Source organism: Pseudonocardia nantongensis (assembly GCF_046546495.1).
GTDB lineage: Bacteria > Actinomycetota > Actinomycetes > Mycobacteriales > Pseudonocardiaceae > Pseudonocardia > Pseudonocardia nantongensis.
In genome coordinates this window covers 169,828-220,010 of sequence record NZ_JBKGXT010000009.1, presented here as the reverse complement: position 1 = coordinate 220,010, position 50,183 = coordinate 169,828, and the positions used below count along the sequence as shown (strand labels likewise).

At 74.2% G+C, this 50,183-nt stretch carries 44 protein-coding genes and 2 pseudogenes (1 of these 46 running past the window's edge); 19 read left to right on the top strand and 27 right to left on the bottom strand.

Annotated elements, in window-relative coordinates; genetic code table 11:
* Positions 1 to 154: 154 nt before the first annotated feature.
* From rutA to ACLFMI_RS12415, 8 genes are read right to left on the bottom strand one after another with little or no spacing between them, the layout of a single operon-like run.
* Positions 155 to 1,207 carry a pyrimidine utilization protein A gene (rutA, locus tag ACLFMI_RS12450; protein ID WP_410947962.1) on the bottom strand — a complete coding sequence of 351 codons (1,053 nt, stop codon included), beginning with the start codon at positions 1,205 to 1,207 and terminating at the stop codon, positions 155 to 157.
* Complete coding sequence (locus ACLFMI_RS12445) at positions 1,162 to 2,286, bottom strand: LLM class flavin-dependent oxidoreductase (RefSeq protein WP_410947961.1); 1,125 nt, start codon at positions 2,284 to 2,286, stop codon at positions 1,162 to 1,164. Before ACLFMI_RS12445 ends, rutA begins: the two co-directional genes overlap by 46 nt.
* Positions 2,279 to 3,673 (bottom strand): MmgE/PrpD family protein, encoded by a 1,395-nt coding sequence (locus tag ACLFMI_RS12440; RefSeq protein WP_410947960.1) that lies wholly within the window; start codon positions 3,671 to 3,673, stop codon positions 2,279 to 2,281. The genes ACLFMI_RS12445 and ACLFMI_RS12440 overlap by 8 nt, the downstream gene beginning before the upstream one ends.
* Positions 3,674 to 3,704: 31 nt before the next feature.
* On the bottom strand, positions 3,705 to 5,294 hold the full coding sequence (locus tag ACLFMI_RS12435) for an amidase (RefSeq protein WP_410947959.1): 1,590 nt from the start codon (positions 5,292 to 5,294) through the stop codon (positions 3,705 to 3,707).
* Positions 5,291 to 6,466 (bottom strand): acyl-CoA dehydrogenase family protein, encoded by a 1,176-nt coding sequence (locus ACLFMI_RS12430; RefSeq protein ID WP_410947958.1) that lies wholly within the window; start codon positions 6,464 to 6,466, stop codon positions 5,291 to 5,293. Before ACLFMI_RS12430 ends, ACLFMI_RS12435 begins: the two co-directional genes overlap by 4 nt.
* Before the next feature lies 1 nt (position 6,467).
* Entirely contained in the window at positions 6,468 to 7,673 is a 1,206-nt protein-coding gene (locus ACLFMI_RS12425; protein ID WP_410947957.1) for a CaiB/BaiF CoA transferase family protein, read from the bottom strand.
* Positions 7,670 to 8,194 carry a MaoC family dehydratase gene (locus tag ACLFMI_RS12420; RefSeq protein WP_410947956.1) on the bottom strand — a complete coding sequence of 175 codons (525 nt, stop codon included), beginning with the start codon at positions 8,192 to 8,194 and terminating at the stop codon, positions 7,670 to 7,672. Before ACLFMI_RS12420 ends, ACLFMI_RS12425 begins: the two co-directional genes overlap by 4 nt.
* Before the next feature lie 28 nt (positions 8,195 to 8,222).
* Positions 8,223 to 9,623 (bottom strand): MFS transporter, encoded by a 1,401-nt coding sequence (locus tag ACLFMI_RS12415; protein ID WP_410947955.1) that lies wholly within the window; start codon positions 9,621 to 9,623, stop codon positions 8,223 to 8,225.
* Between the two features lie 234 nt (positions 9,624 to 9,857).
* On the opposite strand from ACLFMI_RS12415, the gene ACLFMI_RS12410 reads away from it, so the two are divergent.
* The 3 genes from ACLFMI_RS12410 (at position 9,858) to ACLFMI_RS12400 (ending at position 13,952) form a co-directional block, all read left to right on the top strand.
* Complete coding sequence (locus ACLFMI_RS12410; protein WP_410947954.1) at positions 9,858 to 10,649, top strand: FadR/GntR family transcriptional regulator; 792 nt, start codon at positions 9,858 to 9,860, stop codon at positions 10,647 to 10,649.
* Between the two features lie 46 nt (positions 10,650 to 10,695).
* Complete coding sequence (locus ACLFMI_RS12405; protein WP_410947953.1) at positions 10,696 to 12,642, top strand: helix-turn-helix domain-containing protein; 1,947 nt, start codon at positions 10,696 to 10,698, stop codon at positions 12,640 to 12,642.
* Positions 12,643 to 12,737: 95 nt separating this feature from the next.
* Positions 12,738 to 13,952, top strand: coding sequence for a kynureninase (locus tag ACLFMI_RS12400; RefSeq protein ID WP_410947952.1), 1,215 nt, complete (start codon positions 12,738 to 12,740; stop codon positions 13,950 to 13,952).
* 287 nt (positions 13,953 to 14,239) lie between these two features.
* Here the strand turns inward: ACLFMI_RS12400 and ACLFMI_RS12395 are convergent, their stop codons facing one another.
* Positions 14,240 to 15,604: an MFS transporter gene (locus ACLFMI_RS12395; RefSeq protein ID WP_410947951.1), complete on the bottom strand. Its 1,365-nt coding sequence runs from the start codon at positions 15,602 to 15,604 to the stop codon at positions 14,240 to 14,242.
* A gap of 294 nt (positions 15,605 to 15,898) precedes the next feature.
* Between ACLFMI_RS12395 and ACLFMI_RS12390 the strand changes: the two genes are divergently transcribed.
* From ACLFMI_RS12390 to ACLFMI_RS12380, 3 genes are all read left to right on the top strand, one after another.
* Entirely contained in the window at positions 15,899 to 17,326 is a 1,428-nt protein-coding gene (locus ACLFMI_RS12390; protein ID WP_410947950.1) for a fatty acid desaturase, read from the top strand.
* Between the two features lie 31 nt (positions 17,327 to 17,357).
* Complete coding sequence (locus tag ACLFMI_RS12385) at positions 17,358 to 18,602, top strand: PucR family transcriptional regulator (RefSeq protein ID WP_410947949.1); 1,245 nt, start codon at positions 17,358 to 17,360, stop codon at positions 18,600 to 18,602.
* 79 nt (positions 18,603 to 18,681) lie between these two features.
* Positions 18,682 to 19,257 (top strand): hypothetical protein, encoded by a 576-nt coding sequence (locus ACLFMI_RS12380; protein ID WP_410947948.1) that lies wholly within the window; start codon positions 18,682 to 18,684, stop codon positions 19,255 to 19,257.
* Between the two features lie 30 nt (positions 19,258 to 19,287).
* Here the strand turns inward: ACLFMI_RS12380 and ACLFMI_RS12375 are convergent, their stop codons facing one another.
* Positions 19,288 to 19,521, bottom strand: a complete 234-nt coding sequence (locus ACLFMI_RS12375; protein ID WP_410947947.1) for a hypothetical protein — start codon at positions 19,519 to 19,521, stop codon at positions 19,288 to 19,290.
* A 47-nt stretch (positions 19,522 to 19,568) separates the two neighbouring features.
* Positions 19,569 to 19,850: a DUF6343 family protein gene (locus ACLFMI_RS12370; RefSeq protein ID WP_410947946.1), complete on the bottom strand. Its 282-nt coding sequence runs from the start codon at positions 19,848 to 19,850 to the stop codon at positions 19,569 to 19,571.
* Positions 19,851 to 20,049: 199 nt separating this feature from the next.
* Between ACLFMI_RS12370 and ACLFMI_RS12365 the strand changes: the two genes are divergently transcribed.
* On the top strand, positions 20,050 to 20,628 hold the full coding sequence (locus tag ACLFMI_RS12365) for a type 1 glutamine amidotransferase domain-containing protein (RefSeq protein WP_410947945.1): 579 nt from the start codon (positions 20,050 to 20,052) through the stop codon (positions 20,626 to 20,628).
* Between the two features lie 63 nt (positions 20,629 to 20,691).
* Here ACLFMI_RS12365 and ACLFMI_RS12360 read toward each other — a convergent pair whose 3' ends face one another.
* From ACLFMI_RS12360 to ACLFMI_RS12345, 4 genes are all read right to left on the bottom strand, one after another.
* Positions 20,692 to 21,048 carry a TraR/DksA family transcriptional regulator gene (locus ACLFMI_RS12360; RefSeq protein ID WP_410947944.1) on the bottom strand — a complete coding sequence of 119 codons (357 nt, stop codon included), beginning with the start codon at positions 21,046 to 21,048 and terminating at the stop codon, positions 20,692 to 20,694.
* A gap of 81 nt (positions 21,049 to 21,129) precedes the next feature.
* Complete coding sequence (locus ACLFMI_RS12355) at positions 21,130 to 21,657, bottom strand: universal stress protein (RefSeq protein ID WP_410947943.1); 528 nt, start codon at positions 21,655 to 21,657, stop codon at positions 21,130 to 21,132.
* A 146-nt stretch (positions 21,658 to 21,803) separates the two neighbouring features.
* Positions 21,804 to 22,625 (bottom strand): sigma-70 family RNA polymerase sigma factor, encoded by an 822-nt coding sequence (locus ACLFMI_RS12350; RefSeq protein ID WP_410947942.1) that lies wholly within the window; start codon positions 22,623 to 22,625, stop codon positions 21,804 to 21,806.
* 208 nt (positions 22,626 to 22,833) lie between these two features.
* Positions 22,834 to 23,016 (bottom strand): YegP family protein, encoded by a 183-nt coding sequence (locus tag ACLFMI_RS12345; protein ID WP_410947941.1) that lies wholly within the window; start codon positions 23,014 to 23,016, stop codon positions 22,834 to 22,836.
* Positions 23,017 to 23,230: 214 nt separating this feature from the next.
* On the opposite strand from ACLFMI_RS12345, the gene ACLFMI_RS12340 reads away from it, so the two are divergent.
* From ACLFMI_RS12340 to ACLFMI_RS12330, 3 genes are all read left to right on the top strand, one after another.
* Positions 23,231 to 24,349, top strand: coding sequence for an SDR family NAD(P)-dependent oxidoreductase (locus ACLFMI_RS12340; RefSeq protein ID WP_410947940.1), 1,119 nt, complete (start codon positions 23,231 to 23,233; stop codon positions 24,347 to 24,349).
* Positions 24,350 to 24,544: 195 nt separating this feature from the next.
* The gene (locus ACLFMI_RS12335; protein WP_410947939.1) at positions 24,545 to 25,594 is read left to right on the top strand and encodes a TerC/Alx family metal homeostasis membrane protein; all 1,050 of its coding nucleotides are present in this window, start codon (positions 24,545 to 24,547) and stop codon (positions 25,592 to 25,594) included.
* Between the two features lie 95 nt (positions 25,595 to 25,689).
* Entirely contained in the window at positions 25,690 to 26,178 is a 489-nt protein-coding gene (locus tag ACLFMI_RS12330; protein WP_410947938.1) for a DUF3040 domain-containing protein, read from the top strand.
* A 22-nt stretch (positions 26,179 to 26,200) separates the two neighbouring features.
* Here ACLFMI_RS12330 and ACLFMI_RS12325 read toward each other — a convergent pair whose 3' ends face one another.
* The 5 genes from ACLFMI_RS12325 to ACLFMI_RS12305 all read right to left on the bottom strand — a co-directional run bounded on the left by ACLFMI_RS12325 (position 26,201) and on the right by ACLFMI_RS12305 (position 34,145).
* The gene (locus ACLFMI_RS12325) at positions 26,201 to 27,538 is read right to left on the bottom strand and encodes an NtaA/DmoA family FMN-dependent monooxygenase (protein WP_410947937.1); all 1,338 of its coding nucleotides are present in this window, start codon (positions 27,536 to 27,538) and stop codon (positions 26,201 to 26,203) included.
* A gap of 84 nt (positions 27,539 to 27,622) precedes the next feature.
* Positions 27,623 to 28,021, bottom strand: coding sequence for a VOC family protein (locus ACLFMI_RS12320; RefSeq protein ID WP_410947936.1), 399 nt, complete (start codon positions 28,019 to 28,021; stop codon positions 27,623 to 27,625).
* 89 nt (positions 28,022 to 28,110) lie between these two features.
* Positions 28,111 to 31,473: an arabinosyltransferase domain-containing protein gene (locus ACLFMI_RS12315; protein ID WP_410947935.1), complete on the bottom strand. Its 3,363-nt coding sequence runs from the start codon at positions 31,471 to 31,473 to the stop codon at positions 28,111 to 28,113.
* Positions 31,474 to 31,518: 45 nt separating this feature from the next.
* The gene (locus tag ACLFMI_RS12310; RefSeq protein ID WP_410947934.1) at positions 31,519 to 33,087 is read right to left on the bottom strand and encodes a molybdopterin-dependent oxidoreductase; all 1,569 of its coding nucleotides are present in this window, start codon (positions 33,085 to 33,087) and stop codon (positions 31,519 to 31,521) included.
* A gap of 65 nt (positions 33,088 to 33,152) precedes the next feature.
* Positions 33,153 to 34,145 carry a LysR family transcriptional regulator gene (locus ACLFMI_RS12305; protein WP_410947933.1) on the bottom strand — a complete coding sequence of 331 codons (993 nt, stop codon included), beginning with the start codon at positions 34,143 to 34,145 and terminating at the stop codon, positions 33,153 to 33,155.
* A 364-nt stretch (positions 34,146 to 34,509) separates the two neighbouring features.
* Here ACLFMI_RS12305 and ACLFMI_RS12300 point away from each other — a divergent pair, with 364 nt between their 5' ends.
* A complete protein-coding gene (locus ACLFMI_RS12300) occupies positions 34,510 to 35,652 on the top strand; it encodes a Glu/Leu/Phe/Val dehydrogenase dimerization domain-containing protein (RefSeq protein ID WP_410947974.1) in 1,143 nt (380 codons plus the stop codon).
* A 247-nt stretch (positions 35,653 to 35,899) separates the two neighbouring features.
* Here ACLFMI_RS12300 and ACLFMI_RS12295 read toward each other — a convergent pair whose 3' ends face one another.
* The 4 genes from ACLFMI_RS12295 to ACLFMI_RS12280 are packed head-to-tail and all read right to left on the bottom strand — an operon-like array spanning position 35,900 to position 39,851.
* Positions 35,900 to 37,192: a TRAP transporter large permease gene (locus ACLFMI_RS12295; protein WP_410947932.1), complete on the bottom strand. Its 1,293-nt coding sequence runs from the start codon at positions 37,190 to 37,192 to the stop codon at positions 35,900 to 35,902.
* Complete coding sequence (locus tag ACLFMI_RS12290; RefSeq protein WP_410947931.1) at positions 37,192 to 37,716, bottom strand: TRAP transporter small permease; 525 nt, start codon at positions 37,714 to 37,716, stop codon at positions 37,192 to 37,194. Before ACLFMI_RS12290 ends, ACLFMI_RS12295 begins: the two co-directional genes overlap by 1 nt.
* Positions 37,709 to 38,833, bottom strand: a complete 1,125-nt coding sequence (locus ACLFMI_RS12285; protein ID WP_410947930.1) for a TRAP transporter substrate-binding protein — start codon at positions 38,831 to 38,833, stop codon at positions 37,709 to 37,711. Before ACLFMI_RS12285 ends, ACLFMI_RS12290 begins: the two co-directional genes overlap by 8 nt.
* 28 nt (positions 38,834 to 38,861) lie before the next feature.
* Entirely contained in the window at positions 38,862 to 39,851 is a 990-nt protein-coding gene (locus ACLFMI_RS12280; protein ID WP_410947929.1) for a LacI family DNA-binding transcriptional regulator, read from the bottom strand.
* A 257-nt stretch (positions 39,852 to 40,108) separates the two neighbouring features.
* Here ACLFMI_RS12280 and ACLFMI_RS12275 point away from each other — a divergent pair, with 257 nt between their 5' ends.
* The 3 genes from ACLFMI_RS12275 to ACLFMI_RS12265 are packed head-to-tail and all read left to right on the top strand — an operon-like array spanning position 40,109 to position 43,568.
* Positions 40,109 to 41,317, top strand: a complete 1,209-nt coding sequence (locus tag ACLFMI_RS12275) for a CaiB/BaiF CoA transferase family protein (RefSeq protein ID WP_410947928.1) — start codon at positions 40,109 to 40,111, stop codon at positions 41,315 to 41,317.
* Positions 41,317 to 42,246, top strand: a complete 930-nt coding sequence (locus ACLFMI_RS12270) for an HpcH/HpaI aldolase/citrate lyase family protein (RefSeq protein WP_410947927.1) — start codon at positions 41,317 to 41,319, stop codon at positions 42,244 to 42,246. The genes ACLFMI_RS12275 and ACLFMI_RS12270 overlap by 1 nt, the downstream gene beginning before the upstream one ends.
* Complete coding sequence (locus ACLFMI_RS12265) at positions 42,243 to 43,568, top strand: LLM class flavin-dependent oxidoreductase (protein WP_410947926.1); 1,326 nt, start codon at positions 42,243 to 42,245, stop codon at positions 43,566 to 43,568. Before ACLFMI_RS12270 ends, ACLFMI_RS12265 begins: the two co-directional genes overlap by 4 nt.
* A gap of 6 nt (positions 43,569 to 43,574) precedes the next feature.
* Here ACLFMI_RS12265 and ACLFMI_RS12260 read toward each other — a convergent pair whose 3' ends face one another.
* Positions 43,575 to 43,985, bottom strand: coding sequence for a DUF5313 family protein (locus ACLFMI_RS12260; protein ID WP_410947925.1), 411 nt, complete (start codon positions 43,983 to 43,985; stop codon positions 43,575 to 43,577).
* 101 nt (positions 43,986 to 44,086) lie between these two features.
* Here ACLFMI_RS12260 and ACLFMI_RS12255 point away from each other — a divergent pair, with 101 nt between their 5' ends.
* Positions 44,087 to 44,998: a crotonase/enoyl-CoA hydratase family protein gene (locus tag ACLFMI_RS12255; protein ID WP_410947924.1), complete on the top strand. Its 912-nt coding sequence runs from the start codon at positions 44,087 to 44,089 to the stop codon at positions 44,996 to 44,998.
* A gap of 43 nt (positions 44,999 to 45,041) precedes the next feature.
* Positions 45,042 to 45,869: a hypothetical protein gene (locus ACLFMI_RS12250; RefSeq protein ID WP_410947923.1), complete on the top strand. Its 828-nt coding sequence runs from the start codon at positions 45,042 to 45,044 to the stop codon at positions 45,867 to 45,869.
* A 34-nt stretch (positions 45,870 to 45,903) separates the two neighbouring features.
* Here the strand turns inward: ACLFMI_RS12250 and ACLFMI_RS12245 are convergent.
* Together ACLFMI_RS12245 and ACLFMI_RS12240 are read right to left on the bottom strand one after the other, a co-directional pair.
* Positions 45,904 to 46,173, bottom strand: a pseudogene (locus ACLFMI_RS12245) (DUF6226 family protein); the annotation flags it as partial.
* Positions 46,174 to 46,198: 25 nt separating this feature from the next.
* Positions 46,199 to 46,378: pseudogene (locus tag ACLFMI_RS12240) on the bottom strand (DUF6226 family protein); the annotation flags it as partial.
* A gap of 131 nt (positions 46,379 to 46,509) precedes the next feature.
* Here ACLFMI_RS12240 and ACLFMI_RS12235 point away from each other — a divergent pair.
* The 3 genes from ACLFMI_RS12235 to ACLFMI_RS12225 all read left to right on the top strand — a co-directional run.
* Entirely contained in the window at positions 46,510 to 47,292 is a 783-nt protein-coding gene (locus ACLFMI_RS12235; protein WP_410947922.1) for a ribosomal RNA small subunit methyltransferase A, read from the top strand.
* Between the two features lie 200 nt (positions 47,293 to 47,492).
* Positions 47,493 to 48,839 carry an MFS transporter gene (locus ACLFMI_RS12230; protein WP_410947921.1) on the top strand — a complete coding sequence of 449 codons (1,347 nt, stop codon included), beginning with the start codon at positions 47,493 to 47,495 and terminating at the stop codon, positions 48,837 to 48,839.
* A protein-coding gene (locus ACLFMI_RS12225) for an LLM class flavin-dependent oxidoreductase (protein ID WP_410947920.1) crosses the window boundary here: on the top strand, positions 48,836 to 50,183 show its 5' portion. Its footprint extends 29 nt past the window's final position; the window shows 1,348 of its 1,377 coding nt (coding positions 1-1,348); the start codon lies at positions 48,836 to 48,838; the stop codon falls past the right edge of the window. Before ACLFMI_RS12230 ends, ACLFMI_RS12225 begins: the two co-directional genes overlap by 4 nt.

Sequence of the window (50,183 nt, the reverse complement as noted above, 5' to 3'; positions counted from 1 at the left end):
ACGCAGTCACCGCCAGCCTTACCCTCGACCGCAGCGTCCGCTACCAGCGGACCACAACCACCAACAACCTGTCCTCGATGTGTTGAGACAGATCTGTCGCAGATGTGCTGAGACAGGACACGCGGTCAGAGCCGCGATAACCACTCACGGGGCGTCAGCCCAGCAGCGGCTTCACCTTCGTGCCGAAGTCGTGCACGCCCTGCTCGAAGTCGTCGAAGGTGAACATCATCCCCTTCACCCCGGGCATCTTCGCGACCTGGTCGATCTGCCGGGCGACGGTCTCGTGGCTGCCGACCAGGGTGGCCATGTTGAAGTTGACCGCGCCCTCCGGGAGGTTGATCGTCCGCGCGGTCCCGGAGCCGTCCGCTGCGGTGTCCTTGCCGCCCTCGTCGGACATGTAGCCCAGCGCCGCGGCGTCCGCACCGGCGTTGTAGGAGGCCCACTTGGCCTGGGCCTCCTCGTCGGTGTCGGCCATGATCGCCATGAACAGCGGCAGCGAGCCGACGTCGCGCCCGGTCGTCGCGGCCGCATTGGACAGGCGCTGGGTGGACTCGCGGTAGACCTCCGGGTCGTTGACGCCGGGGTGCAGCACGAAGTTGTAGTCGCCGTACTCGGCGACCATCCGCATGCCGCGGTCGGACTGGCCGGCGCACACGATGTCGACGTGCCCGGACGGCTGCGGGGAGAGCACGCAGTCGTTCATCGTGAAGTACTCGCCCTGCAGGTCGCAGCGGCCCTTCTCGAACAGGTCGCGCAGCACCCGCACGTACTCGGTGGAGTAGTCGTAGCGGTAGCCGAAGTAGTCGTCACCGGGCCAGAGGCCCATCTGGTCGTACTCGCCCTTGGCCCAGCCGGACACGATGTTGATCCCGAACCGGCCCGGTGCGATCGAGTCGATCGTGGTGGCCATCCGGGCGACCAGCGCCGGGGGCAGGGTGAGCACCGCGGTGGAGGCGTAGAGCTTGATCCGCTCGGTGACCGCGGCGAGCCCGGCCATCAGGGTGAACGACTCCAGGTTGTGGTCCCAGAACTCGGTCTTCCCGCCGAACCCGCGCAGCTTGATCATCGACAGGGCGAACGCGAAGCCCTGCCGTTCCGCCTCCTGCACGACCCGCTTGTTCAGGTCGTACGAGGGCATGTACTGCGGGCTGTTCTCCGAGATCAGCCAGCCGTTGTTGCCGATGGGGATGAAGACGCCGAAGTCCACGGGGGGTCCTTCCGGTCGGAGGGGCGACCGGCCGCATCGGGCCGGACGGCGGGGGAGGAACGCAGAACCGGGGCCACCTCGCGGGCGAGCAGCTCCAGCGAGGCGAGCGCGTCGTCGACCGGCATGCCGGCCCAGTCGGTGCGGAGGACGAAGTGGTCGACGCCGAGCTCGTCGCGCCACGGCAGCAGTGCCGCGAGGCAGTCCTCCGGTGAGCCCACCACGAACCGGTCCCGGGCGAGGTCGTCGTAACCTGCTCGGAACGAGTCCTTTCCGGGCAGGACACGGTCCTGGCCCCAGTCGGCGTACACCGCGTACTTCGACGCCAGGTGTGGTCGCGCCAGTTCCAGGGCGCGCTCCCGGGTGGGAGCACAGTAGACCTCGCGCATCAGCGGCAGCTCCCCGATCGGGCCGCGGCCGGCGTCGGCCCGCTCGGTGTGGAACAGCTCCAGCTGGCGGCGCACGGTGCCCGCGGTGGCGTGCGGGTTGATCATCCAGGTGTCGCCGAGCCGGGCGGCGCGGCGGACCGCGCCGTCGGAGTTCGCGGCCATCCACACCGGCGGCGTCGACGCGGGCAGCGTCGTCGCCCGGACGCCGTCCAGCCGGCACCAGTCGACGTCGGCGTGCACCGGCTCGCCGGACCACAGCTCGCGGACGATCCGCAGGTTCTCGGTGAACCGGCGGACCTTGTCCCCGGGCGGGATCCCGAAGGCGGCGTACTCGGTCTCGCGGTAGCCGAGCCCGACGCCGAACACCGACCGGCCGCCGGCGACGACGTCGAGGCCGGCGTAGCTCTCCGCGGTGTCGACCGGGTTGTGCAGCGCGAGCAGGTGGATGCCGGTGCCGATCCGCATGCCGTCGGCGTCCGCGGCGAGCCGGGCCAGCCACGGCAGCGGCTGGATGTGCGAGAACGAGTCGGGCAGGTGGTGCTGCCCGGCGAACACCGAGTCCAGCCCGCCGTCGCGGGCGGTCCGGACCAGCCGTAGCTGCTCGTCCAGGGCGACCAGCGGGTCACGGCCCGCGGGCTGCTGGTGGGTGAGGAACACCCCCACCTGCACGGGCCGGCCGGGTGTCTCAGCCACGGCAGGCCTCGGCGAAGTCGGCGGCCGGGGTGCCGTCGCCGAGCCCGAGCACCGCCGCCTGCACCCGGTCGGCGACCGCGTCCGGGGCGACCCGGCCGATCGTGTCGCGGTACTTGGTGACGATCTCGTCGTTGGACAGCGGGCGCTCCTCGTGGCCGCGGTTGACCTGCTCGCGGTGCCGCAGCACCCGGCCGTCCGCGAGCTCGATCTCGATCGCGCCGGAGTAGGCGGCCGGGAACGCGCTGTCCGGGTCCTCGGCGACTCGCACCTTCTGCGCCAGGTCCAGCACCGTGCGGTCGGCGAGCGCCTCGTCCTCCAGCTCGGCGAGGGTGAACCGGCCGCGGGTCAGCGTCGTCGCGACCACGTAGGGCAGGCTGAACTTGGCGTCGTACTCGTCGCGCGGGGCCCACTTCGCCTCGGCCGGCTCGCAGACGACCTTGCCCGGCACCGGGTGGATCGCGCACCGGATCTCGGCGATGTCGGTGGTGCCGATCTCGGTGCGCAGGGTGAGTGCGGCGTCGGCGAAGGCGTGGATGAAGTGGCAGATCGGGTACGGCTTGACCGCGGTGCGGGTCAGCTCCCAGGTCTCGCCCAGCTCGCTGCCGACCGCCTCGGGGCGGGTCTCCCGCCCCGCGAGGTGGGTGTTGTAGAGCCCGAACCGTCCCTCGTAGACCGCGGGCGGCCCGCTCCAGCCGGCCTTCGCGAACCCGGCGGCGGTCAGCCCGGACATCGCGGCCCAGCCGGGGTGCAGCCGCTTGGTCCAGGAGCCGTCGGCGAGGAACTCCAGCAGGCCGGCGCTCATCGACCCGACGACGCCCTGGGCCGTCGCCAGCCCGGCCGCGTCCAGCCCGGAGACCTTCCCGGCCGCGACCGCGGCGCCGAACGCGCCGGCGACCGCGGTGGGGTGGAAGCCGACGTCGTGGAACCCGCCGGCGCCGCCGATGCCGACCCGGGCCGAGACCTCGACGCCGAGCACGTAGGCCAGCAGCAGCGTCCGGGTGTCCGCGCCGGCCGAGATCGCCGCCGCCAGCGCCGCGGGCAGCGCCGCCGCCGAGACGTGGGTGACGGCCGGGATGTGGGTGTCGTCGAAGTCCATCCCGTGGATCAGCACGCCGTTGAGCACCGCGGCGTCCCGGGCCGGGAGGCGCTCGGCCATGCCGAGCACCGGCTGCTCGCCGGCGCCGCCGAACGCGGACAGCGCCTGCAGCGCGACTCCGGGGAACGGGTAGGCGGTGGAGGCGAACGCCAGGCCGACGGCGTCCAGTACCAGGTGCCGGGCGCGTTCCAGCACGTCGGCGGGCACGTCGTCGAGGGTGGCGCGGGCGGCGAACTCGCCGACCGTGCCGGCCAGGGTCGCGGTCTGCGGCGGGGCCGGGCTCAGGGTCATCGGTGACCTCCAGATCGGTGACGAGAATAGGTCAGACGTATTCCGGTGGGAAGGGCCCGCCGATCCGCTCCACGATCGGCGGCCGCCGCCGGTGGTGGTCGGTGCGGTCCTGGAACAGCGCCGCCACCCGCAGCGCGGTGGCCTCGTCGTGCGGGCGCGCGATGAGCAGCGCCGAGACCGGGCAGCCGTCCGGGGCGAGCCCGGTCGGCAGCGCCAGCCCGGGGGCACCGGTGAGGTTGCCGAGCATCGTGGCCCGCGACTGGGCGGCGTAGAGCGGGTAGCGCTCGCCGTCGACGGTGACCGTGCAGTCCGGCAGCCGCGGCGCCGTCGCCGGGGTTGTCGGGACGACGATCAGGTCGGCGCCGGCGAACACCGCGTCCAGCTCGCGCTGCAGCTCCGCGCGGAACTGCAGCGCCCGCAGGTAGTCCGCGGCCGGGGTGGTGATGCCCTGGCTGATCCGCCGCACGGTCACCGGGTCGTAGTCGGACCAGCGGGCCTGGTCGGCCCGGTGCACCGAGGCCGCCTCGGCGAACACGATCTGGTAGCCGATCGGCAGCGCCCGGTGCGCGGACGGGATGTCACCCCCGACGACCTCGGCACCGGCGTCGGTGAGCACGTCGACCAGATGGTCCACACCGGACCGGACCGCGCTGTCGCACAGCTCGGTGAGGTAGCCCTGCGGGCGGGCGATCCGCAGGCCGCGCAGGTCGTCCGGGACAGCTGTCGGGGCCAGCGGCGGGAGCTCCGGGACCCGGGGGTCACGCCCGTCCGGGCCCCGGAGCAGTCCGAACAGCAGCCCGACGGTGCGCGCGTCGCGGGCCAGCGGGCCGAGCGTCTCGGTGGTCCAGGACAGCGGCACCGACCCGGTCCGCGGGATCGCCCCGGCGGTCGGCTTCAACCCGGTCAGCCCGCACCAGGCGGCGGGCAGCCGGACCGACCCGCCGACGTCGGACCCCAGGCCGAACGGCACCACCCCGGCCGCGACCGCGGCCGCGGTGCCGGTGGACGAGCCACCCGCCCAGCGCTCGACGTCCCACGGGTTGCGGCAGGCCCCGGTCAGCGGCGGGTGCGGCCCGCCGACGGCGAACTCGGTCGTCGCGTCCTTGGACACCGGGATCGCGCCCGCCGCCTCCAGCCGCGCGACGACGGTCGCCGATTCGGCGGCCGGGGGCGCGTCCGCGCGGGTGCGGGAGGCGGCCGTCGTCGGGACGCCGGCGACGTCGATGACGTCCTTGACCGCGAACGGCACGCCCTCCAGCGGGCTCCCGGCGGGCGGCCGCTGCGCGAGCGCGCGCTCGCGCAGCACCCGGATCGTGCAGTTCAGCTCGCCGTGCAGGCGTTCGAGGCGGTCCAGCGCCTCCGGGACCCGGCCGGACCACGCCTGCCGCAGCGCGGGCGCCAGCGGGTCGGAGGCGCTCGGGGCGGCGCCCCCGGGAGGCGGGGTCAGCCAGGAGTCCCCGCCGGCGGGGTCCGCCGCGGTCATCGGTACCGGGACCGCGCGCAGCGCGGCGGCCTCCGGCTCGGCGCCGGCCACCGCCTCGCCCATCGCGGTGACCTGGTCGGGATCGAGGGTGTACCCGAGCCGGGCGGCGAGCGCGCCGAGCTCGTCGGCCGTCCTCACCGGACGGTCGCCTTCCCGGCCAGCAGCGCCTTCGCGACGACGCCGCGCAGCACGTCGTTGGTGCCCTCGCCGATCGACATCAGCGGGGCGTCGCGGTAGAGCCGCTCGATCTCGAACTCGGTGGAGTAGCCGTAGCCGCCGTGGATGCGCATCGAGTCGATCGCGCACTCCAGCGCCTGTTCCGAGGCGAAGATCTTGGCCATCCCGGACTCGGTGTCCATCCGCACGCCGTCGTCCATCCGCGACGCCGCCCAGTAGGTCATCAGCCGGGCGGCCTGCAGCCGCACCGCGATCTGGGCCAGCCGCTGCTCGACGGCCTGGAACTCGCCGATCGGGTGGCCGAACGCGGTGCGCTCGCGGGCGTAGTTCAGGGCCTCGTCGTAGGCGCGCTGGGCGATGCCGACGCTGCGGGCGGCGATGTTGATCCGGCCGGTCTCCAGCGACGACAGCGCCTGCTGCAGCCCGCGGCCCTCGACGCCGCCGAGCAGCTGCGAGGCCGGGACGCGGACGTCGGTGAGCACGACCTCGCAGGACTCGGTGCCCTTGTAGCCGAGCTTGCCGATGTCGGCGGTGACCTCGAAGCCGGGGGAGTCGGCCTCGATGAGCAGGATGCTCATGCCCTTGTGCGCGGGCTCGGCCGACGGGTCGGTCTTGACCAGCACCGGCAGCGGGTCCGCGTACCGGGCGTTGGTGATCCACATCTTGGTGCCGTTGACGATGTAGTGGTCGCCGTCGCCGTCCTGAACACGCCGCGCGGTGGTCCTGATGCCCTGCAGGTCGGTACCCGCACCGGGCTCGGTGAGCGCGATCCCGGTCCGCCGCTTCCCGGTCGCCAGGTCCGGCAGGTAGCGCTGCTTCTGCTCCTCGGTGCCGTGCCGGGACAGCATGAAGCAGGAGACCGAGTGGCTGCCGAGGATCCCGGCGATGCCCATCCAGCCGCGCGAGATCTCCTCGAACGCGAGTCCGAACGAGACCGTGTCCGCGCCCAGGCCGCCGTAGGACTCGGGCACGGCCAGGCCGAACAGCCCGAGTTGCTTCATCCCCTCGACGATCTCGGTCGGGTAGCGCCCGGAGTGCTCCCACTCCCGGGCCACCGGCACGATCTCGGAGTCGACGAAGTCGCGCAGCGTGTCCTTGAACAGGCGCTGCTCGTCGGTCAGCCGGAAGTCCATCTCAGTCCTTCCCCAGCGCGCCGGCCCGGCGGAGCGCGGTGATCCTGGTGTCGTCGTAGCCCAGCTCGCGCAACACCCGGTCGGTGTCGGCGCCCATCGCCGGGGCCGGGCGGGTGGCGGCCCGGTCCGCGCCGGGCGGCCCGACCCGGACCGCGCTGCGCAGGCTGCGGACCTGCCCGAACGCGTCGTGCTCGGTCTCGGCCAGCAGGCCCCGCTCGACCGTGTGCGGGTCGGTCAGGGCCCCGGCCACGTCCCGGATCGGGGCGCACGGGATCGACGCCGCGTACATCGGGGCGAGCCAGTCGGCGACCGTGCGGGTGCGGAAGAGCTCCTCCAGCATCCCGACCAGCTCGTCGCGGTGCTCGGCACGATCGGCGAACGTCGCGAACCGCGGGTCGCTCGCCCACTCCGGCCGTTCCAGCACCACGGTGAGCCGCTGCCAGAACTTCTCCTTCGCACACCCGACGACCAGCCAGCCGTCGGCGGCCTCGAAGGCCTGGAACGGCACCAGCGACGGGTGCGCCGAGTGCCGGGTCCGCGCCGGTTCGTACCCGGCGGTCATGTGCCAGGTTGCCGGGTAGGTGAGCAGGCTGACCGCGGTGTCGTAGAGCGAGAGGTCGCAGTCGGTGCCCACGCCGTCGCGGCGGGCGGCGTGGATCGCGCCCAGCAGCGAGATCGCCGCGACGTAGCCGCCGCAGTAGTCGACCAGCGACAGACCGGTCTTCTGCGGCGCCCCGCCGGGCTCCCCGGTCAGCGACATCCAGCCACCGAGCGCCTGCAGCACGTAGTCGTAACCCGGCTCATCCGAGCGCGGCCCGGTCATCCCGAACCCGGTCAGCGAGCAGCAGACGATCCGCGGGTTGACGTCGGCGAGATCCTCGTAGCGGATGCCCAGCTTGGCCGGCACGTCGCCGCGCAGGTTGGAGTAGACGGCGTCGGCGGTCCGGACCAGATCCCGGAACACCTCGCGGCCCTCCGCGGTGCGGATGTCGAGGGTGATCGAGGACTTGTCCCGGTTGAACGACTGGAAGAACAGCGAGTCGCCGGCCTCGGCATACGGCGGGACGGAGCGGCCGACGTCGCCGCCGACCGACGGGTCCTCGATCTTGATGATCTCCGCGCCGAGCTCGGCCAGGTGCATCGACCCGAACGGGCCGGCGCCGTACTGCTCCAGCGAGACGATCCGGATGTCCTCCAGCGGTCTCACGCGTCCTCCAGCGAGAGCGGGGTCGCCGCCTGCGGGAACAGCGACGCGGCCCCGGCGGCGTCGCGTTTGTGCACGTAGAAGGCGCGCTTGAAGGTCAACACCTCGACGGCGTCCTGGTTCAGGGTGCGGGTCCGGATCGAGACGATGCCCGCGGTCGGGCGCGAGCCGGACTCGCGCTTGTCCAGCACGATCGACTCGGACCAGATGGTGTCGCCGACGAACACCGGGGCGCTGAGCCGCAGCTCGTCGACGCCGAGATTGGCGAAGGCGTTCTGCGAGGTGTCGACGACCGACTGGCCCATCGCGATCGCGATCGTCAGCGGCGAGACGACGAGCATCCGGCCGAACTCCGAGGACTCGCCGACCTGGGCGTTGAAGTGCGCCTGGTTGGTGTTCATCGTCAGCAGCGTGAACCAGGTGTTGTCGGTCTCCGAGACCGTGCGCCCGAGCGGATGTTGATAGACGTCGCCGACCTCGAAGTCCTCGTAGAACCGGCCCTGCCATCCCTGCTTGATCGTCACGTGTGCGTCTCCTCCGTCCGTGCGGTGGTCATGCGCGTTCGATGTCCTCCAGCCGCCGGTTGGTCGTGCGCTCGCCGAACAGAGCCATCACCAGGCCGAGCAGCAGGGCCGCCACCGCCAGGTAGATGTAGACCGCGGCCATTCCCAGTCCGGAGTAGAGCGCGGCGACGAGCAGCCCGCCGACGACCCCGGCGAGCCGGCCCGATCCGTTCGCGATACCGGAGCCGAGCCCGCGCAGGTGCAACGGGAACACCTCGGCGATGTAGGTGTAGAGCGTCGCCACGCCGGTCTGCATGAACATCGCCGCGCCGAACCCGCAGACGAGGATCGTCACCGGATGGTCGATCAGGCCGAACAGCAGCAGCAGGACCGCGACCAGCACCTGCAGCACCAGGATCACCGAGCGGCGCTCGAAGCGGTCGATCACCGGCATTGCGAGCAGCGCGCCGGGCACCGCGGCGATCGCCAGCACCGAGGTGAACGTCAGGCTCTCCGCGGTGGTGTAGCCGCGCTCGACCAGCAGGGTCGGCACCCAGGAGCTGAAGCCGTAGAAGGACAGGATCAGGAACACGCAGGCGCCCGATGCGACGACGGTGCGCCGCAGCATCGCGCCACGCAGCAGCTCCGACACGCTGCCCCGGCTGACCGGCGACTCGCTGACCGGTTCCGGCAGCTCGGCCCCGGTCCGCTCGCGGGCCTCGTGTTCCAGCCGGGAGATCAGTGCCTCCTCACGGTCGTCGAGCGGGCGGCCGTGCGCCGTACGCCACCGGACCGACTCGGGCAGCGTGCGCAGCGCGACCACGCCGCCGATCGCGCCGAGCGCGCCCACCACGAAGACCCACCGCCAGGCACCGGGCCCGAGTGGGACGACCAGGCGAGCCACCCAGGCCGCGATCGGCACCCCGGCCAGCCCGATCGCGAGCAGCAGCGACTGGTAGCGCCCGCGTAGTGCTCGCGGGAACATCTCGCTCACCCAGACCAGCAGCACGCCGGTCATGGCCTGCAGGCCGACACCGGTCAGCACCCGGAGCACGCCGAGCGACCACGGGCCCGGGGCGAACGCGCTGAGCAGCGAGAACAGCGAGTAGAAGAAGACCGCGCCGATCAGCACCGGCCGCCGGCCGAACCGGTCCGACAGCCGTCCGCCGACGATCGCGCCGACGAACATCCCGACGAACCCGGCCGAGGTGATCGCGCCGACGCCGCCGATCGACAGCCCCCACTCGGAGCGCAGCGCCGGGGCGGCGTAGGCGAAGGAGTTGAGGTCGACCAGGTCGAAGACGAACAGGAACCCGAGCAGGCCGATCCAACGACGGTGGCTCCGGGTGACGACCGGGATCCGGTCGAGCCGGGCCGCGGGGTCCGGTGACCCGTGTGCCGTGCGGGCGGTGCCGGCCGGGTCGTGGGTGTCGGGTGGACCGGTGGTCATCGGGCGAGCTCCCCTCGGCGCGCGTCGTCGCGCGCTCGTCGCGCTCCGCGCCTGCGGAGGCACCCCGGCGGGCACTCCGGGACCGTAAACATCAGACACTTAGCAGTGCAAGGGTTCTCCGGTCGCCGGTCCCGGCCTGGGCGGACTGCACCGCGGCTGGATGACGGTTATGGTCAGATGTTTTCACCTGAGGGTGATCCGACCCCGACCCGAGCCCACCGCGGAGCGTGACCCATGAGCCCGACCCCGGACCGTCCGGGCCCCGCGGCCGCGCCCACCGACGGCGCGGGGTCCCGGCCGCCGACCGCCCGGCTGCAGGTGCAGCGGGTCCGCCCGGCCTACCGACAGGTGGCCGACGAGCTGCGCTCGCAGATCATGCGCGGGGCGCTCGCCGCCGGTGCCCGGCTGCCCGCGGAGAGCGAGCTGACCGGCATGTTCGGGGTCAGCCGGTCGACGGTGCGCGAGGCGCTGCGGGTGCTCGCCAGCCAGCACCTGATCGAGACCCGGCGCGGCGTGCAGGGTGGCTCGTTCGTGGCCGCGCCGGACCCGGCCCGCCTGGTCGAGGACGTCGGCGGGGCGCTCGGCGTGCTCGTCGCGACGCCCCGGCTGGGGATGGCCGACCTGCTCGAGGCGCGGCTGCTGCTCGAGCCCGCCGCCGCCCGGCTCGCCGCGCAGCGCGCCGCCCCGGAGACGGTCGAGGCGTTGCGCGAGGCGGCCTCGGCGCCGCGGGACCCGCGCGATCCCAGCGGCTTCGTGGGGCACATGGACTTCCACACCACGGTGCTGATGGCCACCGGGAACCTGATGCTCACGATGATGGGCCAGCCCGTCGGTGACGTGCTCCGCACCCGGCTGGACCGGGCGGCGGTGCCGGCCGAGCGCTGGGCCGAGGTCGACGCCTGCCACGCCGCGATCGCCGAGCACATCGCCGCCGGCGAGGCCGCCGAGGCCGAGGACGCCATGCGCGGGCACCTGCTGGACCTGCGCGAGCTCTACGACCGGCCCGGTGCCTGGAAGGTCGACTGACGCCTGCGCCGTCCGGCCCGGCTGCCGCGCGGGGCAGGATGGTGGCGTGCGCACCGTGCTCGATCTGCTCCGGCTGCTGGCCGACCGGGCCGACGGCCACGGGTCCGCGGCGGAGCTGGAACGCGCCGCCGCCGAGCTCGCCGACTCCGACCCGGAGGCGGGAGCGCTGGCACTGCGGATCCGGACCGCGATGGATGCCGGGCGCCGCCGGGAGTCCGAGCTGGCGGCGCTGGTCGAGATCGCCCGCGACCTGGCGTCCGAATCGGACACCGGGTCGGTGCTGGACACGATCGTCCGCCGGGCCAGGGCGCTGCTGGGCACCGACATCGCCTACCTGACCCTCTACGACGCCGAGCGCGGCGACACCTACATGCGGGTCACCGCGGGCTCGGTGTCGTACCGGTTCCAGACCCTGCGGCTGCCGCTCGGCGCGGGCCTGGGCGGGCTGGTCGCGGCCAGCCGGGCCCCGCACTGGACCGGGCGCTACGCCGGCGACGGCCGCTACCGGCACACCGACGAGATCGACACCGCGGTCGGTGAGGAGGGCATCGTCGCGATCTGCGGCACCCCGCTGCTCGTCGACGACGAGTTCGTCGGGGTGCTGTTCGCGGCCAACCGCTCGGCCCGGCCCTTCACCCCGGACGACGTGGCGCTGCTCGGCTCGCTCGCCGCGCTGGCCGCGGTGTCGCTGGTGCAGACCCGGCGGCTGACCGACACCGCGGAGACCCTGCAGGCGCTGCGCGGCGCGCACGCCGCCATCGGCGAGGCGGCCGACGCGCATGACCGGTTCGCCGGCGTCGTGCTGGCGGGCGGCGACGTCGGCGACATCGCCGAGGCGCTGGGGCGGCTGCTCGGGGGCTGGGTCACGGTGCTCGACGCCGACGGCACCCCGGTCGCCCGGTACGGGCCCGTCCCGGAGCGCCTGGACGCCGCGGCCGCCCTGCGGCGGGCCGGGGAGGCGGCCGGGGCCGGCCGCCCGGTCGCGGTGCCCTGCGCGGGCGGTGCCCGGGTGGTCGCGGTGATCGCGGGCGGGCAGCGGCTCGGCACCCTGCTGCTCGGTGGGCTCGGGGAGCACGGCGACGGCCCGGCGAACGGCGGGTCCGGCGCCCCGGCCGAGCCGGCCGAGCTGTCCGCCGAGCTGTCCGCCGAGCCGGCCGAGCTGTCCGCCGGGCAGGTCCGGACCGTCGAGCGGGCCGCGATGGTGACCGCACTGGTGCTGCTGTTCACCCAGCGGGCCGCCGAGTCCGACCGGCGCGACCGCGCGGACGCGCTCGCCGAACTGCTCGCCGCCACCGGCCCGCCGCGCCCGGCCACGCTCGGCCGGATCGGTGCGCTCGGGGTGTCCGCCCGCCGCCGGCACGTCCTGCTGGTCTGCCGGTGCGCCCCGGGTCGCGTCCGTGCGGTGTCCCGGGAGGCTGCGACCCTGGGCGGCCGGCCCGGGCTGGTGGCCGAGCGCGACGGCGCCGTCGTCGTGCTGCTGCCCGGGGACGACCCGGCCGCGGCCGGGGCCCGGCTGGCCCGCCCGGCGAGCGGCCCGGATCCCGACGACGGGGTCACCGTCGGGGCGGCAGGCCCGTTCCGGCCGGCGGACGGCGCCGACCGGGCACTGGCCGAGGCACGCCGGTCGGTGGAGGCGCTGCTCGCGCTGGACCGGGCGGGGGAGGCGGCCGCCGCCGCGGACCTCGGCTTCGCCGGGCTGCTGCTCGGCGAGCGCCCGGACGTCGCCGGCTACGTGACGTCGATTCTCGGCCCGGTCGCCGAGCACGACGAGCGGCGCGGCAGCGACCTGCTGCGCACCCTGGAGGCCTACTACGCGGCCGGGGCCAGCCCGACCCGGGCCGCGGCCGCGCTGCACGTGCACGTCAACACCGTCGCCCAGCGGCTGGACCGGGTCGGGAGCCTGCTCGGGCCGTCCTGGCAGGAACCGGACCGGTCGCTGGAGGTGCAGCTGGCGCTGCGGCTGCACCGGCTCGGCGCGTCGGGCCGGACCTGACCGGACCTGACCTGACCTGACCTGACCTGACCTTCCCTGCGCACCGGGCCGGTCACTACCGTGCGACCGGACACGGACGGACAGGACGGTGCCGGATGGACGACCTCGTCGCGGAGGCGGAACGGCGCGACGCCGCGGATCCGCTCGCCGCGTACCGGGACCGGTTCCTGCCCGCCGACGGTGTCCTCGCCTACCTGGACGGCAACTCGCTCGGCCGCCCGTTGCGCGCCACCGCCGAGCGGGTCACCCGGTTCGTCCGAGACGAGTGGGCGACGCGGCTGATCCGCGGCTGGGACGAGGGCTGGATCGACCTCCCGCAACGGCTCGGCGACCGGATCGGCCGGATCGCGCTCGGCGCCGCGCCGGGCCAGGTCGTCGTCGCCGACTCGACGACCGTGCTGCTCTACAAGCTCGCCCGGGCCGCGGTGGACCACGGCCTCGCCCACGGGCGGAACGAGATCGTCCTCGACACCGACAACTTCCCGACCGACCGCTACGTGCTGGAGGGCATCGCCGCCGAGCGCGGCGCCGAGCTGCGCTGGATCACTTCCGACCCGGCGTGCGGGGTGACACCGGACCAGGTCGCCGTCGTGGCCGGGCCGCGCACGACGCTGGTCGTGCTCTCGCACGTGGCCTACCGCTCCGGGTTCCGCGCCGACGCGCCCGCGATCACCCGGATCGCGCACGACGCCGGCGCGCTGGTCTTGTGGGACCTCTCGCACTCGGCGGGCTCGGTACCGCTGGAACTCGACGCCTGGGGTGCCGACCTCGCCGTGGGGTGCAGCTACAAGTACCTGAACGGCGGCCCCGGGGCGCCCGCGTTCGGCTATCTCGCCGCCCGTCACCAGGGCGTGCTGACGCAGCCGGTGCAGGGCTGGTTCGGGCACCGTGCGCCGTTCGAGATGGGGCCCGGCCACGAGCCGGCACCGGACGTGCGGGCGCTGCTGTCCGGGACCCCGCCGGTGTTCGCCACGGTCCCGCTCGAGGCCGGGCTGGACCTGCTGGCCGAGGCCGGGATCGACGCCGTCCGCGCGAAGTCGGTGGCGCTCACCGATTTCGCGCTGCGGATCGCGGACGCCCTGCTCGTCCCGCATGGCGTCCGGGTGGCGAGCCCGCGCGACCCGGAGCGCCGCGGCGGGCACGTGACGCTGTGCCGGGCGGACTTCGAGGACGTCAACGACCGGCTGTGGAAGCGCGGGGTGATCGGGGACTTCCGGGCCCCGGACGGCATCCGGATCGGGCTCGCCCCGCTCTCGACGTCCTACGCCGAGCTGCTGGCCGGGATGACGGCGCTGGCCGACGAGCTGTGAGCGGCTGCGCGGGACGGGAGGCGGCTCGGTGACCGGGCACCTGTCCTACGGCCGCTACCAACACCTGGACCGGGTGCTCGACGCCCAGCACCCGCGCAGCCTGTACGACGAGTTCCTGCGGCTGCTGGCGCGGCGCGGCTTCGCCGTCCCGGCCGATCTCCGCCGGGAGCCGCAGGTCGAGGTTGCCGAAGGTCAGATCGCACTCGATCACGACCTCACCGGTGACGGACCGGGCGGTGCGCATGTCGGCCGGCCAGATGTGCACGGCCGGCGGCAACGGCGGCGCGTCACCGTTCTGGCGCGGCGGCGTCGTCCATCTCGTTCTGGTAGGTCTCGGTCAGCAGGTAGACGCAGACGATCGCGATCAGCGCGAGCACGGCCATGTAGGCGGAGATCGACGCGGGGGTGCCGGTCCCGGCCAGCAGCGCCGTGGCGATCACCGGTGAGAAGCCGCCGCCGAGCGCGGCGCCGATCTGGTAGCCGAGCGACGCGCCGCTGTAGCGCACCTTGGCGCTGAACAGCTCCGCGAAGAAGGCCGCCTGCGGCCCGTACATCATCGACAGCGTGATGAGGCCGCCGAGCAGGGCGACCGTGACGCCCCAGCCGGTGGCCGTGTCGGCGAACCAGAAGAACGGGAACGCCCACAGCGCGGTGCCCGCCGCACCCGCAATGTAGATCTTGCGCCGCCCGTAGCGGTCCGATATCGCCGCGAAGATCGGCAGGGAGACGACCTGCACGATCGAGGCGATGAGGATCGCGACGAGCACGGTCGTCTGGGCGAGCCCCAGCTCCTCGGTCCCGTAGTCGAGGATGTAGACGACGTAGAGGTAGAACGTCGCGTTGACCACGATGAACGAGCCGGCGGCCAGGAAGATCTGCTTCGGGTACTGGCGAAGCGCGTCGATCACCGGGGAGCCGCCGCTCTGCGGCGTCTCCGTGACGCCTTCCGCCGCGTCCTTCGCGGCCTTGGCCTCCTGCAGGTGCTTGAACGCGGGGGTGTCCTCGAGGCGCAGGTGCGCGTAGAGCGCCACGCCGATCAGCAGGACGCTCGCCAGGAACGGGATGCGCCAGCCGAAGCTCGCGAAGAACTCGGGGGACATCGCGAACGACAGGTACAGGAACAGCACCTGGCCGAGGATCACGCCGAGCGGCACGCCGATCTGGGCGAAGCTGCCGTAGAAGCCGCGCTTGTGCTTCGGCGCGAACTCGGTGGCCATGAGCACCGCGCCACCCCACTGGCCGCCCACCGCGAGGCCCTGAACGAACCGCAGGACGGTGAGGATGATCGGCGCGGCGATCCCGAGCGTCGCGTAGGTCGGCAGCACGCCGATCAGCGCGGTGCCGATCGCCATCGTGAACAGCGCCGTGATGAACGCCTTCTTGCGGCCGAACTTGTCACCGAAGTGGCCCCACACCACGCCGCCGAGCGGGCGGGCGAGGAACGCGACCCCGAACACGCTGAACGACAGCAGTGCGCCCGCCGTCGGACTCGCGTCCGGGAAGAACAGGTCGGGGAAGACGAGCGCAGCCGCCGTCCCGAAGATGAAGAAGTCGTACCACTCGATGGTCGAGCCGATCATGCTCACGGACGCGATCTTGCGGATCTCCCGCTCATCGACCGCGCCGCTCCGGCCGGGATCCCTCATGGTCATCGGTTCACTCCCTGTGCGTGCAGTTACCCGATCGGACGACATTTCATGCGCTGCACATCACAAATCCTACTCAAATCGGGCGAGTCTGGACACACCGAGGTCACTCTCGCTCGCGAATGGGTGGCCCTGAACTGCATCCCGCGCCGCACGGCATCGGGGCACAGGCCCGGACGGCCCTGGTCTCCCGGACCGAACGGGGTGGCCGGCTTCGTCCCCGGGACCGAAGGAACGCCTTCCCGATCTCCCTACCGTTCACGGTCCAGCCCCGGCGGCGCCGACGCGAGGGAGACCATCGTGAAGACCTACGCCCTGACCGAACCGGTGGACGGGCGCGACGCCTGGCACGACGGCAAGCGCTACGCGTGGCTGTTGGGCCTCGTCGTGCCGATCCTGCCGTTCGTCGCCATCGGCCTGCACCTGCTCACCGGCCTGTCGGTGACGCTGTGGCTCGGCCCGGTCGTCGTGCTCGGGATCGTCCCGCTGGTCGACCTGATCGCGGGTCGCGACCCGACGAACCCGCCGGACGAGGTGATGGAGGCCCTCGAGGAGGACCGTTACTACCGCCGGGTCACCTGGGCCTACCTGCCCGTCCAGTACGCGGGCCTGGTCGTCGGGATGTGGTACATCGCTTCCGCCGGGGCGCCGGTGATCGGGAACATCGGGCTGGCGGTCACCCTCGGGACGGTGGCCGGCATCGCCATCAACACCGCACACGAGCTGGGGCACAAGCGCGACGACGTCGAGCGCTGGGCGGCCAAGATCGCCCTGGCGCAGTGCTTCTACGGCCACTTCTACGTCGAGCACAACCGCGGTCACCACGTCCGCGTCTCCACCCCGGAGGACCCGGCCTCGGCCCGGATGGGCGAGAGCTTCTACCGGTTCTGGCCGCGTACCGTGCTCGGTGCGCTGAGCGGCGCCTGGCGGCTGGAGCGCAAGCGGTTCGCCCGCCGGGACCGGCACCCGTACCGGATCGGCAACGACGCACTGAACGCCTGGCTGATGTCGGTCGTGCTCTGGGGCGCGCTGGTCGCCGTGTTCGGCGTCGGCGTGCTGCCGTACCTGCTGCTGCAGGCGGTCTTCGGACTGACCCTGCTGGAACTGGTCAACTACATGGAGCACTACGGGATGCTCCGGCAGAAGGTCGGGCCGCCGGACCGTCGTCGCTACGAGCGGGTCACCCCGGAGCACTCCTGGAACTCCAACAACATCGCCACCAACGTGCTGCTCTACCACCTGCAACGGCACAGCGACCACCACGCGAACCCGACCCGGCGGTTCCAGGCCCTGCGCGACTTCCCGGAGGCCCCGGTCCTGCCGACCGGCTACGCCGGGATGATGCTGGCCGCGCTCGTCCCGCCGGTGTTCCGTCGCGCGATGGACCCTCTGGTGCTGGCGCACTACGACGGGGACCTGCGGCGGGCGAACCTGCACCCGGCGAAGCGGGAGCGCCTGCTCGCCACCTACCCGCCGCCGGCCGACCCGGCGCCGGAGGGGGAGCGCGCCGACACCGCGCGCCGGGGCCAGGTCGACGGCGTCACCGCGGCCCGGTGCCCCGGCTGCGGGTACACCTATGAGGTCGCGGCGGGCCACGAGGCCGAGGGCTTCCCGGCCGGCACCGCCTGGTCGGAGATCCCGGACGACTGGGCCTGCCCGGACTGCGGCGTCCGGGAGAAGGTCGACTTCCTCCCGCTCGACACGGCTGCCTCGCGGCGGGAGTCCTGACGCAGCGTGGCCGCGAGCTACCGTGCGTGCCGTGGCCCCGGTGACCGACGTCCTCGCCCGCATCGCCGGCACGGCGCGGGACGACGTCGGCGCGCTGTCCGCGGCGGTCCTGGCCGGGATCGACGACGGCCTGCCGGAGCTGGGGCGGGACCCGCGGGTGCGGGAGCTGGTGGTCGGGACCGTCGAGGCGTCGCTGGACGCGGCGCTGGTGGTGCTCACCGGCGGCGGCGACCCGGACGACGTCCCGGTGCCTCCGGCCGGGACCGACCTGGCGCGACGACTCGCCCAGCAGGGCGTGCCGGTGACCACGCTGCTGCGCGCCTACCGGCTGGGACAGGCCGCGTTCCAGCAGCTGCTGATCACCCGGATCGCGGCCGAGGAGCTGGACGCGGGGCAGGTCGCGGACGTCGCCCGGGAGCTGTCGTCGGTGGCGTTCGGGTTCGTCGACCGGGTCTCCGAGGAGCTGGTCGCGGTGCACCAGGCCGAGCGGGACGGCTGGGTGCGCCGCCGGGACGCCGCCCGGCTCGCGACCGTCAACGCGGTGCTGGCCGGCCGCGGCGGGACTCCGGCCGAGGTCGAGCAGGGCCTCGGTCACCCGATCGCCGGGCCGCACGTCGCCGCGGTCCTCTGGTGCCCGCCGGAGGCCGCCGACCACGGCCGTGCCCTGGAACGGGCCGCCGGTGCGGTGGGCGAGGCGCTGGACTGCCCGCGGCCGCCGCTGCTGGTCGCACCGGACGCCGCGACGCTCTGGGCGTGGTACCCCGCGCCGTCCCGGAGCCCGGACGAGGTCGCCGCCACGCTCGGCCGGACTCCTCCCGACGACGAGCTCCTGGCCGCGCTCGGGACCGTCGAACGGGACCTGCCCGGGTTCCGCCGCTCGCACGGCCGGGCCCGGCAGGCCCAGGCCGTCGCGGTCGCGGCGGCTCCGGGAGCCAGGCGGGCCGTGACGACCGCCGACGCCCTCGGGCCGTTGGTGCTGCTGGGCGCCGATCCGGACCTGCTGGCCGGGTGGGTGACCGACGTGCTGGGGGAGCTCGCGATCGACGACGAGCAGTACGGGCGGCTGCGCGGCACCCTCGACGCCTACCTCGCCTCGGGCGGGAGCCTCGCCGCGGCCGCCGCCGAGCTGCACCTGCACAAGAACTCGGTGCAGTACCGGCTGCGCCGGGCCGAGGAGGTGCGCGGGCGGCCGCTGGCCGCCGACCGGCTGGACGTCGAGGTGGCGCTGCTGGCCTGCCGGTTGCTGGGGGCGAGCGTGTTGCGTCCGCCCGGCTGATCTCACCGGCCCGGATCCACGACGTCACGATCCGGTTCTCCGTCCGACCGGATCCCCGTCGGCGCATTATCGTGGGCCCATGAGCAGCTCGGGGGCGCTGGCGCTGCGGACCCTGGCGTGGTGCACGGGCGTGCTGCTGGCCGGCGCCGCGTTGCTCACCGCGGTCGTCGTCGGGGTCGGTGCCCTGATGGGGCCCGACCCGGCGTACTCGGGCCCGCCCGCGGACACCGCGGGGCAGGAGTTCGCCCGGCTCGCGGCGACCGACCCGGCGACCGCGCTGCGGTCCTGCACCGAGGCCCGCGGCACCGACTTCGACGCGCTCGCCGGCGCGCTGCGCGAGGGCACGCTCTCCCGGGAACGGCGTTACGCCGTCGTCGAGGGCCCGTTGACGTTCCTCGCGGCGCCGGTGACCGGGGCCGGGACCGCCGGAGACGATGCGGTCTGGGCCTGGGGCGGGCAGGGCTTCGCCGCGGTGAGCACGGATGCCCGCACGCTGTCCCCGGATCTGCCCGGCCCGCAGGCCTACGGTGTCACCGCCGACGCGCCGGGAGCGGTGCGGGCCGCGGCGTGCGTCGAGGCGGCCCGCCGGGTCGGCGAGCCCGGCGTGCGCCCCGCGATGGGCCCGACGGCGCCGACCGGGACCGCCGGGGACTGAACCGCGGTCCGGCGCGGCGTGTCACGGGAGCTACTGCCGCTCGTCGGCCCGAGCGCGGGCCTCGGCACCGGTCTCCTCGTCGAACCCCTGGTCCTCCCCGGCGACCCGGCCCACGTACTCCCCGGTCGCTCCGGTGCCGGTCGTCGCGGCGGCGTCCTCCTCCTCCGTGTCGGCACCCCCGGTCACCCGGCTGTTCGCCAGGTTCCGGTCCGGCTCGACGTCCTCGGGCGGGCCGTGCGGTGCGCGGTCGTCGTCGCTGGGCATGGTTCGTCCTCCTGGGGTGCGGTCGTGTGTGGGGCGCGGCGGCCCGGTCAGCCCGGCTCGCCGCGATACTTGCGGTAGAGGATCCAGAGCAGGTCGAGCAGCGCGACGACCGCGATCACGGCCAGCACGATCGCGAACCAGGTGACTCCGGCCGTCACGGCCAGCACGGCGCCACCGACGGAGACGGCGAGACCGAACGCGGCGAGCACCGCGCGCAGGGTGAGCGCGCTGCGGGCCGGCGGTGCCCCGCCGATACCCGCGGTCGGGTCGTGGTGGTCGGGCAGGCCGGCGCCGTAGTCCTCCCGGCTCCGGCGGGGCTCGGCGGCCATCACGTCTCCTCGGCTCGGGAACCGGTGTCGACGCCCGGTTACCCGGCACGGGCGCCGCTACACCGGACGCACCGCCCGGCCGAGGGAACGCGGGGGATTGACCCGCCGCACAGCGGGAACGCGTCCAGCACGACGCACCACCGGCCGGTAGCCGGCCGGACCGACAGCGAAATTGAGAACGCATCCGATGGAGGACGACGTGGCGAACGAACTCGAGGGCCGGACCGTGGCGATCCTGGCCACCAACGGCGTCGAGCAGGTCGAGCTCACCCGCCCGCGGGAGGTGCTGCGGGAGGCGGGCGCCCGGGTGGACGTGGTCGCGCTCTCGACCGAGCCCATCCAGGCGATGAACGCCGACATCAACAAGGGCGACGTGATCGGGGTCGACCAGGCGGTCAAGGACGTCTCGGCCGCAGGATACGACGCGCTGGTGCTGCCCGGCGGCACGGTCAACCCGGACACCCTGCGCACCGACGCGAACGCCGTGGCATTCGTGCAGGACTTCTTCCGGGCGGGCAAGCCGGTCGGCGCCATCTGCCACGGGCCGTGGACGCTGGTCGAGGCGGACGTCGTCCGGGGCCGGACGCTCACCTCGTTCCCGAGCATCCGCACCGACCTCCGCAACGCCGGCGCGACCGTCGTGGACGAGCAGGTCGTGTGCGACGAGGGCCTGGTGACCAGCCGCACCCCCGGCGACCTGGAGGCGTTCTGCGCCAAGCTGGTCGAGGAGTTCGAGGAGGGCAGGCACCCGGTGCGGCAGGCCGGCGCGACCGCCTGACCGACCGGCACACCGGCGGCCCGGGTCCCGCGGGATCCGGGCCGCCCGTGTGTAGGGGCCCGCTCAGCGCTCCACCGGCCCCGGCAGCTGCCGGTCCGGCTCCGGGTGGTCGCGGCAGCGGTCGGTCTCCGGCCGCGCCTCCAGCCGCTCGTCGTCGATCTCGCGCCCGCACTCCGCGCAGCGGCCGTACTCACCCCGGTCCAGCCGGTCCAGGGCCGCCCGGAGCCGCTCCCGGCGCCCGCGCAGCGTCCCGGCGGCCAGGTCGTGGTCCATCAGCTCGGCCGTGCGGGACCCGGAGTCGCCGAAGTCCATGCCCTCGCCGCTGCGGTCGCCGTCGGTGACGGCTCCGGGGCCCGGCGTGCTCTCGGCCAGCCCGGCGAGCTCCTCGTCCAGCAGGGCCCGTGCCCGTGTGGCATCCATCGGCACTCCTCTCGTGTCCGTGCCGCCGCCGGCGGCACCGCTCCGGGTTCCCCGGGACGGGCGCCGGCACACGGACCGTCCTCAGCCCACCACCGGGATCACGGCGACCGGGCAGTCCGCGGCCCGCAGGCACTCCTGCACGACCGACCCGATCGAGGCGAGCCGGCCCCGGCGGTGGTTGCCCAGCACCAGCAGGTCGGCCTGCCGGGATCGGCGCAGCAGGACCTCCTCGGTGCGGCCCCGTTCGACCGCCCTGTCCACCGGGGCGTCGTCGGACGCGACGGCGTTCACGGTCCGGTCCAGCGTCGCCTCGGCCTGCTCGCGCCGGGTGCTGCTGCCCACGGCGCCGATCGCCGAGGTCTGGACGGGCTCGTGCCAGACGGTCACCGCGAGCACCCGGGCGCGGCCGGCGTCGGCGTACCGCAGCGCCCAGTCGAGCGCGGCGCGGGAGGCCTCGGAACCATCCACCCCGACGACGACGGATCCACCCGGCGGTCCGGCGGGCCCGGGCCGGGGCCGGTCGGCCCGGTCGTGCGGGTGCAGGTCGGTGTGCCCCTCCGGGTGGTGGTCCTCAGGGTGGTCGGGCTCCGGGGCGGAGTCGTCGTGCATCAGCGGGTCTCGCTCTCGTGTCGGCGTCCGGGCGGGCCGCCGGTGCCCGCGCGGCGCGGCCCGGAACCCGCCGCAGGGCTACCCGCTGCACGGGCGCGACACGCGGCCCTGCCGTCGGTCCTGCTCGCGGTCGGTCCTGCTCGCCGTCAGTCCTGCTCGGACAGCTGTGCCCGCAGCCGCGCCAGCGTGCGCGACAGCAGCCGGGACACGTGCATCTGGGAGATCCCGAGCTCGGTGGCGATCCGGGACTGGGTGCGGTCGCCGTAGAAGCGCAGCATCAGGATCCGCCGCTCCCGCTCGGGGAGCCTGTCGATCAGGGCGTGCATCTCCGAGCGGTGCGCGGCCAGGTCGAGGTCCGGGTCGTCCTCGCCGATCCGCTCACCGAGCGGGGTCGCCTCCCCGTTCCCGTCGTCGGTCCCGACCGGCGCGTCCAGCGAGCGGGCGTGGTGCGAGTCGAGCGCCCCGAGCGCGTCGACCACCTCGTCGACCCCGACGCCGAGGTCGCGGGCCAGCTCCGAGGGCCGGGGCGCGCGGCCGAACTCCTGACCGAGCGCGTCGGCCCGGCGCTGCACGGTGACGGCGAGGTCCTTGAGGTCCCGCGGCACCCGCACCGACCAGGTGTGGTCCCGCAGGTGGCGTTTCATCTCGCCGCGGATGCTCGGGATCAGGTACCCGAGCGGGCCGCCGGTGGCCGACGTCGGGTCGTACCTGTCGACGGCCTTGACCAGGCCGAGCATCCCGGCCTGCTCGACGTCGTCGCCGGCCGGTCCGGGCGGGGCGTACCGGCGGGACAGGTTGCGCACCAGCGGGCGGAACCCGCGGATCACGTACTCGCGCAGGGCCGGTCGTCCCGGGGCGTCGAGGGGTTCCGTGGCCAGCCGTTCCAGCTGCGGGGCCAGGTCGTCGTAGCCGTGCCGGCCGTCGCGGTCCGTCGCTCGTTCCGGTGCTGCGGTCGTCGTCGAGGTCATGGACTCCCTCACATGCCGGTGGCGGGTGCGGGGTCCGCTGCAGGCTCAACGGATCGATGCGTGGTCGTTCCGGAGGGGTGCGATCCTCATCCGGAGACCGGGTCGGCGACCGTAACGTTCGCCGTCCGAACGGGACAACCCCCGCCCGGACGCGCGGAGGGCCGGACGGGTGTCCCCGCCCGGCCGTCCGGGTACGTACCGCGGCGGCTCAGGCGTCGGTCTCGACGAGCTCGGCGTCCTCGGCCGCCCGCTGCACCGACTCGCAGCCCTTCCGGGCCGCCGACTTGCTCTCGTAGGCCTCTCCGACGGCGACGACCTGACCGTTGGTGGCCTTGAGCCGGAAGCGGAACTTGCCGCCGCGGTCCTCGTACACCTCGAACTTGCCTGCCATGACGACCTCCTGCAGACGGGGTGCCGGTCGTCGATCGACCGGTCCGGACGGCTGCGGACGGTAGACCAGATGGAGTATCGGCGCAGCGGGAAGCGCCGGATCGTCCGCGATCGGGGGTGGATCGGAGCGACTGGCTCGGCGGTTCTCAGCGGGGGCTCAGCGCGGGATGTCGTTCTCAGGGCAGCCTCAGCGAACCGCGCCTACGGTCCGTGACATGCCCACAGCAATGGTCACCGGGAGCAGCCGCGGACTCGGCGAGGCCTACGCCCGCGAGCTCGGCGAGCGCGGGTACTCGATCGTCCTCGTCGCCCGTGACGCGGCACGCCTCGCCGCCGCCGCCGAGCGGGTCGGGCGGGCGACCGGCGCGATCGTCGAGACGATGGTCGCCGACCTCACCGACGACCGCGACCTGGCCCGGGTGGAACGCCGGGTCACCGACGAGCGGTTGCCGATCGAGCTGCTGGTCAACAACGCCGGGGTCGAGTGCGACCAGATCTTCGCCGAGGCGCCGGTGGACGGCCTGACCACCGAGGTCGAGCTGAACGTGACCGCGTTGCTGCGGCTGACCCGCGCGGCCGTCCCGGCGATGACCGCCCGGGGGCGCGGCGGCATCCTCAACGTCGCCAGCATGGCCGGGTACCTGCCCTCCGGGGGCAACGCCTACGGCGCCTCGAAATCCTGGGTGCTGGCCTTCACCGACACCGTCGCGGCCTCGTTGCACGGGACCGGCGTGCAGGTCACCGCGGTCGTCGCCGGCCGGGTCCGCGGCGACGCCGACCCGACCGGGCCGCTGTGGCTGGAGCCGGAGACCGTCGTCCGCCGCTCGCTGGAGGATCTGCGGCGCGGTCGTACGCTGTCCGCGCCGGGCTGGGTCTACCGCGCGCTCGTCGGCTACCTGGAGTCACCGCGCACGGCGCTGCGGGCGGTCGCGAAGGTCGCCGGGCGAGGCCGGGAGCGGTGCCGGCGCCTCGAGCGCGGCCGGGCCGGCGCCGACGTGCACACCCGTCCGTCCCCGGTGCCGGGGCCGTTCCATGGGGCCCCGCCGGCCCGCGCGCTGCCCGCCGGCGCCGGTTCCCTCCCGGCGCTGCCGGGGCTGCCCCCGCGCCCGGCGCACGTCCCCGCGAAGCCGCTGCCGCGGCCGCGCACGACCGGCACCGGACCGCTCCCGGCCGTGCCGGCAGGACCCGGGGTCGGGGTGACCCCGCGCCCGGTGCAGCCGCCCCGCGTGACCGGCCGGGCCGACACCGGTACCGATACCGTGCGCCGACCCACCGGCCGGCCGTCCGCCGGCACCGGCCGCGAGTTCCGGATCCGGCGAAACGGACAGACGTGACGAGCATCGCGTAACCTCGGCTGTCCGGGAACGGCGCCGGTGCCCTAGCGTCGCCCCGGAGAAGGGGAGTACTCCCGAACACGGCGTCGCCGTCATCACGGAACCGCGCACCAGTCGGTCCCGGTGGCGCCGGTCCGCGCAGGACGCGGGCGGAGGAGACCTTCAGCGTCCCTACCTGCGCTGGAGGAATCCCGTATGAACGTGCCGCTCTGGGTGTGGCTGGCGACGATCGCGGTCGTGCTCGGCATGCTGGTGTTCGACTTCGTCGGGCACGCCCGCGACCCGCACGAACCCACGTTGCGCGAGTCGGCGATCTGGTCGGTCGGCTACATCGCGATCGCGCTGCTGTTCGGCGTCGTCGTCGGGGTGTCCTCCGGCTGGCAGTACGGCGGCGAGTACATGGCCGGCTGGCTGACCGAGAAGGCGCTCTCGGTCGACAACCTGTTCGTCTTCCTGCTGATCATGACCAGCTTCGCGGTGCCGAAGGTCCACCAGCAGAAGGTGCTGCTGATCGGCATCGCGATCGCGATCGTCATGCGCGGCGCGTTCATCGCGGTCGGAGCGGTGATCATCGAGCAGTTCGTCGCGGTCTTCTACCTCTTCGCGATCATCCTGTTCTGGCTGGCGTACTCGCAGATCAAGGAGGCGCTGTCCGCCGACGACGGCGACGAGGGGGACGCCGGGGACTCCCGGCTGATCCGGATGGTGCGCAAGGTCCTGCCGACCTCCACCTCCTACGACGGCGCGAAACTGAGCACCCGGATCGACGGCCGGTGGATGCTCACCCCGATGGCGCTGGTCATCGTGGCGATCGGGCTGACCGACCTGCTGTTCGCGTTCGACTCCATCCCGGCGATCTTCGGGTTGACCCAGGAGCCGTTCCTGGTGTTCACCGCGAACGCGTTCGCGCTGCTCGGCCTGCGCCAGCTCTACTTCCTGATCGGCGGGCTGCTGGAGCGGCTGATCTACCTGGCGCACGGCCTGTCCGTGATCCTGGCCTTCATCGGCGTCAAGCTGACCCTGCACGCGCTGCACGAGAACAACGTGCCGTTCATCAACGGCGGGCAGCCGGTGCCGGTGCCCGAGGTGCCGATCTGGCTGTCGCTGCTGGTCATCACCGGGACCATCGCGGTCGCCGCGGTCGCCAGCCTGGTCGTGTCGAGGCGCCGCGCGGCGGCGGAGACCACCGGTGAGCGGGACGAGGTCGCGCACGCCCCGAGCGGTGACCGGGCGGGCGAGCAGTAGCTCGGCGTCGGGCGGGGGATTGTCCCTTTCGGTAAGGTATGTCGTGTCTGCCGGGAGCTCGGATCGTCGTCACCCGACGTCACCGAGGAGGAACCATGTTCGTGCCACCACCGCCACCACCCTCCACTCCGCCGCCCGGGGGGCCCGACCCGGAGCCCCGCCCGCATGCCGTGCCGCTGAACCGCTCCGAGGAACGCACCCTGTCCGGGCTGGAGAACGACCTGCGCCGCTCCGATCCGGGCCTGGACACCGAGATGTCGGCGCTGAACGCCGCCGGCGCGGGATCCGGGTGGGACGCGCTCGGCCGGGGTACGGCCGACCGGGTCCTGCAGGCGGTCGCGATCGGCGTGATCGTGCTGGTGCTGCTGCCCGGCGAGTGGCTGGCCGCGGTGTTGTCGTTCGGGCTGCTGCTGGGCGTGCCGTTCGCGATGGCGATGGTCGCCGCCCGGGCCCGTCGGGAGGCCGGATACGGCGAGCACGGGCCCGGTGAGCACGGTACCGACGAGCAGGGGCCCACCGACCCGGGCGCGGCCGGACCCGATTCGGACGGTGACGACTCCGGCGGGTGCCGCCGGAACCCGTGACCGGAGCCGGCGGCGTGCCCGGTCACGCCCCGGGCGCGGCGGTCGCGGCCTCCGTCGGGTCGGTCGTGGTCGGCGCGGCCCGCAGGCCGAGGTGCTCGCGCAGCGTCGTCCCGGTGTACTCGGTGCGGAACGAGCCGCGCTCCTGCAGCAGCGGGACGACCCGGTCGGCGAACTCGTCGAGCCCGCCCGGGGTGACGTGCGGGACGAGCACGTAGCCGTCGGCGGCCTCGGACTGGACCGCGTCGTCGATCGCGGCGGCGACGGTCCGCGGGCTGCCGACGAAGGTGTGCCGCGCGGTCGTCCGGATCACCGTCTCGCGCAGCGACAGGTTCTTCTCAGCGGCGAGCGCCCGCCACTGGTCGGCGACGGCCTTCGGGTCCCGGTACTGCCGGACGCTGGCCCGGCCCTGCGAGACCAGCTCGCCCTCGACCGGGTCGAACTCCGGTAGCGGGCCGTCCGGGTCCCGGTCGGAGAGGTCGGTGTTCCACAGCTGTTCGGCGAACACGATCGCGGTCTGCGGGCCGACCTGCTGGTGCCGGATGACCTCCGCGCGCTCGGCGGCCTCGGCGTCGGTGTCACCGAGCACGAACGTCGCCGCCGGCATGATCTTCAGGTCCTCCGGGCGGCGTCCGTACCGCGCGAGCCGGGCCTTGACGTCGGCCGAGAACGCCCGTCCGGCCTCCGGGTCGGCGTGCCGGGTGAAGATCGCGTCGGCCGACGCCGCGGCGAACTCGCGGCCCTCCTCGGAGTCGCCGGCCTGCAGGATCACCGGGTGGCCCTGCGGGCTGCGCGGCAGCGCGAACCGGCCACGGATGTCGAACTGGTCGGAGGTCCGGTCGAAGGTGCCGCGCGGGTCCCCGGCCCGGGAGTCCCACAGCGTGGCCGCCGCGGCCAGGTGCTCCTTGGCCCGCGAGTACCGCTTCTCCTGCGGCAGGAACCCGCCGCGGCGGAAGTTCTCGCCGGTGAAGGCGTCCCACGAGGTGACCACGTTCCACGCGGCCCGGCCGCCGGACAGGTGGTCCAGCGTGGCGAACTGGCGGGCGACGTCGTAGGGCTCGGTGAACGTGGAGTTGATCGTGCCGGCCAGCCCGAGCCGTTCGGTGACCGCGGCCAGCGCGTTGAGCACGGTGAACGTGTCCGGCCGGCCCACCACGTCCAGGTCGTAGATCCGACCCCGGTGCTCGCGCAGCCGCAGCCCCTCGGCCAGGAACAGGAAGTCGAACTTTGCCTGCTCCGCGGTCCGCGCGAAGTGCGCGAACGAGTCGAACTCGATGTGGCTGCCGGACCCCGGGTCGCTCCACACCGTGGTGTTGTTGACGCCGGGGAAGTGCGCGGCGAGGTGGATCTGCTTGCGTGGCATGCAGGCCTCCAGGGGTCGGGCTCCTCCGGTGCAACACCGGTCCGGGCGAGGTGTTCCCGGCCTCAGCGGCGTCTACGACGGGGGTCACTCGGGGCCGGTGAAGAACTCCAGCGCGATGTTGTCCGGGTCCCGGAACGAGACGCCGCTGCCGTAGCGCGCCTTCTTGATGCCTCCGTGCTCGATTCCCAGCTCGGTGAGCTTGCGTGCCCACTGCTCCAGCTCGGCGTGCGAGCCGACGGAGAACCCGACGTGGTCGAGTCCGGTGCGCTGCTCGTCGAAGGCGTCCTTCGACTCCCGGCCCTGGTGGGTGTGCAGCCCGAAGAGCATCCCGCCGTCCAGGGCGAAGACGGTGTGGTGGAAGCGGCCACCCTCCTCGTCCTCGACCAGGACGGGATCGGCGCCGAACAGCGCCGAGTACCACTTCGTGCTGCGCTCGATGTCGCCCACGGTCAGGGCGACGTGCTGCAGTCCGGGAAAGGCCACGGTGGAGCTCCCTTGCCTCGCGTGCGGATGTCGCCACCTGTCTATCAGTCGTGCCCGACCCGGCAGCCCCTCCGACCGGAGGGGCATCGTCAGGGTCTGGGGAGCTCGGGGAAGCCGAGCGGTCCGCGGTAGCCCTCCCAGCCCCAGCGGCGGAGGAGCTCGGACCGGACGTCGTAGGCGTCACGGGCGATGTCCGGCTCGACCCGGGACACCGCGCCCCAGTCGGCCTGGTCCGGGTCGTCCGCGGTGTCGATCAGGGTCGCGACCGCGGTCTCGGTGCTGCCGCGGCGCATCGCGGCGAAGCTGCCGCCCGCCGTCTCGCCGAACGACACGTCCCCCGCGAAGCCCAGCGACGACGGCCCGAGCACCAGGTAGCGCGGGGTCTGCGCGAGCCCGGCGCGCACCGTCGGCAGGTCCCGCAGGCACGGTGCGGCCCACAGGATCGACCAGTCGACGTAGACCGGCCCGTCGGCGTCGCGGAGCATCGGCACGACCGGGGCGAGGGTGCGCAGCCGGGGCACGGCGACGGCGACCCAGCCGCCCGGATCGGTGGTGTCGTCGACGGCGCGGACCCGCACCCGGTCCGCGCCCGGCGGGATCTGTGCGGGGTCGATCCGGACCGACCGCCAGCCCGGCCGGTTCAGCGGTGCGGCCTCCTCGACCCGGTCTGTGGGGTAGTCGGCCTCGGCGTCGTCCGCGGTGTCGGTGTCGTCCAGCGACAGCCGGCCGGCCGGCTCCGGGGTGCCCGCACCGCGGCCGAACTCCAGCTCCAGGGTGTTGCCCTGGCCCGTCCGCCCGGCGACGTCGACCAGCAGCTCCTGCCCCGGCTCGACGTCGGGCAGCGTGTACCAGCGGGTGGTGAGCGTGCCGGTCCCGAGGTTCCCGTCGGCGCCCAGGCTGCCCCAGGTGGTGCCGGGCTCGGGAGGCTCGTCGGGGTGGCCGCGGTCGGCCTCGAACCCGGCCAGCTCGTCCTGCCCCTCGGCCGGTGCGAGCGCGCCGGGTGACGCGGTCGGGATCGAGACGTGGTCCAGGATCCCGCAGGTCGGGGTGCCGGTCAGCTCGTCCCACAGCTGCCCGCCGACCGAGTAGCCGCTGCCCTGCCGCCCAGGGGCGACGGCCATCGAGCCGACGACGACCGCGACGCCGGTGACCAGCGCGGTGACCACCACCGCGGCCGGGAGCGCGGCCCCGGCCCGGGCCGCGGCCCCGGTGAGCGCCCGGATGGGCCGGGGCCGGTCCGCCGGGCCGCCCGCGCGGTGCCGGACGACCAGGACGGCGCCCGTCCCGGCGACGAACAGCGCCGCCGCGGCCGCGCCCCAGACGGCCGGGGAGTTCAGCGGGGTGAAGGGCCCGTCGTAGCGCGGGACGCCCCACTCCGACCACAGGAACCAGGCGTTCTTCCCGGCGAAGACCAGCGCGGCCAGCGTCACCGCGGCGGCGGTGCCGGCGACCGCCGCCCCGCGCACCGTCCGCTCCGCGGGCCGCTGCCGGGCCGCGACGGTGACGAGCACCACCCCGGCCGCGATCGCCAGCGCACCGGTGCCTGCGAGCGAACCGAAGTAGTGCGTCCACTTGGACGGCGCCGGGGTCAGCAGGGCGAACCCGAGCGCCACACCGGCCACCGGTACCGGAACCCACCGCAGGCCGGCGGTCCAGCGGTGCGCGCCCCGGGCGACCAGCGGTAGCGCCGCGACCAGCATCGCGACCGTCAGCAGCACCGGCAGCCGCCGGCCCAGCCCGCCCTGCTCACCGTCGAAGCCCAGCAGGTACTGCCAGCGGCGGATCTCCTGGTACCAGGGCACGTCCGGGCCGTAGAAGCTGTGCATCGCGGTGGCCCGCAGCACCGTGTAGAGGCTCTGACCGGTGAACACGACGGTCAGCCCGGCCGCGGCGATCCCGGTCGCGGCGGCGACCCCGGCGAGTGCGACCGACCAGCCGACGACACCCGCCGTGGGAGGGTCGGAGTCCGGTTCGGCGGGCGTGCCGCGCCGGGCCAGCCGGCGCCACAGCGCGGCGACCAGCAGCAGCAGCGGGCCGGCGGCGGTGATCGCCGACGGCGTCACCGCCAGCGCCAGGCCGGACGCCAGCGCGGCGGCACCGATCCACAGCCCGGCCCGGCCACCGGGCCGGGCGGCCGCGCGCAGCCCGCAGGCCAGCGCCGCCGTGCCGAACAGCGCGGCGAACGGCTCCGGCCGCACGCCCAGGTTCAGCGGCAGCCACCAGGCCAGCAGCCCGGCCGCGAGCGTCCAGCGGACCCAGGCCAGGCGGTGATGCCGGGGGAGCAGCGCGGGCAGCGCCACCCGGGACAGCAGCAGCCACACCGCGGCACCGGCCAGTACCGAGGGCAGGCGCAGGACCAGTGGGCCGGCGCCGGTGTCGGCCAGTGCCTGCACCATCCGGATGACCAGCGTGTACGGCGCCTCGGAGGCGTTGCCCCAGCGGTAGACGTTGCCGAGGTCGTCGCCCGCCGTGTTGCGGGCGATGGCCTCGGTGAACCCGTCGTCGGTGCTCAGCGGGCCGATCACGGTCCAGACCGCCAGCGTGGCGAGCACGACGACGTCGGCGGCGAGCCGGGCAATCCCGTGCGGCCGCCCGGCCCCCGCGAGCCGGGCCCGCAGCAGCCGCAGCGCCCCGCGGCGGGATCGCAGCCGGTCGCCGGCGAGCAGCGTGAGCAGCACCAGCGCCGCCGCGGCCGCGATCCACTGCGCGGCCAGCAGCACCTGCTTGGCGGTGGTGGCGTCGGCGACGAACCAGTCCGCGGTGCGGGCGCTGACCTGCAGGCCGGCGGCGTCGCCGGGGGAGAGCTGGGTGCTGAAGGCGCCGACCGAACGCACGAGGTCGCCGGGGAAGGTCCGGGGCGGCTCGTCGCCGGTGCTGACCGTGGAGCCGGAGCCGTCCGCGGTCAGTACCCGGGCGCAGTCGCCGCCGCCGACCGGTTCGCGGACCAGCTCCCGGCCGCCGACCAGCACCCGGACGTCGCCGCCCTCGGTCAGCACGGTGAACCCGATGTTCGCCCGGCCCGGCTGCTCCGAGGAGACGACCGTGGTCGTGCCCTCCCGGCCCTGCGCGACCTGCAGCACCGGGCACGGCACGGTGACCCGCACCGACTCCGGGGCGTACGGGACGAACCCCGCGATCGTCGACGCCGGCTGCTCGCCCTCGCGCGGCCAGGTGACCGTGGTGTCCCGGTCGAGAACCGGGGCGAACGGCACCAGCGCGGCCAGTACCGCGGCCAGCAGGCCGACGAGCAGGGTCGCGACGACCAGCAGCCGGGACGGCGACGCGGGCCGGGCGGACGTGTCCGGTCCGGGCGCGTCGGCGGGGGCGTCGTCGCCGGGGCGCGGGTACGGCTCGGTGTCAGGGGGCCCGGTGTCGGGGGGCCCGGCGTCAGGGGGCTCGGTGTCAGGGGGCTCGGTGTCAGGGGGATCGGCGTCGGGGGTCTGGGTGCTCATGGGCTTCCGGGTCGGCGGGTGGTGGACCGGGGGCCGGCCCGCCGGTCAGGCCGCCGTGACCGGCACCGTGTGCCAGCCGGTCGCCCCGTCCGGGATGGACACCTGCTCCCGTCCCGTCTGCACGGTGCCTGTCCGGTCCGTCGCGCGCACCCGCAGGGTGTGCGAGCCGGGGGCCAGGTCCACGGTGGTGCGCCACATCCTCCAGGTGTCGACGCCGACCTCGGCACCCAGCTCCGCCGGGCGCCACCCCCCGCCGTCGACACTGACCTCGACCCGGTTGATCCCCACCCGCTGCGCCCAGGAGGTGCCGGCCACCGTCACCGGCCCGGCGGGCACGGTGGCGTCGGCGGCCGGGGTGTCGATCCGGGACTGGGTCTTGATCGGCCCCTCCCGCCCCCAGCCGCGTTCCAGCCAGTACGACTGCCTCGCCGCCCAGGTGGTCACCTCGATGTCGGTGATCCACTTGCAGCCGGAGACGTAGCCGTAGAGGCCGGGGACGACCATCCGGACCGGGAAGCCGTGCTCGACCGGCAGCGCCTCACCGTTCATGCCGATGGCCAGCATCGCGTCCCGGCCGTCGGTCACCGGGCCGATCGCGGTGCCGGTGGTGAACCCGTCCACGCTGGTGGAGAGCAGCTGCTCGGCACCCGGCCGGACCCCGGCCTCGGCCAGCAGCTCGGCCAGCGGGACGCCGAGGAACCGGGCGTTGGACATGAGGTTCCCGCCGACCGGGTTGGACACGCAGGTCATCGTGATCGGGACCTCGATCAGCCGGCGGGCGCGCAGCGCGTCGAAGGTCAGGTTCAGCTCGCGCTCGACCATCCCGTGCACCCGCAGGGTCCAGCTCGCGACCGGCACCCGGGGCACCTGCAGCGCGGTGTCGATCCGGTAGAAGTCGCGGGTCGGGGTGAGCCAGGCCGGGGTGCCGGGGAAGTCGACGTCCGGCGGCAGCGCGCTGGCCCGCGGCTGCGGCGCCGGCGGCAGCGGCCCGACCGCGCTGGGGGAGGCGCCGGCGGAGCTCCCGCCGAGCAGCCGCCCGCCGGCCGCCGCGGCGACCGAGCCGAGCGCGACGCCGCCGGCCAGGCTCAGTGCCCGGCGCCGGGCGAGACCGGCACCCGGTCCGGTGGCTTCCCCGGTGGTGGTGGCCCGGGCGAAGGCCCGATGCAGCGCCCCGAACACCGCCGTCCCGACGACCAGTGCCACCAGCGGGGCGATCAGGTCGGGGGCACCGAAGGCCGGCGCGATCACCGTGCAGACCAGCGCGAGCAGGCCCAGCACCGTGACGACGGCGAGTCCCGGCCCGGGCCGTCGTCGCGCGACCAGGCCCGCGACGACGGCGAGCACCGCGATCACCACCGCCATCCCGGCCAGCAGCGCGACCTTGTCGTAGACACCGAACAGCCCGATCGCCAGCTGCTTGAGCCACTCCGGGGTGATCCGGATGAACTGGTCGCCGACGGCCAGGAACGGTGACGACGGCGGTGCCACCAGACCTGCGACGAGGTCGCCCGCGGCCAGCGCGGACCCGACGCCGAGGACGCCGGTGAGCACGGCTCGGCCGCGGGGCAGGACCGACAACGGGGCGGGCGGGGTGGGATCCAGGGTCGCGGTCACGTCAGGTGTTCGTGCCGCGACCGCTTCGGGGTTCACCCGTCCCCCGTAGCGACCACTCCGATCGGTCAGGACAGTTCGAGCCGGTCGGCCGGGACCCCGAGATCCTCCGGCCGGCCGGCCGCGGCCGGATCCGGTGTGGGAACCGGCGTGCCCGCACCGATCCCCTTCTCGGCGGCCGCGGTGCGCACCGTGTCGATCACCAGGCTGAGCGCGGCGCGCCGGGCCGATCCGGTGCGGTAGGCCACCGACACGGTCCGGGTGAGCGCGTCCCCGAGCGCGACGACGTCCACACCTGGCGGGCGCAGCGCCAGGCCCAGGTCGGAGACGAGCGTGACCCCGAGCCCGGCCGCGACCATCGCCATCGCGGTGGCCTGCTCCTCGACCTCGTGGTCGATCTGGGCCTGGACCCCGCCGGCCTGCAGCGCCAGCCGGGCCGCGTGCCCGAAGTGCGCGCGGGACGGGGCCAGGATCCAGCGGTGCTCGGCGAGCTCGGCGAGCGTCACGCTGGCCGAGGGCACCGCACCGGCCGGGACGGCGGCGTAGAGTCGCTCGATCGCGACCACCGCCCGCTCCAGGCCGGGCGCCCAGGTCATCGGGTAGTTCGAGTAGTCGATCACGAACGAGAGGTCCAGCACCCCGTCCCGGACCGCGCCCGCGGTGTCCTCCGGCGCCAGCTCCCGGGTGCGGACCTCGATGCCCGGGTGGGTGCGGGCCAGCGCGGTCAGCGCGTCCGGGAGCAGCCCCGAGGCCACCGAGGCCCAGACGCCGGCTGTGAGCTTCACCGCCATCGTCTCGCCGGCCTCCTCCAGGGCCAGCGTCGCGCGCTCCACCGAGGCCAGGATCTCCTCGGCGTGCTCGGCGAGCAGCACCCCCAGATCGGTCAGCTGGACCCGCCGGCCCCGCCGTTCGAACAGCCGGGTCCCGACGTCGCGTTCGAGCTGCGCGAGCTGCTGGGACACCGCCGACGCGGTGTAGTGCAACGCCGTCGCCGCAGCCGTGATCGTGCCGCGCCGGTGCAGCTCGCGCAGCATCCGCAACCGGGGCAGCGACAGGTCCATGACAGCGAGCCTAGGCCGCTGTGCAGGAACCGTGAACACGGCCGTGAATGATCCGTAAATGGACGCCCAGGGTCGTCCGGACGCAGGCTGTGGGTACCGGATCGGACGGCCACCGACCGGGGACGACGAGGTCCATCACAGGCAATGACGCGACCGGCCCGCCACCCGCGGGCCGGTGGCCGGTGTGCCCTCACCGTCCGGACGAGGTGGCCGAGGGAACCGGTACGAGCACGAAGAGAGGTGGGTCGCGATGACGACGATGCAGAACCCCGCCGGGGGCCTCCCGCAGATGACGCAGCCGGTTCCGGCTCCTGCGGGAGCCGCGGCCCCCCAGGTCGTGCCGGCGACCCGCCCCGAGCCCTACATGCGTCTGCAGTGGAACGACTCGGCCACCGGCGCCGTCGGCTACCTCGTCGTGCACACCCTGCGGGCAGGCCTCGCCACCGGCGGGACCCGGATGCGGGCCGGCTGCACGCTGAGCGAGGTCGAGGACCTGGCCCGCGGCATGGCCAACAAGACCGCGACCTTCGACCTGCCGATCGGCGGGGCCAAGGGCGGCATCGACTTCGACCCCAAGGACCCGCGCGCGATCGAGGTGCTGGAGCGCTTCTGCGAGGCCATGCGCCCGTGGCTGGACGCGCACTGGGTGACCGCGGAGGACCTGGGCGTCCCGCAACACCTGATCGACGAGGTCTTCGCCCGGCTCGGTCTGGGGCAGAGCTACCACGCCGCGATCAGCCGTGCCGCGGACCCGGCCGCCACGTACGCGCGGGTCCGCGCCGGTCTGACCGCCGAGGTCGAGGGCGGGTTCGAGCTCGGTGACGTGATCGGCGGCTACGGCGTCGCGCACGCCTGCCTGGCCGCCGCCGTCTCCTGGGGGCAGGTCCCGGCCGACACCACGGTCGCGATCCAGGGTGTCGGCACGATGGGCGGGTCCGCCGCGTACTACCTGCACGAGGCGGGGATGAAGGTCACCACGGTGGCCGACGCGGCCGGCACCCTGCACTGCGCGGACGGGCTGGACGTCCCGGCGCTGCTGGACCTGCGCGACGGTTACGGCGAGATCGACCGCAGCCGGCTGCCCGCGAGCGTGCAGCAGCTGCCGCGCAACGCGATCCTCTCCGCCGACGTCGACATCCTGGTCCCGGCCGCGATCTCCTACGCGATCACCCCGGACAACTCCTACGACGTCCGGGCCCGGGTCGTGGTGGAGGCCGCGAACGCCGCCACCACCCCGGAGGCGGAGGCGATGCTGGCCGCCCGCGGCGTGCCGGTGCTGCCGGACTTCGTGGCCAACGCCGGCGCCGTCGCCTGGGCCTGGTGGCTGCTGCTCGGGCAGGTCGACGACGTCCCGGAGACCTCGTTCGACCGGCTCCGCACCGTGATGCACGCCAAGGTCGCGCAGCTGATGGCCGCATGGACCGAGTACGGCGCCACCCCGCGCGAGACCGGGAACCGCTGGGCCGACGACCCGGCGCCGACCGTCGCCCCGGTCGTCATCCCCTGATCGCCACGACGGGCCCGGCACCACCGGTGCCGGGCCCGCCCCGGGTCAGACCGCGAGGGCCGCGATCCGGGCGGCGAAGACCCCGAGATCGTCGAGGCTGGCTCCATGCGGCCATCGTGGCACGGCGCCGCACGGTTCAGCCGTCACCGGCAGTCTCGGCTCTCGGGTTCGGCGTAGTCGTCCGGGCGCGGACCATCACGCCGATGGTCGGACCGGGCCGCGGTGCAGGGGCGCGTCGGACCGGTTGCTACGAGCCGCCCATCGTCTCCGGGATCCACAGCACGATCTGCGGGAACAGCGTGAACAGCAGCACCAGCACCAGCATCGCCGCGATGTAGGGCAGGACCGCCCGGAAGATCTGCTCCGGCGGTCGCCCGGTGGCCCGGGCGACGACGAACACGTTCAGCCCCAACGGAGGCGTGACCAGCCCGATCTCGGCCAGCAACACCACCATCACGCCGAACCAGATCGGGTCGTAACCCAGCTCCTCGACCACCGGCAGCACGATCGGCACGGTCAGCGCGAGGATCGCGATCTGGTCCATGAACGCACCCAGCGCCAGGTAGACCAGGGCGATCAGCAGGAAGATCGCGATCGGCGGTGCGGCGAGCGCCCCGATGCCGTCCACCAGGCCCTGGGTGACCCGGGTCAGGGTCAGGAAGTAGCCCAGCAGGAACGCCGCCATGATGATCAGCAGGATCATCGCGCTGGAGGCCAGCGTGGAGGCCAACGCCTGCCGGATGCCGGTGAGGGTGAGCCTGCGGCGCAGAGCACACAGCACGAACGCGCCGATCGCACCGAGCGCGGCGGCCTCGGTCGGTGTCGCGAGCCCGATGTAGATGCCGCCCACGACCAGCACGAACAGCAGCAGGACCGGGCCCACCGAGGTCAGCGTGCGGATCTTGACCGCGACCGGGTGGGCCTCGCCCCGCGGTGCGAGGTCGGGGTTGCGGCGGACCAGCAACAGCGTCGTCACGATGATCGCGAGCGTGACGAGCAGACCGGGCAGCAGCCCCGCGAGGAGCACCTTGCCCACGCTGGCCTCGGCCAGGACCGCGTAGAACACCAGGATGATGCTCGGCGGAACCATCGCCGCGAGGGTTCCCACCACGGCGACCAGGCCGTTCGCCAGTCGACCGTCGTAGCCGCGCTGCTCCATCTCCGGGATGGAGGTGGCGGCCAGCGTCGCCGCGGCTGCGGTGGACGAGCCGGACACCGCCGCGAACGTGGCCCCGGACACCGTAGTGCCGACGCCGAGGCCGGCCGGCAGCCGTCCGACCCAGACCCGGGCCGCGTCGAACAGCTCCGACGCGACCCCGCTGAGCAGCACGAGCTGCGCCATCAGGATGAACAGCGGGATCGGCGCCAGCGAGTGCGAAGCGATCGAGGAGTGCGGGACGGTCTCCAGGAACCCGGCCAGGACCGGCAGGCCGCCGTAGGTCAGCAGGCCGAGCAGGCCGCTCACGCCGACCGCGAACCCGACCGGGACCCGGAGCAGCAGCAGGACCAGCAGCAGGAGCAGTACTCCGGTGACGAGCATCAGCGCACCTCGTTGCCGGTCGGATCGGCCGCGGGGGCCCCGGCGCGCGCCGCCCCGACGAGCTGCAGGACCAGCCGGGCCGCGGTGACCAGCGCCCCGATCGGGACCAGCACCGTCGAGGTCCAGACCGGCCAGGACAGCTCAGCGGACCCGGCCGGCGGGGCGTACCCGCCACCCGCGACGTCGGCGGTCAGCAGGACCCCGCCGACCGCGACGGCCAGGACGAACACCAGACCGGCGGCCGCGGCCAGCCGGTCACACCACGGCCGCAGCGAGCCGGGCAACCGGTCGTAGAGGACGTCGATCGCGACGTGCGCGCCCTCCCGCACGGTCACCGGCAGGCCGAGGAAGAAGAACCCGACCATCAGGTAGTTGCTGATCAGCCCGACCGCCCAGGACAGTGGGGAACCCAGCAGGTAGCGGGCCACCACCTCGGCGCCCATCAGCAGCACCATCGCCGCGAGCGCGAGGCCGGCGAGGGTGCCCAGCGTGTCCTCGACACGCCGCAGGAACCGCTCAGCCATCCGAACCACCCCGCCCGGTGGCGAGTGCCTGCTCCATCGCGGTCAGCGTCGCGGCCCCCGGGAGCCCGCGCTCCTCCATGTCCGCGACCCACTGCCCGCGCACCGGGTCCAGCGCGGCGCGCCACTGCGCGATCTGCTCACCGGACAGCTGCGTGAAGTGCAGGCCGCCCTCGGCCAGTGAGGTGCGGGACCGCTCGTTCTCCTGCTCGATCGCGGCGCACAGGTGCGCGGTGGTCTCGGCGCCGGCTCGGGTCAGCGCCGCACGCAGGTCCTCGGGCAGCCGCTCCCAGGTGCCCTCGCCGACCGCATAGCTCAGCGTGAAGCTGCCCAGCGGGGCACCGAGGGTCGCGTCGGTGGTGACTTCGTCGAGCCGGTACGGGGTCGCGCTCATCGGCGGCAGCATCGTCCCGTCCACCGTGCCGCGGGACAGCGCCTCGTACATCTCCGGTCCGGAGATCGAGACCGGCGCCGCACCAAGGGCTTGTGCCGCCATGTCGAGCACCCCGCCCGAGGAGCGCAGCTGCAACCCGGCCACGTCCGACGGCGCGGTGACCGGGGTTCCCACGGTCATCACCTCGTAGCCGGGCTGGACGCCGACGAACAGCATGCGCAGCCCCTGCGGGCCGTACTCGGCGGTGTGCAGGATCCCGGCGCCGGAACCATCCGGCCCGCCGGGAGACATCAGCGAGGTCAGCGCCGTGGCCGAGCGGCAGGCGTCGGTGCTCATCCCGGGCAGGTCGGCCACGTTCGACAGCGGCAGCCGGTCGGCCAGGTAGGGCGGGGACACGACGCCGATGTCGATGGCTCCCGACCGGGTCAGCGCCACGTGGTCCTCGGCCTCGCCCAGCTGCGCGGACGGGAAGTAGTCGAAGTCCAGCCGGCCCCCGGACAGCGCGACCGCCCGCTTGACGAAGAAGTCCACCCCGTCCCGCGACGCCGGGTGGCTCGGCGGGTAGGAGTCGCCGATCCGCAGCGTGACGACCCCCGGTGGGGAGCCGGCGTCCGGTGGCTCCGCCCCGCAGGCGGTCACGGTCAGCACGATCGCCAGCAGCGCGGCCGCCGCGCGCAGCCGACGCGCGGGTGGGCGGTGCCGGGGCGTCCCGGTGGGTGTGGACAACGCTGTCCTCCTCGGTCGGTACTCGGGCTCAGGTCCCCGGCGGCGGGGGGCCGGTCGAACCGCCGGTGCGCAGCTCGGAGGGCAGCAGTACGTCGCCGCCGGGCGGGTCCCCGCCGATGCCGCCGAGCAGCAGCCGGGCCGCCCGCCGGGCCAGCTCCGGGTAGTCGACCGACACCACGGTCAGCGGCGGGTCGTGCAGCGCGAACCAGGCCGGGTCGCCGTAGACGACCAGCGACAGGTCACCGGGCAGCGCCAGTCCGGACGCGCGGACCTCGCGGGCCACGGCGAGCGAGAGCGTGCCGCCGCCGACGACCAGCGCGGTCGGACGGTCCGCCCGGTGCAGCAGCTCGCGCACCGCTCCCGCGCCCTGATCGGTCGCCGGTTCGAGCAACCGCACGGCGAGCGAGTCCGGGTCGAGGCCGGCTGCCGCGGCACCGTCCCGGACCGCGGTCAGCCGGGCGGCACCGTTGGAGATCGCCCGGCTGGGTCCGATGTAGCCGATCCGCCGGTGGCCCAGGTCGACCAGCCGGGACACCGCCTCGCCCAGCGCGGCGTCGTCGCTGAACACGCCGGGCGCGCCGATCCCGGCGCCGCGGTGGAACTGCACCACCGGCAGGGCCCGCAGCAGCTCGCGGGTAGCGGCGAGGATGCCCGTACTGGGCGAGACGACCACGCCGGCGACCCGGGTCGCCAGCAGGTCCCGGACCTGGTCCAGCTCGCGGCGCGGGTCGTTCTCGGTGATCGTCAGGATCATCTGGGTGCCGTCGGCGGACAGCAGCCGCGCGCACTCGGCGGCCACCGCCGAGTACGCCGGGGTGTCCACGTAGGGGATCACGAACCCGACGAAGGCGTGACTGGAGTTCGACGACAGCGCGCGGGCGTGCCGGTTCGCCACGTACCCCCGGTCCCGGGCGTGGTCGCGGATCCGGCGGGCCAGCTCCGGCCGCACCCGCTCGCTGCCGTTCAGGGCCCGCGACACGGTCGCGGTGGACACCTCCAGCTCGCGCGCGAGGTCCACGACGCCGACCTCGCCTCGACGGGTGCGAGCCGGCATGGAGCAAGCCTTTACATCGACAGTGGACGGAACCGGCGCCCGGAACGGTGCCGGAGCGCACCAGCAGACACGCCGGTGCCGGTCCCGTCAACCCCGGGTGGGGCGCCCTGCCGCCGCGGCGTTGACCGTGTCGCGGGTCACGTGCTCTACTCAGGATTCGCCGAGATGGTAAAGCTTTACATTGCGGTGCAACCACGCGACGACGCGGAGGAGGACGGCCGGTGACCGGTGCGGTGGGCACGGAACCGTTGCGGGGTCTGCGGGTGGTCGACGCCGCGACCCTCGCCGCGGGGCCACTGATCGCGACCTGGCTGGGCGAGCACGGCGCCGACGTGATCAAGATCGAGCAGCCGGACGGCGGGGACCCGCTGCGCCAGTGGGGTGCCCAGCGCGACGGCGTCGGTCTGATGTGGAAGTCGGTGTCGCGCAACAAGCGCTCGGTGACCGCGAACCTGCGGGCCGAGGCCGGCCGGGACCTGCTGCGCGGGCTGGTGGACACCGCCGACGTCGTGGTGCTCAACCTCCGGCCGTCCACGCTGCAGCGGTGGGGGCTGGACCACGCGTCGCTGTCGGTGCGCAACCCCGGCCTGGTGACGGTGCACGTCACCGGCTACGGGGCGGGCGGGCCCAAGTCCGACCGGCCCGGATTCGGCACCCTGGGCGAGGCGATGAGCGGGTTCGCGCACCTCACCGGGCATCCGGACGGGCCGCCGACGCTGCCGTCGTTCATGCTCGCCGACGGTGTCGCGGCGCTCACCGCGACCTGGGCGGTGATGATGGCGCTCTACCACCGCGACGTGCACGGCGGCGGCGGGCAACTGATCGATCTCAATCTGATCGAGCCCCTCGCGCGGCTGATCGAGCAGCCGGTGCTGACCCACGACCAGCTCGGGACCGTGCCGAACCGCACCGGCAACCGCTGGGACATCTCGGCGCCGCGCAACACCTACCGCAGCGCCGACGGGCACTGGCTTGCCATGTCCGGGTCCGCACCGACGATCGCCATGCGGGCGCTGCGCGCCGTCGGGCGCCCGGACCTGACCGCGGACCCGCGGTTCGCCGAGGCACAGCAACGGCTGAAGCACGCCGGCGAGATCGACGCGGTGATGGCGGACTGGGTCGCAGGCCGCACCCTCGACGAGGCGATGGCCGTCTTCGAGGAGGCCGAGGTCGCCGCCGCGCCCGTCTACGACGCCCCGCAGCTGCTGGCCGATCCGCAGCTCACCGCGCGCGGTACCTACCCCCGGGTGCCGGACACCGAACTCGGCGAGATGCGGGTGCAGGGCCCGGTGCCACGGTTCTCGGCCACGCCGGGGCGGATCACCCACCTCGGTCCGGCGCTCGGCGCGCACACCGAGGAGGTCTACCGCGAGCTGCTCGGCCTGGACGACGACCGGCTCGCCGAGCTCCGCGCGAGCGAGGTGCTGTGATGCCCCGGCCGGTCCGTGCCCGCCGCAGCGAGCTCGCCACCCCGGCGAGCAACGAGCACATGTTCGCGAAGGCCGCGGCAGCCGGTGCGGACCTGGTGTTCCTCGACCTGGAGGACGCCTGCGCCCCGGCGGAGCGCGAGGCCGCCCGGGGCAAGGCGGCGCGAGCGTTGCGCGAGCTGGACTGGGGCCCCGCGACGCGGGCGATCCGGATGAACGGCGTCGACACCCGGTGGGCGCACGGCGACGTGATCGAGGTGGTCACCGCCGCCCGCGAGGCCCTGGACGTGATCATCGTGCCGAAGGTGCGCGCCGCCCGGGACGTCTGGTGGGTGGACGTGCTGCTCACCCAGCTCGAGGAGACGCTGGGGCTGGGGCACCGGATCGGGCTGGAGGTACTGATCGAGGAGGTCGAGGGGCTGCAGGAGGTCGACGCGATCGCCCGCTCGTCGGACCGGCTGGAGGCGCTGATCTTCGGCGCGGGTGACTTCTCGGCGTCCCAGGGGGCCCGGGTGGACACGAACTTCGACCCGCGCGCCCACTACCCGGGCGACCTCTGGCACTACGCCCGCTCGCGGATCGTGGTGGCGGCCAGGGCGGCAGGGATCGAGGCGGTCGACGCGCCGTACCCGAACTACCGCGACCCCGACGGCTACCGGACCGCGTGCGAGCGGGCCGCCGCCATGGGCTTCGCCGGCAAGTGGGCGATCCACCCGTCCCAGGTGGAGCCGGCGAACGACGTGTTCGCCCCCACGCCGGAGGAGATCGCGCACGCGCGGCGCACCGTCGCCGCCCATCGCGACGCCGAGGCTGCGGGCCGCGGTGCCACCGGTCTCGACGGGATGCTGGTCGACGCGGCCCACCTGCGGCACGCCGAGACCGTCCGGACGAAGGCGGCCCTGCTGGGCCTCGACGGCGGGGAGGACCGATGAGCCGGCAGATGACCCTGGTCGGGTTCATGCAGGCGGGCAACGTGACCGTGTACTCGGGTTCCTGGCGGTACCCGTCGGCGGATCTGTCGTTCCTGTCCATGGACTACTACACCCGCATCGCCCGCACCCTCGAACGTGGCCTGTTCGACCTGGTGTTCTTCGACGACCGGCTGGCGATGCCGGGCGTCTACGGGAACTCGGTCGCCGACGCCGTGCGCTACGGGGCCCGCCCGGTGAAGCTGGACCTGACCGCGGTGCTCGGCGGCATCGTCGCGGCCACCGAGCGGATCGGGGTCGGAGCCACCTACTCCACCACCTACTACGACCCGTTCCACGTGGCCCGCACGTTCGCGACCCTGGACCACCTGTCCGGCGGCCGCGCCGCGTGGAACGTCGTGACCTCGGTCAACGACTCGGAGGCGCAGAACTTCGGCCGGGACACCCACCTCGGGCACGACGAGCGCTACGACCGGGCCGACGAGTTCCTGGAAGCGGTCACCGCGCTGTGGGACTCCTGGGAGGACGGGGCGCTGGTCATGGACCGCCCCTCCGGTGAGTTCGCCGACCCGGACAAGGTGCACGAGGTCGGCCACCGCGGCGAGTACTTCTCGGTGCGCGGCCCGCTGACCGTCCCGCGGACCCCGCAGGGCCGCCCGACGATCCTGCAGGCCGGGTCGTCCGGGCGCGGCCGCAGCTTCGCCGGCCGGTGGGCGGATCTGGTGTTCACCGCGGCCCCCGGGCTGGCGGTCGCCCAGCGCCAGTACGCGGAGCAGCGCGACGCCGTCGCGGACGCCGGCCGGGACCCGGACCAGGTCCGGCTGCTCCCGATGGCCTACACCGTCGTCGGCGAGACCGAGGCGATCGCCCGCGAGAAGGAGCGGCTGTTCCTCGACGAGTACGTGCATCCGCTGGCGTCGCTGGCGCTGCTGTCCGAGGTCAACAACTACGACTTCTCCGTGCACGACCTCGACGACCCGGTCACCGAGGAGATGATGGCCGCCGGGCGCGGGATCCGCGGGCTCGCCGAGGGCGTCGCGCGCCACCTCGACCGCCCCGTCACCGTGCGCGACCTCGCCGCCCACCGGGCCACCCTGCTGCAGGGGCCGCGGTTCGTCGGAACCCCGTCGCAGGTGGCCGACGGGATGGAGGAGTGGTTCCGCTCCGGTGCGTGCGACGGCTTCGTGCTGGCCGCGACGCACCTGCCCGGGGCCTTCGAGGAGTTCGTCGCGATGGTCGTCCCGGAGCTGCAGCGTCGCGGGCTGTACCGGACGTCCTACGAGGGCACGACGTTGCGTGACCGGCTCGGCCTGCCCCGGCCGTGACGGGGTTCAGCCCGTGCGGTCCTCGCGGCGCCGCTCGTCGGCGTGCTCGGCGTCGGACCGCAGCCGGGCGTCGACGTGCTGCTCGGCGCGGCGGGCCTCGCGGGTCGCGGCGGCGGCGCCGGCCGGGTAGCCGGCCTTCATCACCCGCGTCTCGCAGGCCTCCACCATGTAGACGTTGCCGTAGAACAGCCCGATGAACGCGCCGGAGACGATCGCGCCCGCCCGCACCCACGGCGGGCCCGGGACGACCAGGTAGAGCAGCACCAGCAACGGCACCAGCTGCACCACGGTCCGGACCAGGTGCCGCAACCACCAGGTGCGGCAGGTGACATCGTGCAGCACCCACTCCCGGTACCGCGCGGAGAGCCCGGCACCGTAGGCGTAGGCCAGCCAGCGGAACGGATCGGGACGAGTCATCAGACCACCAGTCTAGGATCCCCACCGCGCTCCGGCCACGTGATGCGGCAGGCCTCGGCCGGTGTCGACTCCGGGCGGCGCGCAGGGCAGACTCGTCGATCATGAGCACCGCCGCTCCCGACTTCACCGAGATCGCCTACGACGTCGACGACCGGATCGCCACGATCACCCTCGACCGACCGGACCGGCTCAACGCCTTCACCCCGACGATGGCCCGTGAGCTGATCGCCGCCTACGACCTGGCCGACGCCGACGAGGACGTCCGCGCGATCGTGCTGACCGGGCGCGGGCGCGGGTTCTGCGCCGGCGCCGACCTGGGCCGGGGCGGGTCGTCGTTCGACCCGAACGACCCGCAGCGGGCCGCCGACCGCGCCGAGACCGGCACCATCGGCGGCGTCCTGCGGGACGGCGGTGGCACGGTCACCATGCGGATGGCGTCGCTGCGCACGCCGGTGATCGCCGCGGTGAACGGGCCCGCGGTCGGGATCGGCGCGACGATGACGCTTCCCGCCGACATCCGGCTCGCCGGCGAGTCGGCCCGGTTCGGGTTCGTGTTCGCCCGCCGCGGGCTGGTGCCCGAGGCCGCGTCGAGCTGGTTCCTGCCCCGGATCGTCGGGATCTCGCAGGCCATGGAGTGGGCGGCCACCGGGCGGGTGTTCGACGCCGCCGAGGCCCTGAGCGGCAAGCTGGTCTCGCGCGTGCTGCCGGACGGCGACCTGCTCGGCACCGCGCAGGCGATCGCCCGGGAGATCGCCGAGAACACCTCGGCGGTGTCGGTGGCGCTGACCCGGCAGCTGCTGTGGGGGATGCTCGGCTCGCCGAGTCCCTGGGACGCGCACCGCGCCGACTCGGCCGCGATCCACCACCTGGGCCAGAGCGACGACGTCGCCGAGGGCGTCACGGCGTTCCTGGAGAAGCGGTCCCCGGCGTTCCCGGACACCGTCACCGGCGACTACCCGGAGCAGGTGCTGCCGCACTGGCCGCAGCCCCCGGAGGACCTGAGCTCTCCGTAGCGCTACGGGGGCGCGCCCGGGGCGCGATCGTTAGCGTGCCGCCATGTCCGCACCCGGCCAGACCTCCGTCCGCAGCGTGCGCGGCGTGCGCCGCGCGATGATCGTCACCGTCGTCGGCTCGCTCGTGGTCGCCGCCGTCCTCGGCATCCTCGCCCTGGTCAGCGGTGAGTTCGGCGAGCTGCAGGCCCGGATCGTGCTCACCACGACGACGGTGGCCGCGTTCGGCACGACGTCGCTGTGCCACCTGGCGGTGGTGACCCGGTCGGTCCGTGCGGTCGGGTTCGCCGGCATCGCCGCGAGCCTCGGTGCCGCGGTGTGCGCACTGGTACTGACCTGGCGGGACTGGTCCGGTGACGGTGCCCCCGACGAGGTGTGGTGGAAGGCGCTCGGCGTGCTGACGCTGGCCGCGGTCAGCCTGGCCCAGGCCAACCTGCTGCTGCTCCTCGCGGGGCGCACCAGTCCGGCGGTGCGGGCGAGCCTGGCGGGCACCCTGCTGGCGATCACCGGCGTCGCGGTGCTGATCGCGCTGCCGATCCTGACCGAGGGCGAGGTCCCCGGCCCTGACGGTTCCGCCTACTGGCGCTGGCTCGGCGTGCTGGGCATCCTCGACGCGCTCGGCACGATCGCGCTGCCGGTGCTGGGCCTGGTGCTGCGCCGCGGCCCCGGCCCCGGCCCCGGCCCCGGCTCCGGCTCCGGCTCCGGCTCCGACTCCGACTCCGACTCCGACTCCGACTCGGAGGATGCCCACCGCCCGGCGACGGTCCGGCTGGTCCTGGAACTGCCCGTCGAGCTGGCCGAGCGGCTCGACGACCGGGCCGACACCCGGGAGGTGGCAGCCGTCGCGCTGCTGGAGCGGGAGCTGCGGCGCTGAGTCGTGGGGGACCCGCATCATCCCCGAGAGAGTGCCCCACCCATGCCTGCCCGTCGCGGCGCGCCACCCACTCCCGGAACCGTCCCGCGGTGACGGCCCCGACCAGCCACTCGAGGTCGGACGCCTGTGCCTGCCAGGTGTCGTCACAGGCGTCGCACCCGCAGACCGGGTAGGTCACGTCGAGCAGGACCCCGGCGTGCACGACGACGCCGGGAAACGTCGTGTGCGCGATGGTCAGCGGGGCCGCCCGGGGGTCGCGTGGCCGGAGCTCGGTGGTCCGGACGACCTCCGGCCCCTGCCGCAGATCGTCGTCGGGCGCGGCGGCTCCACTGGGCCACCTCGACGTCGTAGGAGGCCACCAGGTGGGCGTTGAGCGCGTCCCCCACCTCGTGCAACGGCCGGAACCGCTCGGGATGAGTCGTCACCGAGTACGGCTCCGTACGTCGCGACGGCGCCGCGAAACCGGATGCGCCACCGGACGCCGCCTCGTAGCGTCCCCGCCGTGGCAGCCTTCATACGCCTGCGCGTCGCCTGACGGCGGCGCCACTCCCCGCGGCACCGCCGTCCCGCAGCCGGTCCACTCGACTGCCGGGCGGCGCCTCCATCTGCGCGCGTCCGGCTCCCGACCCGGGAGCCCACCTTGCAACACCCCCGACCCCTCGGCCGGCACGAGCACGGCCAGAACTTCCTCACCGACCCGACCGTCCCGGCCGCGCTGGCCGCCGTCGTCGCGGGCTGGGAGCCGCGCCCGCTGCTCGAGCTCGGCGCCGGCGACGGTGCCCTCACCGCGGCGCTGTCCCGGCTGCCCGCGGATCGGCCCCGCCCGCTGACCGCCGTCGAACTGGATCCGTACCGGGTGGCCCGGCTACGGGAGCGGTTCGGTGACACCGTCCGGATCCGGCGCGGCGACCTGGTGTGGGAGCCGCTGGACCGGCCGGTCGACGTCGTCTCGAACGTGCCGTTCGGCCTCACGACGCCACTGCTGCGCCGGCTGCTGGGCGCGTCCCACTGGGCGCACGCGCTGCTGCTCCTGCAGTGGGAGGTCGCCCGCAAGCGGGCCGCCGTCGGCGGCACGACCGCGCTCACCGCCCGCTGGTGGCCCTGGTACGAGTTCCGGCTCCTCGACCGGGTTCCGGCCCGGGCGTTCCGCCCGGTCCCGTCGGTGGACGCGGGCGTGCTGGAGATCGTCCGCCGGGACACGCCGCTGGTCACCGGGGCGCCGACGCCGTACCAGCGGCTGGTGGACACGGTGTTCACCGGCCGCGGGCGCGGAGTGGTCGACGTCGTCGGCCGCCGGTACGGACGGGTGACCGCGGCGCGCTGGGCGGCGTCGTCCGGGATCGGTCGTCGGGCGCTGCCCCGGGATCTCGGGCCGGCGCAGTGGGCCGACCTGGCCGCCCGGGTGACCCGGGCCTGCCGATGATCACCAGGGCGGTTCCCGTCACTGTTCGTTGCGCCGCGCCCGGTCTCTCTGATCGGCTGTCGATGTGGAGCGCACGGAACTGACGCGGCGCCGGCACGTGGACCACGGCCGGCTGTCGTCGGACGCCTGTCGCTGACGGCTGCCCACCCCTCCGTCCGCGGCGCCCGTCGGCGCCTCCCACACCCCCAGGCAGGTTCACCGTGACCAGCACGACCTCGTCCAGCCCCGCCGTGCCGCCCGGCCCCGGTGCGACTCCGCGCCGGGCCGCGATCGCGGGCCTCGTCGGCACCACCATCGAGTGGTACGACTTCTACCTCTACGCGACCGCCGCCGCGCTGGTGTTCGGCCCGCTGTTCTTCAGCGACGCCGACCCCTCGACCGGGGTGCTGGCCTCGTTCGCCACTTACGCCGCCGGGTTCGGCGCCCGGCCGATCGGCGCGATCGTCGCCGGGCACCTCGGCGACCGGGTGGGGCGGCGCAGCGTGCTCGTCGGGTCGCTGCTGCTGATGGGCCTGGCGACCGCGGCGATCGGCCTGCTGCCGACCTACTCGAGAGTCGGCCTGTTCGCTCCGGCGCTGCTGGTGGTGATGCGGCTGCTGCAGGGGCTCGCCGTCGGCGCCGAGTGGGGTGGCGCGGTCCTGATGGCCGTCGAGCACGCGTCGGGGGAGAAGCGCCGCGGGCTCTACGGCAGCTTCCCGCAGATCGGGTCGTCGGCCGGGATGCTGCTCGCCTCCGGTGTGTACGCCGGGACGCTCGCGGTCGCCGGGCAGGAGGCGTTCCTGGCCGGCGCCTGGCGGATCCCGTTCCTGCTCAGCCTGGTCCTGGTCGTCGTCGGCCTGGTCATCCGGCTGAGCCTGGCCGATCCGGCGGTGTTCACCGACGACCGGGCCGCCGGCCGGCTGGCCCGCCGCCCGGTGGTCGAGGTGCTGCGCACCGAGCCGCGCACCGTTCTGCTGACGATCGGCAGCCGGATCGCCCAGAACGCGCTCTACATCCTGGCCACCACGTTCGGCCTGACCTACCTCGCGCAGACCACCGATGTCGGCTCCGGCCCCGGGCTGACCGCGGTGATGGTGGCGTCCGCGATCGGCCTGCTGTCGACGCCGCTGTGGGCGGTGCTCTCCGACCGGGTCGGTCGCCGTCCGGTGTACCTGATCGGGGCGGTGGGCGCACCGCTGTTCCTCGCGGTCTTCTTCCTGCTGCTCGACACCGGGTCGACGGCGCTGGTCGTGCTGGCCATGGTGGTGCTGGTGAACGTCTTCCACGACTCGATGTACGGGCCGCAGGCCGCCTGGTACAGCGAGCTGTTCTCCACCCGGGTGCGCTACAGCGGCGCCTCGCTCGGCTACCAGATCGGCTCGGTGATCGCCGGGACGACGCCGCTGGTGGCCACCGCCCTGCTCATCGCCGGGAACGGTCCCTGGCTGATCTGGGCCTACTTCGCCGTCCTCTCGGCGATCACGATCACCGCCACGGTGCTCACCCCGGAGACGCTCCGGACGGGCCTGCGGCGCCACAGCGACCAGCCGGTGGAGGCACGCACATGAGACGGATCCTGCTCAACGCCTTCGACATGGCCTGCGTCGGTCACCAGTCCGCGGGCCTGTGGCGGCACCCCGACGACGAGGGGTACCGCTACACCGACCTGGAGCACTGGACGTCGCTGGCGCGGATGCTCGAGGACGGCGGGTTCGACGCCCTGTTCCTGGCCGACGTGCTCGGCGTCTACGACGTCTACGGCGGGTCCCGCGACGCCGCCGTCCGGGCCGCCGCCCAGGTCCCGGTGAACGACCCGCTGATGGCGGTGCCGGCGATGGCGGCGGCGACGTCGCGGCTCGGGTTCGGGGTCACGGTGTCGGTGGCCTACGAGCACCCGTACGCGCTGGCCCGCCGGCTCACCACGCTCGACCACCTGACGAAGGGCCGGGTGGCCTGGAACGTGGTGACGTCCTACCTGGACAGCGCCGCGCGGAACCTGGGCCGGTCCGGGCAGCTCCCGCACGACGAGCGGTACGAGCTCGCCGAGGAGTTCCTGGAGGTCTGCTACAAGCTCTGGGAGGGCTCCTGGGCCGAGGGCGCCGTGGTCAGGGACGCCGAGCACGGCGTGTTCGCCGACCCCTCCAAGGTGCGTGACATCGGCCACCACGGGACCTGGTTCGACGTGCCGGGGGCGTTCCTGTCCGAGCCGTCCCCGCAGCGCACCCCGGTGATCTTCCAGGCGGGCGCCTCGCCGCGCGGGGCCCGGTTCGCCGGCGAGCACGCCGAGGCGGTGTTCGTGTCCGGGCCCTCGCCGGCGGTGGTGCGGCGGTCGGTGGACGCGGTCCGGGAGAACGCCGAGAAGGCCGGCCGGGACCCGTACTCGGTGAAGGTGTTCGGGATGCTCACCGCGATCGCCGGGGAGACCGACGAGGCGGCCCGCGCGACGGTCGACTCCTACCTCGCGCTGACCGACCCGCAGGCCGCGCTGGCCCTGTTCGGCGGCTGGACCGGCGTCGACCTCGCCGGTGCGTCGCCGGACCAGAAGCTCGAGTACTCCCAGACCGAGTCGACCCGCTCCGCGCTGGCCGCCTTCACCGGCCCGGACCGGGACTGGACGGTCGGCGAGCTCGCCGAGTTCGTGACCGTCGGCGGCCGCGGGCCGGTCGTCATCGGGTCGGGGGCGACGGTCGCCGACGAGCTGGAGCGCTGGGCCGACGAGGCCGATCTGGACGGCTTCAACCTCGCCTACGCGGTGACACCCGGGACGATGGCCGACATCGTCGAGCACGTGGTGCCGGAGCTGCGCCGCCGCGGCCGGGTGCCGGCCGACCCGGGCGGTCCCACTCTGCGGGAGCGCTACGGCACCGGCGACGGTCCGCGGCTGGCCGCCGACCACCCCGGTGCCGGGCACC

What these genes read in the sequence shown, in the direction of transcription:
- ACLFMI_RS12440 (WP_410947960.1), bottom strand. Translation starts at nt 3,673, where the DNA reads ATGACCCTGAGCCCGGCCCCGCCGCAGACCGCGACCCTGGCCGGCACG.
- ACLFMI_RS12430 (WP_410947958.1), bottom strand. Translation starts at nt 6,466, where the DNA reads ATGGACTTCCGGCTGACCGACGAGCAGCGCCTGTTCAAGGACACGCTG.
- ACLFMI_RS12415 (WP_410947955.1), bottom strand. Translation starts at nt 9,623, where the DNA reads ATGACCACCGGTCCACCCGACACCCACGACCCGGCCGGCACCGCCCGC.
- ACLFMI_RS12410 (WP_410947954.1), top strand. Translation starts at nt 9,858, where the DNA reads ATGAGCCCGACCCCGGACCGTCCGGGCCCCGCGGCCGCGCCCACCGAC.
- ACLFMI_RS12400 (WP_410947952.1), top strand. Translation starts at nt 12,738, where the DNA reads ATGGACGACCTCGTCGCGGAGGCGGAACGGCGCGACGCCGCGGATCCG.
- ACLFMI_RS12395 (WP_410947951.1), bottom strand. Translation starts at nt 15,604, where the DNA reads ATGACCATGAGGGATCCCGGCCGGAGCGGCGCGGTCGATGAGCGGGAG.
- ACLFMI_RS12380 (WP_410947948.1), top strand. Translation starts at nt 18,682, where the DNA reads ATGAGCAGCTCGGGGGCGCTGGCGCTGCGGACCCTGGCGTGGTGCACG.
- ACLFMI_RS12375 (WP_410947947.1), bottom strand. Translation starts at nt 19,521, where the DNA reads ATGCCCAGCGACGACGACCGCGCACCGCACGGCCCGCCCGAGGACGTC.
- ACLFMI_RS12370 (WP_410947946.1), bottom strand. Translation starts at nt 19,850, where the DNA reads ATGGCCGCCGAGCCCCGCCGGAGCCGGGAGGACTACGGCGCCGGCCTG.
- ACLFMI_RS12360 (WP_410947944.1), bottom strand. Translation starts at nt 21,048, where the DNA reads ATGGATGCCACACGGGCACGGGCCCTGCTGGACGAGGAGCTCGCCGGG.
- ACLFMI_RS12355 (WP_410947943.1), bottom strand. Translation starts at nt 21,657, where the DNA reads ATGCACGACGACTCCGCCCCGGAGCCCGACCACCCTGAGGACCACCAC.
- ACLFMI_RS12350 (WP_410947942.1), bottom strand. Translation starts at nt 22,625, where the DNA reads ATGACCTCGACGACGACCGCAGCACCGGAACGAGCGACGGACCGCGAC.
- ACLFMI_RS12345 (WP_410947941.1), bottom strand. Translation starts at nt 23,016, where the DNA reads ATGGCAGGCAAGTTCGAGGTGTACGAGGACCGCGGCGGCAAGTTCCGC.
- ACLFMI_RS12340 (WP_410947940.1), top strand. Translation starts at nt 23,231, where the DNA reads ATGCCCACAGCAATGGTCACCGGGAGCAGCCGCGGACTCGGCGAGGCC.
- ACLFMI_RS12335 (WP_410947939.1), top strand. Translation starts at nt 24,545, where the DNA reads ATGAACGTGCCGCTCTGGGTGTGGCTGGCGACGATCGCGGTCGTGCTC.
- ACLFMI_RS12330 (WP_410947938.1), top strand. Translation starts at nt 25,690, where the DNA reads ATGTTCGTGCCACCACCGCCACCACCCTCCACTCCGCCGCCCGGGGGG.
- ACLFMI_RS12325 (WP_410947937.1), bottom strand. Translation starts at nt 27,538, where the DNA reads ATGCCACGCAAGCAGATCCACCTCGCCGCGCACTTCCCCGGCGTCAAC.
- ACLFMI_RS12315 (WP_410947935.1), bottom strand. Translation starts at nt 31,473, where the DNA reads ATGAGCACCCAGACCCCCGACGCCGATCCCCCTGACACCGAGCCCCCT.
- ACLFMI_RS12305 (WP_410947933.1), bottom strand. Translation starts at nt 34,145, where the DNA reads ATGGACCTGTCGCTGCCCCGGTTGCGGATGCTGCGCGAGCTGCACCGG.
- ACLFMI_RS12300 (WP_410947974.1), top strand. Translation starts at nt 34,510, where the DNA reads ATGCGTCTGCAGTGGAACGACTCGGCCACCGGCGCCGTCGGCTACCTC.
- ACLFMI_RS12295 (WP_410947932.1), bottom strand. Translation starts at nt 37,192, where the DNA reads ATGCTCGTCACCGGAGTACTGCTCCTGCTGCTGGTCCTGCTGCTGCTC.
- ACLFMI_RS12290 (WP_410947931.1), bottom strand. Translation starts at nt 37,716, where the DNA reads ATGGCTGAGCGGTTCCTGCGGCGTGTCGAGGACACGCTGGGCACCCTC.
- ACLFMI_RS12270 (WP_410947927.1), top strand. Translation starts at nt 41,317, where the DNA reads ATGCCCCGGCCGGTCCGTGCCCGCCGCAGCGAGCTCGCCACCCCGGCG.
- ACLFMI_RS12265 (WP_410947926.1), top strand. Translation starts at nt 42,243, where the DNA reads ATGAGCCGGCAGATGACCCTGGTCGGGTTCATGCAGGCGGGCAACGTG.
- ACLFMI_RS12260 (WP_410947925.1), bottom strand. Translation starts at nt 43,985, where the DNA reads ATGACTCGTCCCGATCCGTTCCGCTGGCTGGCCTACGCCTACGGTGCC.
- ACLFMI_RS12255 (WP_410947924.1), top strand. Translation starts at nt 44,087, where the DNA reads ATGAGCACCGCCGCTCCCGACTTCACCGAGATCGCCTACGACGTCGAC.
- ACLFMI_RS12250 (WP_410947923.1), top strand. Translation starts at nt 45,042, where the DNA reads ATGTCCGCACCCGGCCAGACCTCCGTCCGCAGCGTGCGCGGCGTGCGC.